47 protein-coding genes and 2 pseudogenes (1 of these 49 running past the window's edge) are annotated in these 57671 nt (G+C 59.8%); 22 read left to right on the forward strand and 27 right to left on the reverse strand.

Annotated features, from left to right (window positions below):
• Positions 1-668 precede the first annotated feature (668 nt).
• Positions 669-1721, forward strand: a complete 1053-nt coding sequence (locus SB725_RS07240) for a WD40/YVTN/BNR-like repeat-containing protein (protein WP_027923406.1) — start codon at positions 669-671, stop codon at positions 1719-1721.
• A gap of 25 nt (positions 1722-1746) precedes the next feature.
• Positions 1747-4122: an efflux RND transporter permease subunit gene (locus tag SB725_RS07245; protein WP_027923407.1), complete on the forward strand. Its 2376-nt coding sequence runs from the start codon at positions 1747-1749 to the stop codon at positions 4120-4122.
• A 178-nt stretch (positions 4123-4300) separates the two neighbouring features.
• On the opposite strand, the gene SB725_RS07250 is transcribed toward SB725_RS07245, so the two are convergent.
• Together SB725_RS07250 and SB725_RS07255 are read right to left on the reverse strand one after the other, a co-directional pair.
• Positions 4301-5020 (reverse strand): FadR/GntR family transcriptional regulator, encoded by a 720-nt coding sequence (locus tag SB725_RS07250; RefSeq protein ID WP_027923408.1) that lies wholly within the window; start codon positions 5018-5020, stop codon positions 4301-4303.
• A 122-nt stretch (positions 5021-5142) separates the two neighbouring features.
• A complete protein-coding gene (locus SB725_RS07255) occupies positions 5143-6879 on the reverse strand; it encodes an IlvD/Edd family dehydratase (RefSeq protein WP_027923409.1) in 1737 nt (578 codons plus the stop codon).
• Between the two features lie 193 nt (positions 6880-7072).
• Here SB725_RS07255 and SB725_RS07260 point away from each other — a divergent pair, with 193 nt between their 5' ends.
• From SB725_RS07260 to SB725_RS07300, 9 genes are all read left to right on the forward strand, one after another.
• Positions 7073-8395 carry an MFS transporter gene (locus SB725_RS07260; protein ID WP_027923410.1) on the forward strand — a complete coding sequence of 441 codons (1323 nt, stop codon included), beginning with the start codon at positions 7073-7075 and terminating at the stop codon, positions 8393-8395.
• A 150-nt stretch (positions 8396-8545) separates the two neighbouring features.
• Positions 8546-9538: an AraD1 family protein gene (araD1, locus tag SB725_RS07265; protein ID WP_059180952.1), complete on the forward strand. Its 993-nt coding sequence runs from the start codon at positions 8546-8548 to the stop codon at positions 9536-9538.
• Between the two features lie 10 nt (positions 9539-9548).
• Entirely contained in the window at positions 9549-11129 is a 1581-nt protein-coding gene (locus SB725_RS07270; RefSeq protein WP_410921477.1) for an aldehyde dehydrogenase (NADP(+)), read from the forward strand.
• 200 nt (positions 11130-11329) lie between these two features.
• Positions 11330-11626 carry a DUF5629 family protein gene (locus SB725_RS07275; protein ID WP_410921478.1) on the forward strand — a complete coding sequence of 99 codons (297 nt, stop codon included), beginning with the start codon at positions 11330-11332 and terminating at the stop codon, positions 11624-11626.
• On the forward strand, positions 11613-12788 hold the full coding sequence (locus tag SB725_RS07280; protein ID WP_410921479.1) for a lactonase family protein: 1176 nt from the start codon (positions 11613-11615) through the stop codon (positions 12786-12788). Before SB725_RS07275 ends, SB725_RS07280 begins: the two co-directional genes overlap by 14 nt.
• A 156-nt stretch (positions 12789-12944) precedes the next feature.
• Positions 12945-13124, forward strand: a complete 180-nt coding sequence (locus tag SB725_RS07285; protein WP_059180948.1) for a hypothetical protein — start codon at positions 12945-12947, stop codon at positions 13122-13124.
• A gap of 210 nt (positions 13125-13334) precedes the next feature.
• A complete protein-coding gene (locus SB725_RS07290) occupies positions 13335-13460 on the forward strand; it encodes a hypothetical protein (RefSeq protein ID WP_256218381.1) in 126 nt (41 codons plus the stop codon).
• 115 nt (positions 13461-13575) lie between these two features.
• A complete protein-coding gene (locus SB725_RS07295) occupies positions 13576-13788 on the forward strand; it encodes a hypothetical protein (RefSeq protein ID WP_123436189.1) in 213 nt (70 codons plus the stop codon).
• Complete coding sequence (locus SB725_RS07300; RefSeq protein WP_027923417.1) at positions 13785-14042, forward strand: hypothetical protein; 258 nt, start codon at positions 13785-13787, stop codon at positions 14040-14042. Before SB725_RS07295 ends, SB725_RS07300 begins: the two co-directional genes overlap by 4 nt.
• Positions 14043-14116: 74 nt before the next feature.
• Here the strand turns inward: SB725_RS07300 and SB725_RS07305 are convergent, their stop codons facing one another.
• The 10 genes from SB725_RS07305 to SB725_RS07350 form a co-directional block, all read right to left on the reverse strand.
• Positions 14117-14713, reverse strand: coding sequence for a glutathione S-transferase (locus tag SB725_RS07305; protein WP_027923418.1), 597 nt, complete (start codon positions 14711-14713; stop codon positions 14117-14119).
• Positions 14710-18351: an AAA family ATPase gene (locus tag SB725_RS07310; RefSeq protein ID WP_410921480.1), complete on the reverse strand. Its 3642-nt coding sequence runs from the start codon at positions 18349-18351 to the stop codon at positions 14710-14712. Before SB725_RS07310 ends, SB725_RS07305 begins: the two co-directional genes overlap by 4 nt.
• Complete coding sequence (locus SB725_RS07315) at positions 18348-19592, reverse strand: exonuclease SbcCD subunit D C-terminal domain-containing protein (RefSeq protein WP_027923420.1); 1245 nt, start codon at positions 19590-19592, stop codon at positions 18348-18350. Before SB725_RS07315 ends, SB725_RS07310 begins: the two co-directional genes overlap by 4 nt.
• A gap of 255 nt (positions 19593-19847) precedes the next feature.
• Positions 19848-21488: a BatD family protein gene (locus SB725_RS07320; RefSeq protein ID WP_027923421.1), complete on the reverse strand. Its 1641-nt coding sequence runs from the start codon at positions 21486-21488 to the stop codon at positions 19848-19850.
• Positions 21485-23224 carry a tetratricopeptide repeat protein gene (locus SB725_RS07325; RefSeq protein ID WP_410921481.1) on the reverse strand — a complete coding sequence of 580 codons (1740 nt, stop codon included), beginning with the start codon at positions 23222-23224 and terminating at the stop codon, positions 21485-21487. Before SB725_RS07325 ends, SB725_RS07320 begins: the two co-directional genes overlap by 4 nt.
• Positions 23221-24300 (reverse strand): vWA domain-containing protein, encoded by a 1080-nt coding sequence (locus SB725_RS07330; protein ID WP_027923423.1) that lies wholly within the window; start codon positions 24298-24300, stop codon positions 23221-23223. The genes SB725_RS07325 and SB725_RS07330 overlap by 4 nt, the downstream gene beginning before the upstream one ends.
• The gene (locus SB725_RS07335) at positions 24293-24787 is read right to left on the reverse strand and encodes a DUF4381 domain-containing protein (protein WP_027923424.1); all 495 of its coding nucleotides are present in this window, start codon (positions 24785-24787) and stop codon (positions 24293-24295) included. The genes SB725_RS07330 and SB725_RS07335 overlap by 8 nt, the downstream gene beginning before the upstream one ends.
• Positions 24784-25728, reverse strand: coding sequence for a DUF58 domain-containing protein (locus tag SB725_RS07340; RefSeq protein WP_027923425.1), 945 nt, complete (start codon positions 25726-25728; stop codon positions 24784-24786). The genes SB725_RS07335 and SB725_RS07340 overlap by 4 nt, the downstream gene beginning before the upstream one ends.
• Positions 25729-25733: 5 nt before the next feature.
• Positions 25734-26693: an AAA family ATPase gene (locus SB725_RS07345; protein ID WP_027923426.1), complete on the reverse strand. Its 960-nt coding sequence runs from the start codon at positions 26691-26693 to the stop codon at positions 25734-25736.
• A gap of 290 nt (positions 26694-26983) precedes the next feature.
• Positions 26984-27337: a hypothetical protein gene (locus tag SB725_RS07350; RefSeq protein WP_059180946.1), complete on the reverse strand. Its 354-nt coding sequence runs from the start codon at positions 27335-27337 to the stop codon at positions 26984-26986.
• A 502-nt stretch (positions 27338-27839) separates the two neighbouring features.
• On the opposite strand from SB725_RS07350, the gene SB725_RS07355 reads away from it, so the two are divergent.
• On the forward strand, positions 27840-32741 hold the full coding sequence (locus SB725_RS07355) for an NAD-glutamate dehydrogenase (protein ID WP_059180945.1): 4902 nt from the start codon (positions 27840-27842) through the stop codon (positions 32739-32741).
• A gap of 76 nt (positions 32742-32817) precedes the next feature.
• Here the strand turns inward: SB725_RS07355 and SB725_RS07360 are convergent, their stop codons facing one another.
• The 4 genes from SB725_RS07360 to SB725_RS07375 all read right to left on the reverse strand — a co-directional run bounded on the left by SB725_RS07360 (position 32818) and on the right by SB725_RS07375 (position 36204).
• Positions 32818-33528 (reverse strand): hypothetical protein, encoded by a 711-nt coding sequence (locus SB725_RS07360; RefSeq protein WP_027923429.1) that lies wholly within the window; start codon positions 33526-33528, stop codon positions 32818-32820.
• Positions 33529-33755: 227 nt separating this feature from the next.
• Positions 33756-34169, reverse strand: coding sequence for a cupin domain-containing protein (locus SB725_RS07365; protein WP_410921482.1), 414 nt, complete (start codon positions 34167-34169; stop codon positions 33756-33758).
• Positions 34170-34353: 184 nt separating this feature from the next.
• Complete coding sequence (locus tag SB725_RS07370; RefSeq protein ID WP_027923431.1) at positions 34354-34647, reverse strand: antibiotic biosynthesis monooxygenase family protein; 294 nt, start codon at positions 34645-34647, stop codon at positions 34354-34356.
• A gap of 123 nt (positions 34648-34770) precedes the next feature.
• Positions 34771-36204, reverse strand: coding sequence for a PLP-dependent aminotransferase family protein (locus SB725_RS07375; protein WP_027923432.1), 1434 nt, complete (start codon positions 36202-36204; stop codon positions 34771-34773).
• Positions 36205-36410: 206 nt separating this feature from the next.
• On the opposite strand from SB725_RS07375, the gene SB725_RS07380 reads away from it, so the two are divergent.
• From SB725_RS07380 to SB725_RS07390, 3 genes are all read left to right on the forward strand, one after another.
• Positions 36411-36851: a carboxymuconolactone decarboxylase family protein gene (locus SB725_RS07380; protein ID WP_027923433.1), complete on the forward strand. Its 441-nt coding sequence runs from the start codon at positions 36411-36413 to the stop codon at positions 36849-36851.
• An 87-nt stretch (positions 36852-36938) separates the two neighbouring features.
• Entirely contained in the window at positions 36939-37859 is a 921-nt protein-coding gene (locus tag SB725_RS07385; RefSeq protein ID WP_027923434.1) for a LysR family transcriptional regulator, read from the forward strand.
• 172 nt (positions 37860-38031) lie between these two features.
• A complete protein-coding gene (locus SB725_RS07390; RefSeq protein ID WP_059180943.1) occupies positions 38032-38553 on the forward strand; it encodes a GNAT family N-acetyltransferase in 522 nt (173 codons plus the stop codon).
• A 1-nt stretch (position 38554) separates the two neighbouring features.
• On the opposite strand, the gene SB725_RS07395 is transcribed toward SB725_RS07390, so the two are convergent.
• Positions 38555-39247 carry an aspartate/glutamate racemase family protein gene (locus SB725_RS07395; RefSeq protein ID WP_410921483.1) on the reverse strand — a complete coding sequence of 231 codons (693 nt, stop codon included), beginning with the start codon at positions 39245-39247 and terminating at the stop codon, positions 38555-38557.
• Between the two features lie 76 nt (positions 39248-39323).
• Between SB725_RS07395 and SB725_RS07400 the strand changes: the two genes are divergently transcribed.
• Complete coding sequence (locus SB725_RS07400; RefSeq protein ID WP_410921484.1) at positions 39324-40094, forward strand: helix-turn-helix domain-containing protein; 771 nt, start codon at positions 39324-39326, stop codon at positions 40092-40094.
• 70 nt (positions 40095-40164) lie between these two features.
• The gene (locus SB725_RS07405) at positions 40165-40674 is read left to right on the forward strand and encodes a hypothetical protein (protein ID WP_027923438.1); all 510 of its coding nucleotides are present in this window, start codon (positions 40165-40167) and stop codon (positions 40672-40674) included.
• A 54-nt stretch (positions 40675-40728) separates the two neighbouring features.
• Here SB725_RS07405 and SB725_RS07410 read toward each other — a convergent pair whose 3' ends face one another.
• Both SB725_RS07410 and ccoN read right to left on the reverse strand, forming a co-directional pair.
• The gene (locus SB725_RS07410; protein WP_059180942.1) at positions 40729-40950 is read right to left on the reverse strand and encodes a hypothetical protein; all 222 of its coding nucleotides are present in this window, start codon (positions 40948-40950) and stop codon (positions 40729-40731) included.
• A gap of 15 nt (positions 40951-40965) precedes the next feature.
• Entirely contained in the window at positions 40966-42393 is a 1428-nt protein-coding gene (ccoN, locus tag SB725_RS07415) for a cytochrome-c oxidase, cbb3-type subunit I (protein ID WP_410921485.1), read from the reverse strand.
• A gap of 292 nt (positions 42394-42685) precedes the next feature.
• Here ccoN and SB725_RS07420 point away from each other — a divergent pair.
• A pseudogene (locus SB725_RS07420) lies at positions 42686-43654 on the forward strand (hypothetical protein).
• 90 nt (positions 43655-43744) lie between these two features.
• Here the strand turns inward: SB725_RS07420 and SB725_RS07425 are convergent.
• Entirely contained in the window at positions 43745-46099 is a 2355-nt protein-coding gene (locus SB725_RS07425; RefSeq protein WP_410921486.1) for a tetratricopeptide repeat protein, read from the reverse strand.
• 215 nt (positions 46100-46314) lie between these two features.
• Between SB725_RS07425 and SB725_RS07430 the strand changes: the two genes are divergently transcribed.
• The gene (locus SB725_RS07430) at positions 46315-46986 is read left to right on the forward strand and encodes a DUF3313 domain-containing protein (RefSeq protein ID WP_410921487.1); all 672 of its coding nucleotides are present in this window, start codon (positions 46315-46317) and stop codon (positions 46984-46986) included.
• A gap of 121 nt (positions 46987-47107) precedes the next feature.
• Here SB725_RS07430 and SB725_RS07435 read toward each other — a convergent pair whose 3' ends face one another.
• The 7 genes and pseudogenes from SB725_RS07435 to SB725_RS07465 form a co-directional block, all read right to left on the reverse strand.
• Positions 47108-48130 (reverse strand): HAD family hydrolase, encoded by a 1023-nt coding sequence (locus SB725_RS07435; RefSeq protein WP_027923444.1) that lies wholly within the window; start codon positions 48128-48130, stop codon positions 47108-47110.
• A gap of 114 nt (positions 48131-48244) precedes the next feature.
• On the reverse strand, positions 48245-48391 hold the full coding sequence (locus tag SB725_RS07440; protein ID WP_155953725.1) for a hypothetical protein: 147 nt from the start codon (positions 48389-48391) through the stop codon (positions 48245-48247).
• A gap of 78 nt (positions 48392-48469) precedes the next feature.
• Positions 48470-49417 (reverse strand): transporter, encoded by a 948-nt coding sequence (locus tag SB725_RS07445; protein ID WP_410921488.1) that lies wholly within the window; start codon positions 49415-49417, stop codon positions 48470-48472.
• 12 nt (positions 49418-49429) lie between these two features.
• The gene (locus tag SB725_RS07450) at positions 49430-50836 is read right to left on the reverse strand and encodes a DUF1254 domain-containing protein (RefSeq protein ID WP_410921489.1); all 1407 of its coding nucleotides are present in this window, start codon (positions 50834-50836) and stop codon (positions 49430-49432) included.
• Positions 50837-50863: 27 nt separating this feature from the next.
• Positions 50864-52315 (reverse strand): DUF1254 domain-containing protein, encoded by a 1452-nt coding sequence (locus tag SB725_RS07455; protein WP_027923447.1) that lies wholly within the window; start codon positions 52313-52315, stop codon positions 50864-50866.
• A gap of 9 nt (positions 52316-52324) precedes the next feature.
• Positions 52325-52877 (reverse strand): annotated as a pseudogene (locus tag SB725_RS07460) (hypothetical protein).
• Positions 52878-53203: 326 nt separating this feature from the next.
• Positions 53204-53629 (reverse strand): YciI family protein, encoded by a 426-nt coding sequence (locus SB725_RS07465; RefSeq protein ID WP_410921490.1) that lies wholly within the window; start codon positions 53627-53629, stop codon positions 53204-53206.
• Between the two features lie 257 nt (positions 53630-53886).
• On the opposite strand from SB725_RS07465, the gene SB725_RS07470 reads away from it, so the two are divergent.
• The 3 genes from SB725_RS07470 to SB725_RS07480 form a co-directional block, all read left to right on the forward strand.
• Positions 53887-56565, forward strand: coding sequence for a hypothetical protein (locus SB725_RS07470; protein ID WP_410921491.1), 2679 nt, complete (start codon positions 53887-53889; stop codon positions 56563-56565).
• Positions 56565-57182, forward strand: a complete 618-nt coding sequence (locus SB725_RS07475; protein ID WP_410921492.1) for a hypothetical protein — start codon at positions 56565-56567, stop codon at positions 57180-57182. The genes SB725_RS07470 and SB725_RS07475 overlap by 1 nt, the downstream gene beginning before the upstream one ends.
• Positions 57183-57245: 63 nt before the next feature.
• A protein-coding gene (locus SB725_RS07480; protein ID WP_410921493.1) for a hypothetical protein crosses the window boundary here: on the forward strand, positions 57246-57671 show its start. 588 nt of this gene lie beyond the right edge of the window; only the first 426 of its 1014 coding nucleotides appear in the window; it begins with the start codon at positions 57246-57248; its stop codon lies beyond the right edge, outside the window.

Raw genomic sequence — 57671 nt, forward strand, 5'->3', positions numbered from 1 at the left:
TGGCTTTGGCTTTGGCTTTGGCTTTGGCTTTGGCTTTGGCTTTGGCTTTGGCTTTGGCTTTGGCTTTGGCTTTGGCTATGGCTTTGGTTTTGGCTTTTGATCTTGATCTTGATCTTGATTTGCTTTTGATCTTTCGCCCCTTCGGCAGGCCGAGCGTAGGTGTTCATCAGGGGGGTAGGCGCGTAGCGCCGTGCGGCGAAGCCGCACACATCGAGAGGAGGTCGTAGCGAAGCAGACCGTAGGCGATGCCCCCTGATGGACACCGTAGCGAGGGAACACTGAGCCTTAGCGAAGTGCCGTACGCCGGGGCGAAGCCTTTTGCTTACTTTTCGGCGTTTGGAAAAGTGAGTCGCTGTAAGAGCGAAACCATAAGCAGCCGTTACCGCAGCAACGGATATGTACATCGAGCTCCGAACACCAAGCAGAAAACCCCCAATCACCCCACCTGATACCCAATCATTCAACCAAACCCCATCCCCGTCAGGTTAACAAAAGATAACGTGGCGTCGATTGTCAGACCTTTCCAAACCCCGATAGGATAAGCCAGCTTCCGAAGGGGCTCTAGATTGCGCATTTCAGGACTAAGCTCCAAACAGCCAATCACCACGAGCCACCTTACGGCGCCCTGAAAGGTTGAACGACCTAACAATAATAATGGGGGAAGGTCTATGAGTGAGCCTGTCATGGGTGTGGGTATCTGCCGCCCGCCGGCACTGCGCAAATTCGCGTTGCTGGCTACAGCGCTCTCGCTGTTGGGCTGTGCCGCCTTGTCGGCACCTGCGCTGGCCGCTGCCGCGCCAGCATCCGATACTGTTTTTGCCATTGAATCTGCCAAGGCCGTCAAAAGCCTGATGCTCGATGTCGTCCACGCCGGCAAGCGCCTGGTGGCGGTCGGTGATCGCGGGCATATCCTGTATTCCGACGATCAGGGCGCAACCTGGGTTCAAGCCAAGGTGCCAACCCGCGCACTGCTGACCTCGGTGTTTTTCGTCGATGACAAACACGGCTGGGCCGTCGGCCATGACGCTCAGATCCTCGCCAGCGAGGACGGTGGCGCCACCTGGACCAAGCAATTCGAAGATTTGAAACGCGAAGCTCCGCTGCTCGACGTCTGGTTCAAGGACGCCAACAGCGGCTTTGCCGTGGGCGCGTATGGCGCGCTGCTGGAAACCACCGACGGTGGCAAGCACTGGGAAGACGCCAGTGATCGCCTGGACAACGAAGACCAGTTCCACCTCAACGGCATCGCATCGGTCAAGGATGCCGGGCTGTTCATCGTCGGCGAACAGGGCAGCATGTTCCGCTCTGCCGACTGGGGCCAGACCTGGGAAAAACTCGAAGGCCCGTACCAAGGTTCGCTGTTCGGCGTGATCGGCACGGCACAAGCCAATACGCTGCTGGCTTACGGTCTGCGCGGCAATCTCTACCGCTCTACGGATTTCGGCAGCACCTGGGAACAGGTTGAACTCAAAGCCACTCGCGGCGCGCTGGAGTTCGGGTTATCCGGTGCAACGCTGCTTGACGACGGCGCCATCGTGATCGTCGGCAACGGCGGCTCGGTCATCCGCAGCAACGACAACGGCGAAACCTTCAGCGTGTTCAACCGTCCGGATCGCATTTCCGTTTCGGCAGTGACGGCGGCGGGCAACGGCAATCTGATTCTGGCAGGACAGGGCGGCGTTCGCGCTACTTCGCCAACCGGCTCAGAGCTGGGCAAATAATAAGAAGGGCGGAGCTATGACATCCATGACAAGTCATCACCAGGACAAGGCGACGTTTCTAGAGCGCCTGATTTTCAACAACCGCCCGGCAGTGATCACGATCTGCCTGTTGGTCAGTATTTTCCTGTTCTGGCAGGCGACGCTGATCCGGCCGTCCACCAGTTTCGAAAAAATGATCCCGCTCGAGCATCCCTTCATTCAAAAGATGATGGAGCACCGCAACGATCTGGCGAACCTGGGCAACACCGTGCGCATCTCGGTGGAAGCCACTGACGGCGATATCTTCTCCAAGGAATACATGGAGACCCTGCGTCAGATCAACGACGAGGTGTTCTACATTTCCGGCGTCGACCGTTCCGGCCTCAAGTCGCTGTGGAGCCCGAGCGTGCGCTGGACCGAGGTAACGGAGGAGGGCTTCGCCGGGGGTGAAGTGATTCCGCAAAGTTACAACGGCTCCCAGCAAAGCCTCGATCTGCTGCGCAACAACGTCCTCAAGTCCGGGCAGGTCGGGCGGCTGGTGGCCAACGACTTCAAGTCGAGCATCGTCGACATCCCGCTGCTGGAGTCCTACCCGGACCCGCAGGACCAAGGCAAGTTGCTGGCACTGGACTATCGCCAGTTCTCCCACCAGCTGGAAGAAAAGATCCGCGACAAGTTTGAAAAGCAGAACCCTAATGTGCAGATCCACATCGTCGGTTTCGCCAAGAAAGTAGGTGACCTGATCGATGGCCTGGTCATGGTGGTGATGTTCTTCGGCGTCGCCTTCATCATCACGCTGATCCTGCTGTACTGGTTCACCAACTGCATGCGCAGCACCGTGGCGGTACTCAGTACCACCCTGGTGGCGGTGGTCTGGCAGTTGGGGTTGATGCACTTCTTCGGCTTCGGGCTCGATCCTTACTCGATGCTGGTGCCGTTCCTGATCTTCGCCATCGGTATTTCCCACGGCGTACAGAAGATCAACGGTATCGCCTTGCAATCCAGTGAGGCCGATAACGCACTGACCGCTGCGCGACGCACGTTCCGTCAGCTGTTCCTGCCGGGGATGATTGCGATCCTCGCGGATGCGGTGGGTTTCATCACGCTGCTGATCATCGATATCGGTGTGATTCGTGAGCTGGCCATCGGCGCGTCCATCGGCGTGGCGGTGATCGTGTTCACCAACCTGATCCTGCTGCCGGTGGCGATTTCCTACGTCGGTATCAGCAAGCGAGCCGTTGAACGCAGCAAGAAAGACGCACACCGCGAACACCCGTTCTGGCGCCTGCTGTCGAACTTCGCCAGCAAAAAAGTCGCGCCGGTGTCGATCTTCCTCGCCTTGATCGCCTTCGGTGGTGGCCTCTGGTACAGCCAGAACCTGAAAATCGGTGACCTCGATCAGGGTGCACCAGAACTGCGTCCGGACTCGCGCTACAACAAGGACAACAACTTCATCATCAGTAACTATTCCACCAGTTCCGATGTGTTGGTGGTGATGGTCAAGACCAAGGCCGAAGGTTGCTCACGCTATGAAGCCATGGCACCGATCGATGAGCTGATGTGGAAGATGCAGAACACCGAGGGCGTGCAGTCGGCGATTTCCCTGGTGACCGTGTCCAAACAGATGATCAAGGGCATGAACGAGGGCAACCTGAAATGGGAAACCCTGTCGCGTAACCCGGACGTGCTGAACAACTCCATCGCCCGTGCCGATGGCCTGTACAACAACAGCTGCTCCCTGGCGCCGGTGCTGGTGTTCCTCAACGATCACAAGGCGGCAACGCTGGATCGCGCGGTGCATGCCGTGCAGGACTTCGCCAAGGAGAACAACAAGGACGGTCTGGAATTCATCCTCGCGGCCGGTAACGCCGGCATCGAGGCGGCCACCAACGAGGTGATCAAGGAATCCGAGCTGACCATCCTGATCCTCGTCTACATCTGTGTCGCGACCATGTGCATGATCACCTTCCGTTCGTGGGCGGCGACCTTGTGCATCGTGTTGCCACTGGTGCTGACCTCGGTACTCGGCAACGCCTTGATGGCCTTCATGGGTATCGGCGTGAAAGTGGCGACCCTGCCGGTGGTTGCGCTGGGTGTAGGGATTGGCGTGGACTACGGCATTTACATCTACAGCCGTCTGGAAAGCTTCCTGCGTGCCGGTCTGCCGTTGCAAGAAGCCTATTACCAGACGCTGAAGTCCACCGGTAAAGCTGTGCTGTTCACCGGTCTGTGCCTGGCCATCGGCGTGTGCACCTGGATCTTCTCGGCCATCAAGTTCCAGGCTGACATGGGCTTGATGCTGACCTTCATGCTGCTCTGGAACATGTTCGGCGCGCTGTGGCTGTTGCCGGCGCTGGCACGCTTCCTGATCAAACCGGAGAAACTGGCCGGGCAGAAGGGCAACTCGCTGTTCGCTCACTGATCCTTGCCTGAAACAAAAAAGCCGCAACCCTGGTTGCGGCTTTTTTACACCCCGAATTCAACACTAACCCCCCTGTAGGAGCAGAGCTTGCTCGCGATACCGGTAGAACATTCAACATCTATGTTGACTGACCCTCCGCCATCGCGAGCAAGCTCTGCTCCTACAGGGAGGTGTTTTTTCAGGAAGGATCGCTACCCAACACCACATTCAACGCACTGCGCGCATCGTCCAGCTGCACCAGCGTCGCATGCCGTGCGCCGAGGGCATCGCGGTTTTCGATGGCGGTGAGAATCGCCTTGTGCCGGGGCAGCGCCAGTTCATGCAGGTTCGGCCGCTGGTTGGAATGCTTCAAGGCTTCGGCAATCGCCACCGACAGCATGTTGCACAGGTTGGCCAGCAAGTCGTTGTGGGTTGCATCGGCGATGCGGCTGTGGAAGTCCAGGTCCGGTTGCAGCAACGCTTCCGGGGTCGGCGCCGCTTCCATGCGCTGGTAGGCTTCGCCGATGGACGCGATGTCTGCCTCCGTGGCGAACTGCGCGGCGAGTGCAGCGGCGGCGGGTTCGATGATGCTGCGCACACTGGTGAGCAAATCGAAAAACTGATTCTGCGGGCTGCTTTGCATCAACCAATGCAAAACGTCCGGGTCGAGCATGTGCCACTCCTTGCGCTGCTTGACCACCGTACCCACTCGCGGACGGGAATACACCAGTCCTTTGGCAACCAACACTCGGGTGGCCTCGCGCAGCACCGGGCGGCTGACCGCATACTCCTCACACAACAGGGCTTCGGCGGGCAGTTTGTCGTCTGGCTTGAAGCGCCCGGAAACGATCTGCATGCCCAGTTCCTGGACAATGCGCGAGTGCATGCTTTTGCGGTCGGAGGGTTTGCGGTAATCCATGGGGAACGGCGCGGTCCTGTGCGAAGGGGGGGCTGCATGATAACAGGCACGACGGGATCTTGAGGCAGGTGCAAAGCAATTGTGGGAGCGAGCCTGCTCGCTCCCACAGGGGGGGCAGTGGGTTAGTGAGAGTGGCGCGGCACTTCGGCGCCGCGGCAGCCGACCAGGAAGTCGAAGTCGCAACCCTGATCCGCCTGCAGCACATGGTCGATGTACAGCTGACGATAGCCGCCCAGGATCATCTGTTGCGGTGGCTGCAAGTCCGCCATCCGCGCGGCCAGTTCAGCATCCGGAATATCCAGGTGCAAACGGCCGCTGCCACAGTCCAGCTCAATCCAGTCACCTTCTTTCACCGCCGCCAATGGCCCACCTGCCGCCGCCTCCGGTGCAACGTGCAACACCACGGTGCCGTAGGCGGTGCCACTCATGCGCGCATCGGAAATGCGCACCATGTCGGTCACGCCTTGGGCGAGCAACTTGGCTGGCAAACCCATGTTGCCGACTTCAGCCATGCCCGGGTAACCCTTCGGCCCGCAGTTCTTCATTACCAGGATCGAGTTGGCGTCGACGTCCAGTTCCGGATCGTTGATCCGCGCCTTATACATGTCGAAGTTCTCGAACACCACCGCGCGCCCACGATGCTGCATCAGTTCTGCCGTGGCCGCGGACGGCTTGAGCACCGCACCGAGTGGCGCCAGGTTGCCGCGCAACACGCAGATGCCGCCGTCGGCACGGATCGGGTTGTCGAGGGTGCGGATCACTTCGTCCTCGCCGTAGATCGGCGCGTCTTTGGTGTTCTCGCCGAGGGTCTTGCCGTTGACAGTCAAGGCATTCGGATGCGGGATCAGGTTGGCCTCACCGAGACGGCGCAGCACGGCGGGCAGGCCGCCGGCGTAGTAGAACTCTTCCATCAGGAAGCGCCCGGACGGTTGCAGGTCGACGATGGTCGGCATGCCGCGACCGATACGGGTCCAGTCGTCCAGCTCCAGGTCCACGCCGATGCGGCCGGCGATGGCTTTCAAATGGATTACGGCGTTGGTCGAACCGCCAATGGCGGCGTTGACACGAATGGCGTTTTCGAAGGCTTCTTTCGTGAGGATTTTCGACAGCTTCAAGTCTTCTCGAACCATCTCCACCGCACGCATGCCGGACATGTGCGCGAGGACATAGCGGCGTGAATCAACCGCCGGAATCGCCGCGTTGTGGGGCAGGGAAGTGCCCAGTGCTTCGGCCATGCAGGCCATGGTCGATGCCGTGCCCATGGTGTTGCAAGTGCCCGCCGAACGGGACATGCCACCCTCGGCTGCGAGGAAGTCGTCGAGGGTGATGGTGCCGGCTTTCACTTGTTCGCTGAGCTGCCAGACCACCGTGCCCGAACCGATGTCCTTGCCCTTGTGCTTGCCGTTGAGCATCGGACCGCCGGTGACGACGATCGCCGGCACGTCGCAACTGGCCGCGCCCATCAGCAGCGCCGGGGTGGTTTTGTCACAACCGGTCAGCAATACCACGCCATCAATCGGGTTGCCGCGAATGGCTTCTTCGACGTCCATGCTCGTCAGGTTGCGGGTAAACATGGCAGTCGGGCGCAGATTGGATTCGCCGTTGGAGAACACCGGGAATTCAACCGGCCAGCCACCGGCCTCGATCACCCCGCGTTTGACGTGCTCCGCGATCTGGCGGAAGTGCGCGTTGCACGGGGTCAATTCCGACCAGGTATTGCAGATGCCGATGATTGGTTTGCCCTGGAACTGGTGGTCGGCGATGCCCTGATTCTTCATCCAGCTGCGGTACATGAAGCCGTTCTTGTCGGCGGTGCCAAACCATTGGGCGGAGCGCAGGGTGGGTTTCTTATCAGACATGATCGATTCTCTTATTGTATGACTATATTGTTGCGGCTACGGCGTAACATAAGCTCAAATTCACAGGTTTGGAAGTGTTGTTGGGTAATTAGTATTACTATATAGTCGATTTCAACGGAGGGTTGGCCCTGGTTGTTTTCGGCGAGAGGCGGCCCCCGAGGTTCTATAACAACAACAATCGGAGACCGATCTCATGAGCCAGGAACTGCGGCTTATCCGTCGCATCACGCTGAAACTGATTCCCTTCCTGATCCTGCTGTACCTGATCGCCTATGTGGATCGCTCCGCCGTAGGCTTCGCCAAGCTGCACATGGGCGCCGACATCGGCCTCGGCGACGCCGCTTACGGCTTGGGTGCCGGGCTGTTCTTCATTGGTTATTTCCTGTTTGAAATCCCCAGCAACCTGATGCTCGATCGCTTTGGCGCACGACGCTGGTTTGCGCGGATCATGATCACCTGGGGCGCGATCACCATCGGCATGGCGTTCGTTCAGGGACCGCAGAGTTTCTACGTGATGCGCTTTCTGCTCGGTGCAGCGGAAGCCGGGTTCTTCCCCGGTGTTCTGTACTACATCACGCAGTGGTTCCCGATTCGCCATCGCGGCAAGATCCTCGGTCTGTTCATCCTGTCCCAGCCTATCGCGATGATGGTCACCGGCCCGGTGTCCGGCGGCTTGCTCGGCATGGACGGCACCCTCGGTTTACACGGCTGGCAGTGGTTGTTCATCGTCATCGGTACACCGGCGATCCTGCTGACCTGGCCGGTGCTGCGTTACCTGCCTGACGGTCCACAGCAAGTGAAATGGATGGACCAGGCCGAGAAAGACTGGCTGTCCGGTGAGTTGAAAAAGGACCTTGAGCAATACGGCCAGACCCGTCACGGCAACCCGTTGCACGCACTCAAGGACAAACGCGTGTTGCTGCTGGCACTGTTTTATCTGCCAGTGACGTTGAGCATTTATGGCTTGGGTCTGTGGTTGCCGACGTTGATCAAACAGTTCGGCGGCAGCGACCTCGTCACCGGTTTCGTGTCGGCAGTGCCGTACATCTTCGGGATTGTCGGTTTGTTGATCATTCCGCGCAGCTCCGACCGATTGAATGACCGCTACGGTCACCTGGCCGTGCTGTATGTGCTGGGTGCCATCGGCCTGTTCCTCAGCGCCTGGCTGACGGTGCCGGTGTTGCAACTGGCGGCGCTGTGTCTGGTGGCGTTTGCGCTGTTTTCCTGCACGGCAGTGTTCTGGACTTTGCCGGGTCGATTCTTTGCCGGGGCCAGTGCGGCGGCCGGGATCGCCTTGATCAACTCGGTGGGCAACCTGGGCGGTTACATCGGTCCGTTCGTGATCGGTGCGCTCAAGGAGTACACCGGCAACCTGGCGTCGGGGCTGTATTTCCTGTCGGGTGTGATGGTGTTCGGGCTGGTGCTGACGGGCGTGGTTTACCGGTTGCTGGAGCGCAAGCACGTGCTGCCGGCGGATCAATTTGCGGCCAGTGCGCGTGGTGCAACCCGCACCTGAGTTTCAGGGTTAACGCCGATCAACTGTAGGCGTGAGCCTGCTCGCGATAGCGGTGTATCAGTCGCCATCAATGTTGAAGGTGATGGCCTCATCGCGAGCAGGCTCACTCCTACGGGGATCGGTGGTGTTTCGAATAAACAGGAGAAAATCATGCGTTTGGTTCAATTCGAATTAAGTCATGGCGAGCGCCGCGTCGGTGTCGTCGAGGACGGTCTGGTCCGTGAAGTGCAGAACGCGCATACCGTTCGCGATCTGGCACTGGCAGCCATTGAAGCCGGCACAACTCTGCAGCAGCAAGTAAACGCCCTGGGCCTGGGCATCAGCCACAACTACGCCGAACTGCTCGCCGCGCTGCGCATCCTGCCACCGCTGGACCACCCGGACCCGGCTCACATGCTGGTCAGCGGCACCGGCCTGACCCATTTGGGCAGCGCCTCGGCCCGGGACAAAATGCATCAACAGGCCGGTGACGAAGCGGCCATGACTGACACCATGCGCATCTTCAAATGGGGCGTGGAGGGCGGTAAACCGGACGCAGGGCAGGCCGGCGTACAACCGGAATGGTTCTACAAGGGCGACGGCAGCATCGTCGTTCGGCCGGGCCAACCGTTCCCGCTGCCACCGTTCGCCGAAGACGCCGGCGAAGAGCCCGAGCTCAGCGGCCTCTACGTGATCGGTCACGACAGCAAGCCTTATCGCCTCGGTTATGCGGTCGGCAACGAGTTCTCCGATCACGTCATGGAACGTAAGAATTACCTGTACCTGGCACACTCAAAATTGCGCAGTTGCAGCTATGGGCCGGAGCTTCGGGTGGGCGAACTACCCCAACATCTGGCCGGCACCAGCCGCATCCTGCGCGACGGCGAAGTGCTGTGGCAGAACGAGTTTCTCAGCGGCGAAGCCAACATGTGCCACAGCCTGGAAAACCTCGAATACCATCATTTCAAGTACAGCCAGTTCCTGCGTCCGGGGGACGTGCACATTCATTTCTTCGGCACCGCGACCCTGTCGTTCGCCGACGGTATTCGTACGCGGCCGGGTGATGTGTTTGAAATCAGCCAGGTCGAGTTTGGTGCACCGTTGATCAACGGCATCGAGCCTGCGCCAGCAGCGTTCGAACCCGGCACCGTCGTCACCCTTTAAGGAGATACGCATGACCCTGATCCTTGGACACAACTACATCGGTGGCCAGCGCAGCGCTGTCGGCTCGCTCAAACTCCAGAGCCTCGATGCCAGCACCGGCGAAGCGTTGCCGCATGATTTCTACCAGGCCACTGCGCAAGAAGTGGACGCCGCCGCCAAGGCTGCCGCGACGGCTTACCCGGCCTATCGTAGCTTGAGCGCGGAACGTCGCGCCCAATTCCTCGATGCAATTGCCGATGAACTGGACGCTCTGGGTGACGAATTCGTTGCCGTGGTCTGCCGCGAAACTGCGCTGCCTGCCGGCCGTATTCAAGGCGAACGCGGTCGCACCAGCGGCCAGATGCGCCTGTTCGCCAAGGTGCTGCGTCGCGGTGATTTTTACGGTGCACGGATCGATAAAGCGTTGCCCGAACGCACGCCATTGCCACGTCCGGACTTGCGCCAATACCGTATCGGGCTCGGCCCGGTGGCCGTGTTCGGGGCCAGCAACTTTCCGTTGGCGTTCTCGACGGCGGGCGGCGATACCGCCTCGGCCCTGGCGGCGGGTTGCCCGGTGGTGTTCAAGGCGCATGGTGGTCACATGGCCACGGCCGAATGGGTGGCTGACGCAATCCTGCGTGCCGCGGAAAAAACCGGCATGCCGGCCGGTGTGTTCAACATGATCTACGGTGGCGGGGTCGGCGAAGCGCTGGTCAAGCACCCGGCAATTCAGGCCGTCGGTTTTACCGGCTCGTTGAAGGGCGGGCGCGCCTTGTGCGACATGGCCGCTGCACGCCCTCAGCCAATTCCGGTGTTCGCGGAAATGTCGAGCATCAATCCGGTGATCGTGTTGCCACAGGCGTTGCACAGCCGCGCTGATACAGTCGCCCGTGACCTGACGGCGTCAGTGGTTCAGGGCTGTGGTCAGTTCTGCACCAATCCAGGGTTGGTGATCGGGATTCGTTCCCCGCAGTTCAGCGCATTCGTGCAGCAGGTCGTGTCGTTGATCAACGATCAGCCGGCGCAAACCATGCTCAATGCCGGAACCTTGAGCAGCTACGGCAAAGGCCTGGAAAAACTCCTCGCGCATCCGGGGATCGCGCACCTGGCGGGCAACGCGCAACAGGGCAATCAGGCTCAGCCGCAACTGTTCAAGGCGGACGTCAGCCTTTTGCTCAAGGGTGATGAAGTCTTGCAGGAAGAGGTGTTCGGTCCGACCACGGTGGTGGTGGAAGTGGCCGATCAGGCACAACTGAGCGCTGCACTGAACGGGCTGCATGGCCAGCTCACGGCAACGATCATTGGCGATCCGGCGGACTTTGAACAGTTCGGCGAGCTGACCGCGCTGCTGGAGCATAAAGTCGGGCGGATTCTGCTGAACGGGTATCCGACCGGTGTGGAAGTTTGCGATTCGATGGTCCACGGCGGACCGTACCCAGCGACGTCTGATGCACGCGGCACGTCAGTGGGCACCTTGGCGATTGACCGCTTTCTGCGCCCGGTGTGCTTCCAGAACTACCCGGACAGCCTGCTGCCGGACGCGTTGAAGAATGGCAATCCGCTGCGCATCCAGCGACTGGTGGATGGCCAGCCATCACGAGAAGCCCTCTAACGGTTAAACACAATCCCTGTAGGAGGGAGCCTGCTCGCGATAGCAATCTAACATCCAACATCAATGTTGAATGAAAGACCGCCATCGCGAGCAGGCTCACTCCAACATTGTTTTGTGTTGCTGGTGAGTTTTGTGGTCGGCATCGGGCCGTGAGCACATTGAGCTATCATTGCGTCTTTCCCATTCAAAGATTGATTGCCATGACTGCCGTAGCCGACACCTTGCTTAACACCCTCGAACACTGCGACATGGTGGAAATCGACGGGTTGCATGCTTTCGAATTCTCCCTCGATGAAGACGACAACTTGCACATTGAATGCATGGACGGCCGAGCGGCCAAGAATTGGGAGTTCACCCCGGCACAGATTCAGGCAGCCACCTTCGACCCGACCCTGCAAAGCTGGGTGATCACCGGCAGTTCCGGTGAGCATCGTCTGGTGTGTACGGAAGCATTCGGCGGCGGTGACGACGAGGATGACGAGCATGAGGATGCGTAAAATCTGGCCTCTGTTGATGGCTGGCAGTATCGGCGCGATGGGCACTCAGGCCGCTTCGGCCGAGGACTATCAGTTGCTGGTGGGTTCCTACACGGCGGGGCAGAGCCAGGGCATTTATCGCCTGAACTTCGACAGTTCGACCGGGCAGATCAACCCCAAGCCACTGCAAGTGATCAAGACTGAAAATCCGTCCTGGCTGACGCTGTCCAAGGATCAGCATCGGCTGTTCGTGGTCAACGAAAACGGCCCAGGGCAGAAAGATCCGGTCGGGCGCGTCAGCAGTTATGCCATTGATCCCAAAACCCATGCGCTGAGCCTGATCAATCAGGTGCAGAGCCTGGGCAACGAGCCGACCCATTCGAGCCTGAGCGGCGATGGCCGTCATCTGTTCGTCAGCAACTACTCGGTGGTGGAAGATCCGGGCGGCACCCTTGCGGTGTTGCCGGTGGGCACCGATGGCAAACTCAACACCGTGGTGCAGATGAGCAGCCATCTGTCGAGTCGGGTCAACCCCGAGCGGCAGATGTCGGCTCACGTGCACTCGACGATTTCCTCGCCAGACGGTCGGTACGTGTTCTCCAATGACCTGGGCGCTGACAAGGTCTTTGTCTATCGCTTCGACCCCAAGGCCAACCCGGACCTGCCATTGACGCCGGCCAAACCGGCGTCAGTCCAGTTGCCGCCAGGCAGCGGGCCGCGTCATCTGTTGTTCAGCGCCGATGGCAAGCATGCCTGGCTGACCATGGAAATGAGTGCTCAGGTGGCCGTGTTCGATTACAAGGACGGCACACTGGAGCAAACGCAGATGGTTGACCTCGCGGCGGGCCAGCCCACGTCTGATAAGGCCGCGGCGGCGCTGCATGCCTCCGCGGATGGCAAATTCCTCTACGTCAGTAACCGTGGCACCGCCAATCAGTTGCTGGTGTTTGCCATCGACCCGGCGACTGGCCACCTCAAGGAATTGCAGCGACGCTCCGTGGATGGCGACCATCCGCGCGAATTCAGCCTCGATCCCAGTGGCCAATTCCTGTTGATTGCCAATCAGAAGAGCAACCAGATTGTCGTCGTCGAACGCGATGCCAAGACCGGTTTGCTGGGTAAAACCGTGCAAAAGCTGCCGATGGACGCGCCAAGCGACCTCAAGTTCATGCTGCGTCAATAGGCCGCAGGCCCCGGTACTAGGGGCCTGCATCCTTCTATTAATGATGCTGATATCTGCTAATGCTACAAAGCATTTCAAGACGCGGACCCTCGAAGGTTAAGTTTGCTTCACGGCCCCACCGGGCAAGCAAGCCAACTGAATCCGAGGAATACCGCCATGAACTTCAATCTCTTCTCTGTTATCGCCGCTTCAGCTATCTCCGCCACCGTTGCTCTGCCAGCCAGCGCCAACGTTGAAATCAGCGAGAAAAAATCCCACGCTCAGAGCTATACCCAGAAATACCTGCAACAGAGCGCCAACTTCTACGCCGCTCTGGATCACAAAACCCAAGCCTGAAATTCCAGCCCTGCACCTTTTATGCAGGAGCGAAGTCACTTGCGTCGATCAAGCTGAAACGCTTTGAGAAACCTGAGTGATGTCGCTCCTGCATAACGCGTTTACGACAGCATCACATTGCCATCATTTTCTGGCTTGATATCACATGGCCACGAGTCTAGATTTGACGCTGAGTTTTTGACTCCTTTTCTAATAACAAGGATCGACAGCATGGCGATGCGTCTGGCAGTGGTTCTTCTATTTCTGTATTCCACCCCCATTCTTTCGGACGCACAGCCCGTTTCGTCCGAGCCGGACGCGGCCCGCGAACGCATGATGAGTTTTATCAACGACTGAAATAGATTGGCTTAATGATCAACGAAGCTGATGGTCACTATGGATAACCCTGAGTGGTTACCACAGCATTTTTGATTGATTCTGTGGGCATCGAAACATGCCCACGGAGAACACCATGGCCAGCTCAATCCTCACTTCTGCCAAACACGGCGCCTACCTGGCCATCGGTCTTTACGTCGCAATGGTGCTGGTGGTCAGCCTTTCGGCTCAATCGCAACACACCGTAGACGCGCCGATTCAGGTCGCTTATCCCGCTATCCAGTTCGAACACCGCGCTCAAGACGTCGTGGTCGATCACGCAGAACTGGCGGGAGTGGTCGGGGCATGAAAGGGCGCAAACTCTGGGTAATCGCCTTTCTGGCGTTCATGACCAACGGCGCTTCGTTGCTGGGCATCGGGCAGGGCTCGGCCGGTTCCGTGGCCCGGTCGATAGAAGCCAATCACAACCTTGCACGCAACATTGAAACGCAGAAGGCGATGGGGCTGTTGGCGGGTAATCCACCGATCAAGCGCCAGGTCGATTTCTTCGGGCCATTCCAGGTGGATTGCTCGGTGCTGCAGATGTGTGAAGTGCTTGCCTGAATCGCCTGCCCGGCACGCACTTTGTAGCAGCCGGACGCAGGCTTCGCCAGCGGCTACGGGGATCGGGGGTGTGCTTACTTCTTCATCACGCCGGTAAACAGGTCCGACTCCAGAAACCGCTGCAACCAGTTCTGCAACCGCGCATAAGGCGTCTGCGCAAACCACTCGCGATCCACGTGGGCGAACTGCCGAACGAACGGCATCAACGCTACATCCGCCAGGCTTGGATGTGCTGCCAGCAAGTATTCGCGCCCCTGCAACCCTTCATCAAGCTGACGCAAAAACACCTCACCTTGCGCCCGATAAACCTCCATCGGCTGCTCGGGATAACGTTCGGCGTACTTGTAGTGATTCAAATGCACCTTGAACACTTGATCGTTTGTTTCGATCAGGGCGGCGATCTGCGCCTGCCCGGCGGGATCATCCTTGAGCAACCAGTCCTGCGGATCGTTGTGCGCCAACGCCCAGTGCATGATCGCCAGGCTTTCATCAATCACCCGGCCATCAGCGTTCAGCACCGGCACCGTGCCTTTGCTCGACAGGGCGAGCATCTCGGCGGGTTTGGCCTTGAGGCTGACCTCGACGATATCAACCGCGACCCCTGAGTAGCGCAGGGCCATGCGCGCACGCATGGCGTACGGGCAGCGGCGGAACGAATACAGCGTATTCATTTCACCTCCAGCGTACTCAGGCCGTTGCCCTGGCGATGAACCTGAATCTGCACCGGAATCCGTTCATGCATTTCCTGCACGTGGGAAATCACCGCGACTTTACGACCCTGAGCCTGCAAGCCATCGAGCGCGTCCATGGCCAGTTGCAGGGATTCCGGATCGAGGCTGCCGAAGCCTTCGTCGATGAACAGTGATTCGATTTTCAGCGTGCTCGAGGCCATCGACGCCAGGCCCAAGGCCAACGCCAGCGACACCAGGAACGTCTCGCCGCCGGACAACGAATGCACCGAGCGCAGTTCATCGCCCATCTCGGTGTCCATCACCAACAATCCGAGCATGCTGCCGCCGCGCTTCAATCGATAACGGCGCACCAGTTGGCGCAGTTGCACGTTGGCGTGATGCACCAGCAGGTCGAGGTTGTAGGCCTGGGCGATCTTGCGGAAGGTGTCGCCGGTGGCCGAGCCGATCAGGGCACTCAAACGCGCCCAGCGCTGATACTCGGTGTAGGCATCGGCAATCTGCTGTGCCAGCGCCTGATTGGCGTTTTGCCGACGCTGATCTTCGGCCTGTTCGGCGCGCAGCTCGGCGCAGCGGTGTTCGCTGGCGGCAAACAGGTTTTGCAGTTCGGCAAGCGCGCTAGCCAGTTGTTCGGCGTCGAGGTTGCCGTTGTGCTGCGCTTGATGGTTGAGCAGGCGCTTGTCGCGCTCCTGCAACAAAACCTTGGCCTGTTCGATGGCTTTTTCGCTGTGCTGCAATTGCTGGCGCAGTTCGCTGACCTGTTGGTCGTCGACGCTCAGCAACGCTTCCAGACCACCGTCATCCAGCTCCGGATGCAGCGCGCGCCAATCAGCAATCTTGCTGTTCAACTCGCGGTCTTCGGCTTCCAGTGCCAACGAGCGTTCCTGCAGGGCCTTGAGTTCGGCTGCCAATTGCACCAGGCGCGTGCGCACGGTTTGCAGTTCCTGATTGGCGGTCGATTCTGCGGTGCGTGCCTGTTCGACCGCTTGATCGAGTTGCTGCTGCCATTGCTCGGCACTGGCGTGTGCGCCCAACAATTGCGTCAGGGTCTGCTGACAGGCTTGCTGTTGCTCGGCGAGGGTATCGAACTGCTGCTTGGCAACTTCCAGTTGCTGAAGGCGCGTCTGCTGGCGGTCCTGTTCTTTCTCCAGCGTCTGCTGGCGTTGCAGCTGTTCGCTGAGTTCATCGCGTTGCTGGTCGAGTTGCTCCAGGCGCTGAGCAATCTGCCGGTCGAGTTGCATGAACGTCGCAGCGGGTTCGTTGCGCAAAGCCTTCAGCGTCTCGCTCGGGAGCAAGGTGCTGAACGCCGTCAGTTCTTCATCCAGACGCTGGCGATCGCTGCTCAACTCGCGTTGCTGAGTGCTCAAGTGCTGCGCTGCTTGCTGGCTTGCGGTTTCGGCGCTGCGCAGTTGATGCTGAAGGCGTGCGGCGTCCTGTTGCAAGGTGAGCAGGGCGGTTTGCCGCTGTTCGTCCTGGGTGATGCTCTGGTTCAACTGATGGTTTTGCTGTGTCAGCCAGGCATCGCGTTTGTTCATGTCCTGCGCCAGCAATTGCGCCGACAAGGGATGCGCGTCGAGGCTTGGCGTCAGGGCTTGTTGCTGGGTGGCGAGCTGTTCTTGCTGCTGTAACAGCTCTTTTTGCTGAGCGATCAAGCCACCGACTTCGCCGCGCAAGTCAGTGAGCTTTTCCTTCAGTTGGTCGACGACTTTCTGCGCGTTGGCCTGCTCGCTTTCATCATGACGACCGAGGCTTTGCAGCAGCGCTTCCGGCTGATGATAGGGATGGTCGGGGCTGCCACAAACCGGGCACGGTTGATCGTCCTGCAACTGCTCACGCAATTCTTCGACGCTGGCGCTGCGGGCAAGACGCTGACGCTCCAGCAGTTCGCGGGTGACGGTCAGGGTCTGTTCGGCGACCGTCAGTTCGTTCCTGGTTTTTACCCCGTCCTGGGTCAGCCGATCCCGTTCTTGCTGAGCGGTCGACTGGCGTTGTTGAAGCTCTGCGCCACGGCTGTCCAGTTCCCGCTGCTGGGTCCACAGTCGTGTCAGCTCTTCGAAGGCTCGCAGTTGCTTGCGGTTGTCCTGCAACAGATTGCCGAGTAACTGGATCTGTTCAGCCACGGCCTCGGGCTCGGCGCCTGCCTCTTTGTAGAGCACTTCCAGCTGCTGCTTTTGCACGGCGAATGCTTGTGCTGCGCGTGTGGCGCTGTGCTCAAGGTCGGCCATTTCGGCCTGGCCCTTGTTCAGCCGATTGCCGATCAACATCAGCTGTTGCAGGCGATCGCGATAGGCATTCCACGCCTCGCTGAGCGGCGCCAGAGCGGCGCTTTGTTCAAGCTCGCCGGCGATGCGTTGCAGGCGTTCGGCGACGAGTTTCTGTTGGTCCAGCAAACCTTGAATCGTGTTCTGACCCTGAGTGCAGGCCAACTCGGCTTGCTGCTTGAGATCGGCGCTGAGGCTCGTGTCCTTGACCAGACGGGCGAGGGTGCTTTGCGCTTCAAAGGCCTGGCGCAGCAACGGCGCACTGTGGGTGTGCTGATGTTGCGCTTCGGTCAGTGCAGTGTGGGCGCTGCTCAGGCTCTGCTCGAGTTGCGTCTGGCGCTGCGTCAGTTCCTGTTGCTGTTGCGTGTGGTGCTGAATTTGTTCAGCCAACGGAGTGAGCTGGGCGGTGAGTTCGGTTTTGCGAGCGAATTGATGCCGTTGCGGGGCCAATTGCTCCAGGCGCGTCAGTTTCAGGCGTTCGCCGACCTGGCTTTCCCAATGCTGCTGCGCGCCGGTCAATTGCTCCGTGGCGCTCAGTTGTTCGTCCTGCAACTGGCGCAGGTCTTTGAGCCAGGTGTGTTGCAGCTCAAGCTGCTTGAGCTGCGCCTGCTGTGTCTTCAGTTGTTGCTGCGCTTCATTGAAGCGTTCATCCAGTTCGGCGCGGGCTTCGGGCGCCAGCGGCGTCACGCCGGTGGCCTGGTCTTGCAACAGCTTGTGCGCTTCACGCGCCTCTTTGGTCTTGTCGAACGCACGGCGACCGAGCCGGGTGTACAGCGCGGTGTCGGTGAGCTTTTCCAGCAGTTCGCTGCGTTCGTTGTCGTTGGCCTTGAGGAAGGCACTGAACTCGCTCTGGGCGAGCAACACGGCGCGGGTGAACTGCTCGAAATTGAGGCCCAATACGGATTCGAGCTGGGTTTTGAACTCGACTTTCTGGCTCGCCAGCAGTTGATCCTGATCGATGTCGCGCAAGCTCTGGCGACTGGCTTGCAACTTGCCGCCAGCCTTTTCCCGGGCGCGATTGGCTTCCCAGCGCGCGCGGTAGCGGCGACCGTCGATGCCGACGAAATCCACTTCGGCATAGCCTTCGCCGGTGCCGCGACGCAGCAGCGTGCGCGGGTCGCCGGTGCTGATTTCGCCATCGGCATCCGGCGCTTTTGCGGACACCTGGGCATTGCTCAGACGCGGCACGGCGCCAAACAGGGCCAGGCACAAAGCATCGAGCAAGGTGCTTTTACCGGCACCGGTCGGCCCTGTAATCGCGAACAAACCGGCGCTGGCCAAGGGTTCGGCGGTGAAGTCGATCTCAAACGGACCGGCCAGGGAGGCGAGGTTCTTCAGGCGGATCGCGAGGATCTTCATGGTTGTTCGCGCTCCATCTGCACGTCTTGCAGCAACTCGGCAAAATCCTTCAGCGTTTGCTCATCGACCTCACTGCCGTAGCTGTCCTGCCAGGCGCGACTGAACAATTCCTGAGGTGTGAGCTGGTCCAGTTCCACCAGCGTGGTGCCGTCGTCGACGCCATCGCGGCTGCCATTGCCGGCGTATTCGGCGGCGATGCGCACCAGACGCACGGCTTTGCCTTGCAGGGCGGTTTCCACCTGATGACGCAGGTCGGGTTGTGGTTCGTCGAGTCGCACCCGGACTTCCAGCCACGGTTGGCGCTGGATGTCGGCCAGCAAATCGATGTTGGGCAGGTCCGCCAGTTGCAGGAGGATCTCTGCCAGCGGCGCCGGGCCGATGCGTTGCAGGTTCACTGCCCGTGGTATCAGTTTGGGTTCGACGCTGACCAGGGTTTCGCCGTCGAGGGTGACGTCGAGAATCTGATGCTGATAACCGATCTCGGAGAACGACAGCGGAATCGGCGAGCCGCTATAGCGGATGCGCTCTTCGCCGTTGACCTTCTGCGGCTTGTGCAAATGACCAAGGGCGACGTAGCTGATGCTGGGGCCGAACAGGCTGGCGGGCAAGGCCTCGGCGTTACCGATGATCAGGCTGCGCTCGGAATCTTCAGACACCGAACCGCCGGCCATGTGCGCGTGGCTGATGGCGATCAATGCCTGGCCAGGTGTGCGCTTGGCGTTGGCCGCTTCGATCAGCCATTCGTGAACCTGGCCAATCCCGCGCAGATAATTGTCGCCCAGCTGCGCGCCGGTGACTTCGGCAGGGCGCAGGAACGGCAGCGCCAGGCACCAGGCGGCAACCTCACCGCGCGCATCCGGTAACGGTAGCAACAGGCGTTCAGCATCCAGTTGACCGTCATCCAGCCACAACACGCGGCCGAGCGCATGGGTGCGCAGACGTCGCATCAAGGGCGCGGGCAGTTCGATTCGTGAGCCGGAATCGTGGTTGCCGGCGATCATTACGATGGTCAGCAACGGCTGCTGCTCGTGGGCGCTGACGATGAAATCGTAGAGGCGTTCCTGGGCTTTGACCGGCGGGTTGACCGTGTCGAAGATGTCGCCGGCGATCAGCAGCACATCGGGCTGGTCCAGCTTCAGCTGGCGCAACAGCCACTCGAGAAAACAGGCGTGCTCGAAATCGCGTTCCTGGCCGTGCAGATTCTGCCCAAGGTGCCAGTCGGAGGTGTGGAACAGACGCAAGGCGGACTCCGTTGCAAATAAGGTGATGGCCGCGTGGGGAATGAAGGCGGCTAAAGGGGAGGGAGTTTACTGGCAAACACCCCCGATGTGGCCAGCGACACCAAAACCCTGTAGCAGCTGGCGAAGCCTGCGTCCGGCTGCGCAGCAGTCGTAAAATCGGCACAGGCGGTATTTCAGATAGACCGCGTCAGCAGGATTTACGACTGCCTCGCAGCCGGACGCAGCCTCGCGCTGCTCGTCAGCTGCTTCAGAGGGTTATTTGGGGTAAAGGGGAGGCAGGCCGCTATCACCCACCGGGTCCTGGATCCGTTCGGCAATCGGGATGGCCTTGATCGCGCGCCACAGTTCTTCGCCTTGCCAGTGCTGGCCGGTTTCGCTGTAGAGCGCACCGTTCAAGCCGTCCAGCGCATCGGACAAGGGCACGAAACGGGCGGCCATGTCGGCCAGGGTTTCCGGTTGTTGCCGCGCCCAGGCGTCGAGCGCCTGGCGGGTGGCGTGTGGATCGTTCGCCAGGCAGGCGCGCTTGAGGTCATCCAGTACGGTGCGCGGGCTTGGGCCGGTCTGCGTGGCACGCAGGATCGCCGGTTGCCAGCGCGCTCGCCACCAGAGGCCGAAGCCGAGCAGGGTGGTGCAGGCCAGGATCAGCGTGCTGAGTTTCCAGCGCCACAGGGTTTCGCTGTCCGCGGCGGAACCGACCTGAGGCATCCCGGTTGGTGTATCGACCTGCATGCTCGGATTATTCGCGACCTGCAGGGTGCGCGCCGGCAGGCTGCTGCGTTCCAGATGATCTTCGAAGGTGTTCCACCAGACCACGTCCACCGCCGGCAACTCGATGGCACCGCTGCGCGCAGGCACCAGGGCCTCACGGTCTTCACGACTGCCGATCAGGCCGCGTTCGCTGTTCTGGTTGCCCAGTACCGGTTGATCCGGGTAGCGCCGCAAGCCGTTGACGTCGGTGGCCGGCAGCGGTGGCAGTTGCGAACTGGCCAGGCCTTCAACCTTGAGGATCAGGCTGCGGGTCAGCGAGTCGCCGACCTGCGCGTGGTCCGGTTCCGGATTCCAGCTTTCGCTCAGGGTTACGCTGCGGGCCGGCAACCAGGGCAGATCGGCAGGGTAGGTGATCGGTTTGGCCTTGACCGTCAGCAACATTTGCGTGGAGCTGACGCGCATCAGCTTGCCGGATTTCGGCACTTGGGCGGCGGCGTCCTGCGCCGGCTGGGTGTCGACCAGTGTGGCGCTGAAGATCTGCGCCGGAATCGCCAATTCGCCACTGTGTTGCGGATAAATCGCGTAGCGCATTTCGATCACGCCATGGCGCAGACCGTTGATGACTTTCTCGTAGGTACGCGACTCGCCCAGCGGTTCGATGCGCGCATCGGGCACCTGCAACGGGGTCAGGCTGCTGTCGTCGTACAGCGACACCGAATGGTAGATGCGCAAAGTCAGGATCGCCTGGGCCTGCACGTACACACTGCTCTGGTCGAGGCTGGCGTCGATGAACACCGGGGCGAGTTTGGTCGCGGTGTTCTGGTCTTCGCTCTCGACCACTTGCAGCGTGATCGACTGGCTCTGCGCCTCGCCCAGTTGCAACGGCGGAATGGTCACGCTGCCGTTTTCCTTGGGCAGCAAGGTAATGATCCAGCGCGTGGTCGCGCGGTTGTCGCCACTGAGGGTGTTCAACTGGTTGACCTGTCGGGTGCCGCGCACTTCGAACAGCGGCTCCAGCGGGTTCAGGTCCGGCTTGCCGAACTGGGTGACGTCGCTGGATTCAAGGGTCAGCTCGACCGTCTCGCCGGAGTTCAGGCGACTGCGATCAACGCTGGCAACCAGCCCCTCTGCCTGTGCCTGAACGGCACAGCACAGCAGGGCGAGCATGAAGAGGGTGAAGCGGGTCATCGAGTTTTTCCCTGATCCTGATGTTGTTGCTGTTCGTACCAGAATTTGCGCCGGAGCAGTTCACCCGGATCATCCGGGATCTTGCGCAACCATTGCTCCAGTGCTTGAAGCTGTTCGCCTTCGATCGTGTCGCTGGTCGGGCGCGGTGGCGGCCGGGTGCTTTGCTCGTCGCCCAACTCGCTGCCCGGCACTTCATTGGCGCCCGGTTTCGGTGGCGAGGTGGCCTGTTGTTCGGCGTCCGGTGTGGTCTGTTGGACGCCGGTCTGCGGTTCACCTTCGCTCGTCGGTTGCGTGGCTGCGCCGGGCTGCGATTCTTGCGCGGCGGACGGTGCCTTGTTGTCGTCAGGCGTTTGGGGCTCTACCGGCGGCGGGGTGTTTTTCTGTTTGAGCAGACTCTCCACCAACGCTTTGTTGGTCAGGGCCGGGCGCAGATCCGGTTGCAATTCCAGCGCCTGTTCGTACGCATCCAGCGCAGCTTCCAGCTCACCGCTTTTGGCCAGGGCATTGCCTCGATTGTAGTGGGCGTGGGCGTCACTGCCTTGGGCAAACCGCTGGGCGGCGCCACTGTAGTCGCCGGCTTCATACAGCGCCACGCCTTGCCATTGCGGGTCCTGGAAATACTGCGCAGCCCTGGCCGGATGGTCTTGCCTGAGCAAGTGCAGGCCCCGTTGATCGGGGCGCAGCCACAAGTCTTCGAAGTCGAAGGCATAACTCGGTTGTGGCAGCGCCAACAGCAACGGCAGGCAGAACAGCCAGCCGCGCCGCCCGGCACACGCCGCCAGCAGCAACAGCGGCAGCAACAGCCAGTAACCCTGGTCGGCCCAGGTATCGAGACGCAACAGTTGTCCGTCATCGCGTAGCATGTGCGGGCCATCCAGCAGGCCCAGCGCACGCAGGTCGGCCTCGTCCAGTTGCGCCTGGCGATAGCGTCCGCCGAGATCATGGGCAAAAGCTTTAAGGCTTGAGTTGTCCAGGCGCGGCACCAGAATGGCGCCCTCGCTGTCCTTGAGGAAGCTGCCATCCTCCTGAGCCACCGGCGCCCCCTCGGCGGTGCCGATGCCCAGCATCAGGAATTCGGTTGAGTGACCGTCCAGAGCCTTATGGATGCCTTCGCGTTCCTGTTCGGTCAGGGTTGAACCGATCAGCAGGATCCGGCCATCGCCCAGGGCGCCCTGGCTCAGCAACGCAAGGGCCTTGCTCACCGCGAGGTCTGCGCGATGGCCGGCCTCTGGCATCAGCGACGGTTTCAGCGCATCCAGCAGGTTGCGGCTGGTCGACAGGTCATCCGACAGCGGCACCAACGTGTGAGCGCTGCCGGCGTAGACGACGATGGCCGTCTGGGCGTCGCTGCGCACCTCAAGCAGATCAAGGAGCTTGCGCCGCGCCTGCTCCAACCGGTTCGGTGTCACGTCGGTGGCGAGCATTTCCGGGGTCAGTTCAAGCACCACCACCAGCGGGTCGGCGGGCTTCTGACTGTTTTGTTCGACCCGTTGCCAACTCGGGCCGAGCAGCGCCAGCACGGTCAACACCCAGGCCAGGCCAAGCACGACCCACGGCAGTTTGCTGTCGCGTCCGTTGCCGCCGCTGAGCAGTGCGGCGTGAAAGGCCGGCGGCAGAATCATCTGCCAGCGCCCGGCACGCTTTTGCCGGTGCCAGAGTTGCCACAGCAGCCAGCCGAGTACCGGCAACAGCAAGAGCCACCACGGACGGAACCAGAACGGCCAGAGCGCGCTCATCGGCGTCTCCGCAGGCGCAGGCGTTTGAGGCGCTGGCGCCAGTCAGGCAGGGGCGATTGCAAGAACAGATCCTTGGTGAACAGGCGTTGCAACGGGTTGTGTGGCCAGCGCTCGCGCACCACTAACAGCATGCTCAGCAGCAGCGCCATGGCCAGCGGCCAGTGATACAACGCCTGCGCCGGGCGGGCCTGGGTCGGTTGTTGCGTTACGGGCTCGAGTTGGTCGAGGGTGTCCTTGATAATCTGCAGTTCGTTGCCGTCATGGGCGCGGAAGTACTGACCGCCAGTGGCTTCGGCGATGGCTTTCAGGGCCGGCTCATCGAGGTCCAGGCTCGGGTTCACGCCCAAAAAGCCCAGCGTGCCGCTTTCTTCCGGGTTGGCGCCAATGCCGATGGGGTAGATTTTTACCCCTTCGCTGGCCGCCAGTCGAGCGGCGGTCAATGGGTCGATTTCACCGCCGTTGTTGGCGCCGTCCGTCACTAGAATCAACACGCGGCTCTGTGCCGGGCGCAGGCGCAGGCGTTTAAGGGCCAGGCCGATGGCATCGCCGATGGCGGTGTTCTTGCCGGCGATGCCGATCCGCGCTTCGTCGAGCCACACGCGCACGGTGTGTCGGTCAAAGGTCAGCGGCGCTTGCAGATAGGCCTGGCTGCCGAACAGGATCAGGCCGACCCGATCGCCATCGCGGCTTTCGAGGAAATCACCGAGCAAATGCTGCACCAGGCTCAAGCGGCTGACGTCCTCGTCCTGCCACTGCATGTCGGGGAAATCCATCGAGCCGGACACGTCCACCGCCACCAGCAAGTCGCGGCCACTGGCGGCAATCGGCAGCGGCTCACCCAGCCATTGCGGACGTGCGGCGGCGATCAGCAGCAACAGCCACAGCAGCATGAACGGTGCCTGCTGACGCCAGGCCGGCAGGTTCGCCCGGGCGCGGCGGCGGGCCAGGCCTTCGAGGTCATTGAGGAAGCTGACTTTGAGGGCCGGCTCGCCGCTGTCGGCCACTGGCAGCAAGACGCGCATCAGCCACGGCAAGGGCAGCAAGGCAAAGATCCACGGCCAGGCGAACTCAAACATGTTTGCGAATCCAGGTGTCGACGGCTTGGGTCAGGCCGGCAATGGCCTTGTCGTCGAGTTTGCATTCGGGTTTGTAGGCGCCTTCCACCAGCACCATCCAGCGGGTCAGACCGGCCGCCGGGCAGCGGTTGTCGAGAAAGGCCAGCCATTTGCGCCCGTTGAGGGTGTGGCTCTGGCTGTAGGGGTAGTGGTTGCGGCACAGGCGTTTGAGCAAGCCATTGAGCTGCTGCAGCCAGGCACCGGCCGGCGCGCCGTCGTAGGGCTTGGGCATTTGCGCCAGTTCGGCCAGCGCGGCGAGACGCACCGGGTCCAGCGGTTGTTCGGCGCGAACGATGGGACGTTTGCGCACGACCAAGTGGCGCATCCGCCACAGACCAAATCCGATCAGCGGCAGCACTGACAGCAACAGCCACCAGCCCGGCGCGGGCGGCCAGAATTCGATGGGCGGCGGGCTAATCAGCGGTTGCAGTTGATCGAGGCTGCTCATCGACCTTTCCCCGGTTTCTGTGGGTTCAGAAATTCGCGCAGTTGTTCGACCATCTCGCTCTGGGTGCTCAACGGCATCAGCAACACGCGCAGCTTCTGGGCGAGCAATTCCCAGCGGGCGATGCGTGCTTCGGCCTGGGCGCGATAGGTCTGGCGCAGGTCGAAATTCAGGGTGTCGAGTTCCAGTTGCGCGCCGCGTTCGGCGAATCGCAGCAAACCGGCGGCGGGCAGGGCGTGATCCAGCGGATCGGAGAGGGGTAGCAGCAACAGGTCGCAATGGCGCGACAGCAGGCTCAGTTGTTGCTCCGAACCCTCGGTCAAGGCGCGCTCGTCGCAGATCACGATCACCAGGCTGCCGGGGCGCAACACTTCCCGCGCCCGACGCAGGGCCAGGTTGAGGGAGTCGCGGTTCTGCTCGGTTTCGGTGTGCAGCGATTGATTGACCCGCACCAGCCGGTTGAGCAATTGCAGGAGGCTCTGTTTGCTGCGCCGCGGCTTGATTTCGTAATGCTCGTTGTCACCGAACACCAACCCGCCCACCCGGTCGTTATGACCCAGCGCGGCCCAGCCAATCAGGCTGGCAGCCTGAGCGGCGAGCACCGATTTGAACATCAGGCCCGAACCGAAAAACAACCGGCAACTTTGCTCGACCATGATGAAAATCGGCCGTTCGCGTTCTTCATGGAACAGTTTGGTGTGGGGCTCCTGGGTGCGCGCAGTCACGCGCCAGTCGATGGTGCGCACATCGTCGCCGGCCTGATACACCCGCACCTGGTCGAAGTCCACCCCGCGCCCGCGAAATTTCGAGTGGTGCAGGCCGATCAGCGGGCTGCGCTGGCTCGGCGTGGAAAATAACTGCACTTCCCGCACGCGATGGCGCATGTCGATCAGCTCGGCGAGGCTGACACGGATGCCCGGCTCGGGCGGCAGTAGGGCGTTCATCGGGGTCAAGCGACGGCTACGACGTCGAGAATCCGCTGGACCACCCGGTCCTGGTCGATACCAGCAGCTTCGGCTTCAAAGGACAGAATGATGCGATGGCGCAGCACGTCAAACAACACGGCCTGGATGTCTTCCGGGCTGACGAAGTCGCGGCCGGCCAGCCAGGCATGCGCGCGGGCGCAGCGGTCGAGGGCAATAGACCCGCGAGGGCTGGCGCCGTAGGCAATCCAGTCGGCCATTTCCGGGTCGAACTTGCCCGGGTTGCGCGTGGCCATGACCAGTTGCACCAGGTATTCCTCCACGGCGTCGGCCATGTACAAACCGAGGATTTCCTTGCGTGCGGCGAAGATTGCCTGCTGGCTGACCCGGCGTTCCGGCTTGGTTTCGCCGTTCAGGGCTTCGCCACGGGCTTGCTGGAGGATCTTGCGTTCAACCGCGGCGTCCGGGAAACCGATTTTCACATGCATCAGGAAACGGTCGAGCTGCGCTTCGGGCAGCGGGTAGGTGCCTTCCTGCTCAATCGGGTTTTGCGTGGCCATTACCAGAAACAGCGGCGACAGTTCATAAGTGCTGCGCCCGACGCTGACCTGACGCTCGGCCATGGCTTCGAGCAGCGCCGATTGAACCTTGGCCGGGGCACGGTTGATTTCGTCCGCCAGCACCAGGTTGTGGAAAATGGGACCTTGCTGGAAGACAAAGCTGCCGGTTTCCGGGCGATAGATTTCGGTACCGGTAATGTCGGCAGGCAACAGGTCGGGGGTGAACTGGATGCGGTGGAACTGCGCTTCGATGCCTTCGGCAAGTTCTTTGATGGCCTTGGTCTTGGCCAGGCCCGGGGCGCCCTCGACCAGCATGTGGCCGTCGGCAAGCAACGCGATGAGCAAACGCTCGATGAGTTTTTCCTGGCCGAGAATCTGCGTTGAAAGAAAGGTTCGCAGCGCGAGCAGCGCTTCACGATGTTCCATCGATGACTGTTCCTGGAGAAGGTGGCCGAAGTCGTTCGAATAACGCTTGGGCTGGGGGCGTTACTTTAATCCATCGCGGGGGGCGGGGACTAACGGCATTTTGTGCAAAGTGCGGGAAATGGTTGGCGAAATTGTTGGATTTTTGTAGCAGGGGAGCGTTGAGGTGGCAGTTCTGGCCTCATCGCTGGCAAGCCAGCTCCCACAGGTTTCAGCGTTGAGCATGCGATTTGTGCAACACATCGACCACCGTGGGCGCTGACTTGCCAGCGATGAGACCCATCCAGACGCTATCAAACTTCGTTAATGAAGGTCCCGGTCCCGTCGAGGATGTTCTTCAGGGTCTCTACAACCTCATCCATATCCACCATATCCGGGTTGAAAGTGATCTCCAGCACATCGTTCCCGTTCAATGCATCGGCATCCGCCGCCGCAATCTCGATCTTCAACAGATTCGAACTCAGGGTGACTTTCACCCCATCCAGGGTCGAAGGCTCGCCATCCAGGGTGATTTCCAGTTCGTCCTCGTCCGGGTAGCGACTCATCAGGAACATGTCGCCCTCCTCACTGTGGCAGCAGAGCATGGCCATGTTGTCTTCCTCGTCATCGCAAGGGTTCACAATCAAGAGGGCGGTGGTCATTTGCATGGGAAATTCCTGGCTCGACGAGCGTGGTGAAGACGCATAAAGCGCAATTCTGCCAGCCCAACGGAATTTCTGCTCGGCTGAGTGTCAGAGCAGGGGCGTGGACACTTGGAGTGTTACTGGTCATTTCTGGTACGCAGGTGCCGGAAAACCGGGGATAAAACGCCCGTTTTTGCCCACGGCTGCTAGTGTTGTTCGAGGCGTGTGCCGCCAGTTGCGTACCGATGACCGAATATGTCGCAGCACCGCAAGCACGGGCCTCGCCGCACTCGTTAAGCTGCGCAACGGATGAGCACCTGTAAAGACATTGCGCTGTTCGCAGCCCAGTCGGTTTTGCAGATGCCCATTCATGGAAGGTGAATGTGACCTGAGTGTCTCGTCCAGCTTCACCCACCTGTCCCCTGTTTCCTCTGCCCGAGAATCAGGAACAGGGTGACGGATCGCCCCGAAAGGGGTTTTGCACGCGACGCTTCCATCAATAACAAGCCCAAGCGGAGTACCACAGATGGCGTTCTTCACCGCAGCCAGCAAAGCCGACTTCCAGCACCAACTGCAAGCGGCACTGGCACAGCACATCAGTGAACAGGCACTGCCACAAGTGGCGCTGTTCGCTGAACAATTCTTCGGCATCATTTCCCTGGACGAGCTGACCCAGCGTCGGTTGTCCGACCTCGCCGGCTGCACCCTTTCTGCGTGGCGCCTGCTTGAGCGCTTCGATCACGCGCAACCGCAAGTGCGCGTCTACAACCCCGACTACGAACGCCACGGCTGGCAGTCGACCCACACCGCGGTCGAAGTGCTGCACCACGACCTGCCATTCCTGGTGGACTCGGTGCGTACCGAGCTGAACCGTCGCGGCTACAGCATTCATACCCTGCAAACCACTGTGCTGAGCGTGCGTCGCGGCAGCAAGGGCGAGTTGCTGGAAATCCTGCCCAAAGGCACCCAGGGCGAAGGCATTCTTCAAGAATCGCTGATGTACCTGGAAATCGACCGTTGCGCCAACACCGCCGAGCTCAATGTCCTGAGCAAAGAGCTGGAGCAGGTACTCGGTGAAGTCCGCGTCGCCGTCGCCGATTTCGAACCGATGAAAGCCAAGGTCCAGGAAATCCTCACCGGTCTGGACAACAGCCAGTACGCGGTCGACCCTGAAGAAAAAGGCGAAATCAAAAGCTTCCTGGAATGGCTGGTGGGCAACCACTTCACGTTCCTCGGCTACGAAGAGTTCGTGGTGCGCGATGAAGCCGACGGCGGCCACATCGTCTACGACCAGGATTCCTTCCTCGGCCTGACCAAACTGCTGCGTACCGGCCTGACCTACGATGACCTGCGCATCGAAGACTACGCCGTGAACTACCTGCGCGAACCGACCCTGCTGTCGTTCGCCAAGGCTGCGCACCCAAGCCGTGTACACCGTCCGGCTTACCCGGATTACGTGTCGATCCGTGAAATCGATGCTGACGGCAACGTCATCAAGGAATGCCGTTTCATGGGCCTGTACACCTCCTCGGTGTACGGCGAGAGCGTGCGGGTCATCCCGTACATCCGTCGCAAGGTCGAAGAAATCGAACGCCGTTCCGGCTTCCAGGCCAAGGCTCACCTGGGCAAGGAACTGGCGCAGGTGGTTGAAGTGCTGCCGCGCGATGACCTGTTCCAGACCCCGGTCGACGAACTGTTCAGCACCGTGATGTCGATCGTGCAGATCCAGGAACGCAACAAGATTCGTGTGTTCCTGCGCAAAGACCCGTACGGCCGTTTCTGCTACTGCCTGGCTTACGTGCCACGGGACATTTACTCCACCGAAGTGCGCCAGAAGATCCAGCAAGTGCTGATGGATCGCCTGAAAGCCTCGGATTGCGAGTTCTGGACGTTCTTCTCCGAATCCGTGCTGGCCCGCGTGCAACTGATCCTGCGCGTCGACCCGAAGAACCGCCTCGACATCGACCCGGTTCTGCTGGAAAAAGAAGTGGTGCAAGCTTGCCGCAGCTGGCAGGACGACTACGCGAGCCTGGTAGTTGAAAGTTTCGGCGAAGCCCATGGCACCAACGTGCTGGCCGACTTCCCGAAAGGCTTCCCGGCCGGTTACCGCGAGCGTTTCGCCGCCCACTCGGCTGTGGTCGACATGCAACACCTGCTGAGCCTGAACGAAAAAAATCCTCTGGTGATGAGCTTCTATCAGCCACTGGGTCAGGTGTCCGGCCAGCGCATGCTGCACTGCAAGCTGTATCACGCCGACACGCCGCTGGCGCTGTCCGACGTGTTGCCGATCCTGGAGAACCTCGGCCTGCGCGTGCTGGGTGAATTCCCGTATCGCCTGCGTCACACCAATGGTCGCGAGTTCTGGATTCACGATTTCGCGTTCACCGCCGCCGAAGGCCTGGAACTCGACATCCAGCAACTCAACGACACGCTGCAGGACGCCTTCGTCCACATCGTGCGTGGCGATGCCGAGAACGATGCGTTCAACCGCCTGGTGCTGACCGCCGGCCTGCCGTGGCGCGATGTGGCGCTGCTGCGTGCTTACGCTCGCTACATGAAGCAGATCCGTCTGGGCTTCGACCTGGGTTACATCGCCAGCACCCTGAACAACCACACCGACATCGCTCGCGAGTTGACCCGGTTGTTCAAGACCCGCTTCTACCTGGCGCGCAAGCTGTCGGGCGATGATCTGGAAGACAAGCAGCAACGCCTGGAACACGCGATCATTGCCGCTCTGGACGAAGTCCAGGTGCTGAACGAAGACCGCATCCTGCGTCGCTACCTGGACCTGATCAAGGCCACCCTGCGCACCAACTTCTACCAGACTGATGCCAACGGCAAGAACAAGTCGTACTTCAGCTTCAAGTTCAACCCGCACCAGATTCCAGAGCTGCCGAAGCCGGTACCGAAGTTCGAAATCTTCGTTTACTCGCCTCGTGTCGAGGGCGTGCACCTGCGCTTCGGCAACGTTGCTCGTGGCGGTCTGCGCTGGTCCGACCGTGAAGAAGACTACCGCACCGAAGTCCTGGGCCTGGTAAAAGCCCAGCAAGTGAAGAACTCGGTCATCGTGCCCGTGGGCGCGAAGGGCGGCTTCCTGCCGCGTCGCCTGCCACTGGGCGGCAACCGTGACGAGATCGCGGCCGAGGGCATCGCCTGCTACCGCATCTTCATTTCGGGCCTGCTGGACATCACCGACAACCTGAAAGACGGCGCGCTGGTGCCGCCGGCCAACGTCGTGCGTCATGACGACGATGACCCGTACCTGGTGGTGGCCGCGGACAAGGGCACTGCGACCTTCTCCGACATCGCCAACGGCATCGCCATCGACTACGGCTTCTGGCTGGGTGACGCGTTCGCTTCCGGCGGTTCCGCCGGTTACGACCACAAGAAGATGGGCATCACCGCCAAAGGCGCATGGGTCGGCGTTCAACGTCACTTCCGCGAACGCGGCATCAATGTCCAGAAAGACAACATCACCGTGGTCGGCGTCGGCGACATGGCCGGCGACGTATTCGGCAACGGCCTGTTGATGTCCGAGACGCTGCAACTGGTGGCTGCGTTCAACCACCTGCACATCTTCATCGACCCGAACCCGGAGCCGGCAAACAGCTTTGCCGAGCGTCAGCGCCTGTTCGACCTGCCGCGTTCGGCCTGGTCGGATTACGACACCAGCATCATGTCCGAAGGCGGCGGGATCTTCTCCCGTAGCGCGAAAAGCATCGCGATTTCCCCGCAGATGAAAGAGCGCTTCGACATTCACGCTGACAAGCTGACCCCGACCGAGCTGCTCAATGCCTTGCTCAAGGCACCGGTAGACCTGTTGTGGAACGGCGGCATCGGGACCTACGTCAAAGCCAGCAGCGAAAGCCACGCCGATGTCGGCGACAAGGCCAACGATGCACTGCGCGTGAACGGCAACGAACTGCGCTGCAAAGTCGTGGGCGAGGGCGGTAACCTCGGGATGACCCAACTGGGTCGTGTCGAATTCGGTCTCAATGGCGGCGGTTCCAACACTGACTTCATCGACAACGCCGGTGGCGTGGATTGCTCCGACCACGAAGTCAACATCAAGATCCTGCTGAACGAAGTGGTTCAGGCGGGCGACATGACCGACAAGCAACGTAACCAGTTGCTGGCGAGCATGACCGACGAAGTCGGCAGCCTGGTGCTGGGCAACAACTACAAGCAGACTCAGGCTCTGTCCCTGGCTGCGCGTCGTGCCTTGCCGCGTATCGCTGAATACAAGCGTCTGATGAACGATCTGGAAGGCCGCGGCAAGCTGGATCGCGCCATCGAGTTCCTGCCGAACGAAGAAGCGATCAACGAGCGCGTTTCAGAAGGCCACGGCCTGACCCGCGCCGAGCTGTCGGTACTGATCTCCTACAGCAAGATCGACCTCAAGGAGGCGCTGCTCAACTCCCTGGTACCGGATGACGACTACCTGACCCGCGACATGGAAACCGCTTTCCCGCCGACCCTGGTGAGCAAGTTCTCCGAAGCCATGCGCCGTCACCGTCTGAAGCGCGAAATCGTCAGCACCCAGATCGCCAACGACCTGGTCAACCACATGGGCATCACCTTCGTTCAACGACTCAAAGAGTCGACCGGCATGAGCCCGGCGAATGTTGCGGGTGCCTATGTAATAGTTCGGGATATCTTCCACCTCCCGCACTGGTTCCGGCAGATAGAAGCCCTGGACTACCAGGTTTCCGCTGACGTGCAACTGGAGCTGATGGACGAGCTGATGCGTCTGGGCCGTCGCGCCACGCGCTGGTTCCTGCGCAGCCGTCGTAACGAGCAGAACGCCGCTCGTGATGTTGCGCACTTCGGTCCACATCTGGCAGCGCTGGGCCTCAAGCTCGACGAACTGCTGGAAGGCCCGACCCGCGAAGGCTGGCAGACCCGCTATCAGGCTTACGTCGCCGCTGGCGTACCTGAGCTGCTGGCGCGCATGGTTGCAGGCACTACTCACCTGTACACCTTGCTGCCAATCATCGAAGCGTCGGACGTGACCGGCCAGAACGCAGCAGACGTGGCGAAGGCTTACTTCGCCGTCGGCAGCGCGCTGGACATCACCTGGTACCTGCAACAGATCAGCGCTCTGCCGGTTGAAAACAACTGGCAGGCCCTGGCCCGTGAAGCGTTCCGTGATGACGTCGACTGGCAGCAACGTGCAATCACCATCTCCGTCCTGCAACAGGGCGACGGCACTCAGGACGTGGAAACCCGCCTGGCGCTGTGGATGGAAGCGCACGAAGGCATGATCGAACGCTGGCGCGCGATGCTGGTGGAAATCCGTGCCGCCAGCGGCACGGACTACGCCATGTACGCGGTGGCCAACCGTGAGTTGCTGGACCTGGCATTGAGCGGGCAAGCGGTGGTGACCACCACTGGTGCCGTCAGCGAAGAGCTGGAACCGGCGGCCTGATCAGGCGCTGAATGAAAAAAACCCGCATGGAGACATGCGGGTTTTTTTTTGCCTGATCGCGATGGGGTCATATGCCTTAATACAACTTCCGCCCCGAATTATTATCCAGCATCGATACTTTATCTGTCGGGCTGGTCAGTAAATTGCTGAGCGACTGGTCAAACTTCTGCAGCGCCCTGACTTGCACATTCTGTTGCTCATTAATATCCGCCACTATCTCCGAGCTCGGTTTAAAGTCCGCCCACAGAGGCGTCAGCGCTTTAGCGTCATGCCCTTGTGCAGTGCCAATATAGTTGAGATTAGCGTCGTAAAAGTCTGCACTGACATCCGCCGCTATATCCGAACTTCGCGAGGTCATCAACTGGCTGCGGCTGTCGACAATCGCGACCACGTCCGGTTTCGCCGCCTTGAGGCTCTGCATGTCCGGGTACACCGTGACCGAGCCGAACTGGCGCTGCAACGAGGCCTTGACCCAATCCACGGCCAGGTCGGGTTTAGAGGTGGCGACGTAGGCGTCATGAATCGGCTGCACCAGCAAACTCTGGCCGAAACCGGTGCCCGCGTTGGCCTGGTAGTCCTGGAGGTAGGCGCGATTGGTCTGGGTGTTATGGCTGTAGACGATGCCAAGCGACACATTATGGCCATTAGGAATGCTCGTGGCATTGCTGCGGCCAACAGGCGCGGTAAAGATGCCGTCCAGTGAAGAGACCGCACTTGGCGCGGTGGGGATCGAGCAGCCTGATAAAACAACGGTCATCGTCAAGGTACTGACAAGCGCAAGTTTCATGGTGTTACTCCAGTGAAACAACTTGAGTCGGGAAGTTTGAGTGCCGGTAGGGGCGGCGGTGATTCCAGACTAAACCTGTCTTCACGGAATTAAATAACCAATAAGCAGGCTTATCGTCAGTTCAATAGTTTTATTTGGTTTAAACAGGGTCGTTTGATTGCTTCAAGAAATAAAAAGGCCCGAAATCAAAGTTCGGGCCTTTTTATTTATGGTTGTACGTTCAGCCATCAGTTTTCCAGTGGGATCAACACTTTCTCGTCGGGCGACAACACCATGAACACCAGCAGTTTGGCGGGCTGGGTGGCGCTGGCGTTTTTCGAGACCAAATGTTCCGATCCTGCCGGCTCGTACCAGTATTGGCCGGCCTTGTAGGTGATCGCTTTTTCACCCTTCACCTGGGAGGTGATCGAGCCGGAAATGACATACGCCATGGCCGTGCCTTCATGCTTATGGGCAATCGAGGATTGGCCAGGCTTGTAGTCGACTTCAATCATCATGGCTTTTTTGCCAGGGACGTTTTTCAGCAATTGGTCCTGCAGCACCGTGACCTTTTCTGAAGGGCCTTCGTGGGCGAGCGCGGTGACTGAGGCGGTCAGGGCGAGGACAGCAAGCGGGGCAGCAAGGAAACACAAAGCTTTCATGGTTCAGTACCTGCGGTGGTTATCGTCAGCAACAACGATAGTCCGCAGGGTGGACCAATCAAACAGCCAATATTCGGGAAGGTGAGGGGACCAATCCAGCCCCCGAATTACGTATGCCTTGTAGCAGCTGTCGAGCAACGCGAGGCTGCGTTCGGCGGCTGCTACAGAGCGGCTACAGGGTGCTTTAGCGGATCGGGAAGCTGTTGAAATCCACGGCGTTCGCCAGTTGATTGTCAATCAGGCCGATGAAGCCCTGGACTTCCGGGCAGTTGAAATGCGAGTGCATCGCCGCTTCCGATTGCCAGCGCGCGCTGACGGTCCAGCGGTTGGTGTCCTCGGGGCAGCGGTCGACCATATAGGAGTCGCAGCCCGGTAGTTCGCGCAGGGTTTCGACAATCTTTTGCAGTTGCTTGCCCAGTTCATCCGAGCGGCCTGCGGCAGCCTGCACCTGTACGGTATTGATCACTTCGTGGGACATTGCTCACACTCCTGAATCAGGCCGGACGAATCCTGCTCATTGAGGGATAACGCTTATGCAGGATAGGCCTGCAACCCCGGACCACCAATAGCCAATCGCCCGGTAAAGGCGCAGACCAATCCGTCAGGCCACCTGCTGCAAAATGTCGCGCAGACGGTCCAGGGCGGTGTCGATGTCCAGCGTGTCAATGGCGCCAAAACCCAGCAAAAGCCCGTCCTGCGGCGCTTGCTGGAAGTAAAAGGCCTCGATCGAATAGAGCCCGACTTCGACCTTTTTCGCCAATTCAATCACCAGGGCCAGATCGATAGGCACTTTGCACATCACCACCATGTGGAACCCGGCCGTGGTCGGCACTGGCTCGAACCACGGCGACAGGTCGCCCGCCATGCGCGCCAGGATGCGTTCGCGACGCCCGGCATAGATCGTGTGGCAGCGCCGGATATGTTTGAGCAAGCAGCCTTCGGCGATGAATTTGGCCAGCGCCCATTGGGGCATGGTCGACGTGTGCAGGTCGGTGAGTTGTTTGGCGCGGATCACGGCTTCGAGAATCGCCGGCGGTAAAATCGCATAGCCGAGCCGCAACTCCGGCAGCAGGGTTTTCGAGAAGGTCCCGACGTAGGCGACGATCCCGCGCTCATCCATGCTTTGCAGCGAATCGGTAGGGCGGCCCTCGTAGCGAAATTCGCTGTCGTAATCGTCCTCGATGATGATCGCGCCCAGTTCATAAGCGCGCTCCAGCAGCGCCGCCCGGCGCTCCTGGCTCATCGGCAGGCCCAGCGGGAACTGATGGGACGGTGTGACGTAGATCAGCCGCGTACCAAGGGGGATTTTGTCCACCTGAATGCCTTCTGCGTCCACCGGTACGCCGATCACCGTGGCACCGTGCGAGCCAAACAACAGGCGCGCCGGCGGGTAACCGGGGTCCTCCATGGCGACGATGCTGCCGGGGCGCGTGATCACCCGGGAAATCAGGTCCAGCGCCTGTTGCGCGCCGTTGCACACCACCACGTCTTCGTCCTGGCAATTGACCCCGCGCGAGAACGCGATGTGCCGGGCGATGGCGTTGCGCAACGCCGGCAGGCCCTCGGGCAGGCTATAGAAGCCCTTGGAACCGGCAATCTGGCGCAAGGCATGGGAGGTGCAGCGGCGCCAGTCATCCTGCGGGAACTGGCCCTTGCTGGTGGCGCCACCAATGAAGTCATAACGCAACGAGCCTTCCAGCGTCGGATGCCGCAGGAATACGGGCAGCTGGCGCCAGGATTCGATGACCTCAAAACTCGCCAGTTCGGAATGGCTTTGTTTGCGGTCGATTTTCGAGGGGCGCGCATTCACGTAAGTGCCTTTGCCGATCACCCCGGTGAGGAAGTTTTCGTAGGTCAGTTGCGCGTAGGTGTCGGAAATGGTCTTGCGCGAAATCCCCAGCTGTTCGGCCAGCAAGCGGCTGGGCGGCAGCTGGGTCCCGGCGGCGAGGCGCCCGGATTCGATGGCGCTGCGCAACTGGTTGTACAACTGGCCCGTCAGGTCCTTGCGGCCGTTGATGACAACATGAAGTTCCATACCGGCGAGGCTCCTGCAGCGGTTGAGGCGCGTGTGCGTCGCGCCAGATTACCCGCATGCGCGGCCGTGCAGAAGTTGCGCAGGTGAAAAACCCGGGATTGGTCTGGCGCCGAGTGGTCCATGGTTATTTCGCCGAATTGGCTCTGTCACGTCGCGACCTCGACGACTACCGTGAAATTCACATCATCGCGTCACGAGGTCGCCCCATGAGTTCCCGCCTGGATTACTACAGCGCGTCGCCCAAAGCGATGAAAGCGATGATTGCCATGGAAGCCCTGACCAGCAACCTCAGTATTGAGCCCGCGTTGCTGCACCTGATCAAGATCCGCGCCTCGCAGCTCAACGGCTGCGCCTTTTGCACCGACATGCACTCGGTGGACGCCCGCCGCCTGGGTGAGACGGATCGGCGCCTGTATTCGATCGTCGTGTGGCGCGACAGCGGCTTTTTCAACCCTCGGGAACGGGCGGCGCTGGCCTGGACCGAAGCGGTGACGCTGCTCTCCGAAAGCCACGTGCCGGATGACGTTTTCGCGCTGGCGAGGGAGCAATTCAGCGAAGCGGAGCTGGTCGATTTAACGATTGCCGTGACCACCATCAACAGCTGGAATCGCCTGGCGGTGAGTTTTCGGCAAACCCCTGGCGGCTGAATCGATTATCCGCGCCGAGTGTCACATCAGGTTCATACACGCTGCGCAGGATGAGGTTTTCAAGGATAGATCGACAGGGAGTCACTGATGTCATTGATGGAATCCACCTATGCGGCGGGCATCGACCCGGTGCTGGCGCAGTCCTTTCGGGTGAGCGCCCGTTGCGGGTGCTTCATGCAGGCCGCTCGCAGCCTCAACATCAAATCCACGCAGTTGCGCAAACACCTGGCGCAGCTGGAGTCGCAATTGCAATGTTCGCTGTTCAATCATCAGGACAATGGCCTGGCCCTGAGTCGTGAAGGGTTGGCGCTTCAGGCGCAACTGATCGCGCTGGCCCATGAGCGCGATGCACCGGTGATCGAGCAACCGCTGATACGTCTGGCGGTGGCCGAGTCGATCCTGCATGACATCCTCGGCCGTGACCTGGTCGCCTTGTTGCGCCGCAACGCCAGCGTGCGCCTGGACATCATTACCCTCGACAGTGAGCTGAGCCTGCAAGCAATCAGCGCCGATGTGGTGCTATGGCTGGCCGGCACGGATTCGCCGCTGCCGGGGCCGAGTTTTGCGGTCAGCGAGCCGCAGCGACTGGCGCGTCTGGAGTATCTGCCGCACATCGCCAAACGCTATTCGCGGGTCGCGGCGCGGCCGGGCAGCCTCGATGACCTGGCCGACTTCATGCTCGTGCAGTGGCAGCATGACCGTCAGGTCGAGAGCTTTCGGCCATGGAACAGCGTGGTGGATCAGCGTCTGGCTGGCGTGGTGCAGTTGCATTCCTATGAACTGATGCTGGAGATGATCCGCTGCAGTGCCTGCATCGGGTTGTTGCCGCGCTACATCAGCCAATTCGACCGTGGTTTGATTGCGTTGCCTGAACTGTTCGAGCAGCCGATGCCGCGTCAGGTCTGGATGGCGGTGAATGCCGACACTCAAGGTCAGGCCGATGTGCAGATGATCGTCGAGCTGATCCACAACACCTTCAACGAGCGCCGGGAGTGGTTCGAGAGCTAACCACGGTTAACTGTAGGAGTGAGCCTGCTCGCGATAGCGGTGTATCCGTCGACATTTATTTTGAATGTTAGGCCGCTATCGCGAGCAGGCTCACTCCCACAGGGAATGTCGCCATATTGGGAGATAGCGTTGTAGAGTAAGCGGCAATGTCTGCCTCAAGGATGAATCACCCATGCCTGCCACCGAACCGGTCATCACCCTCGAACGTTTCAGCGAAGCCCACATCGAGGGCGTCACCGCGCTCTACAATGACCCGGCCATTACCCGTCAGGTCCTGCAAATGCCGTTTCAATCCACCGAAATCTGGCGCCAGCGCCTGGCCTCGGATAACGAGCGCCTGGTGAAACTGGTTGCGCTGCATCAGGGCACGGTCATCGGCAACATTGGCCTGGAACAATTCTCGCGGATCCGCCGCAGCCATGCCGGCAGTATCGGCATGGGCGTCGCGGTGGCATGGCAGGGAAAAGGCGTGGGTTCGACGCTGTTGGCGGCGGTGCTGGACATCGCCGACAACTGGATGAACCTGCGGCGGGTCGAGCTTTCGGTGTACGCCGACAACGAAGCGGCCATCGGCCTGTACCGAAAGTTCGGTTTCGAGACCGAAGGCCTGCTCCGTGACTACGCCGTGCGTGACGGCCGACTGGTCGACACCCTGAGCATGGCGCGTCTGCGTCGCATGCCTGACACCGAGTGACTCAGTCGCCCAGTGCAAACGCCACCGCCGCCTGCGCATGCAGTTCGGTGGTGTCGAGCAGGGGCAGGGCGCTGTGTTCGGGTTTGATCAGCATGCCGATTTCCGTGCAACCGAGGATGATCGCCTGGGCGCCGCGTTGGGTCAGCGATTCGATCACCTGCTGGTAAACCTTGCGCGATGTCTCGCTGATCACCCCGACGCACAACTCGTCGTAGATGATCCTGTGCACGGCGTTGCGTTGCTCGGCTTCCGGCACCAGCACGGTCAAGCCCATCGCGCTCAGATGATCCTTGAGGAAGTCCTGTTCCATGGTGAACGCGGTCCCGAGCAACCCGACCTTCAGCGCACCGGCATCGACGGCTGCCTGACCGGTCGGGTCGGCGATGTGCAGGAACGGAACAGTGATCGCGGCCTGAATCTGCCCGGCCACCTTGTGCATGGTATTGGTACACAGCACCACACACTCGGCGCCGCCAGCCTCAAGCCGTCGCGCCGCGTCCACCAGAATCGCCGCCGCATCGTCCCAGCGCCCGGCATGCTGGGCCTGTTCGACAGGCCCGAAGTCGACGCTGTACATTAGCAACTGCGCCGAACGCAACGGCCCGAGCCGGTCACGAACCTGCTGATTGATGAGGCGATAATATTCGGCGCTGGACTCCCAGCTCATGCCGCCGATAAGGCCGATGGTGCGCATGCGGTGCTCCCTGTGAATGGCTAACCTTGCGAGAGTATCCCTTGGATCTTGACGGTCATCTATCAGGAAATTTCACATGCCCGGCGTGCTGAGCCAGCACGTGCTGGGCGCTAGAGCTTGCCTGCAACTGTTGCCCCGTGCGGCCTACAGCGTTCGTGATCCGGCGCAGTCGTTGACCCTGGGCGTGACGCTTGAGCGCCAGCAAGGCGTACACGCCATTGATTCAGACCGGCGGGTGGATTTCGATACTTTGCCCGGTGTGCTGGCGTTCACGCCGGTGGGCGTCGAGGTGTTTTCCGAATCGGCGAGCGGTGGTGAATACCTGTTGATGCGCCTGGATGAGCCGTTTGCGGATGAGATGCTGCCAGCCGTCCGCCAGCGTGTTCAGTCAGCCGGTGATCGACGGGCGCTGACGTTCGCACGCGAGATCCGACGCCTGTTGCTCAACCCTCAAACTGATCTGATGGCGCTTGAGCAAGCCGCCCTGAGCCTGATTGACCAGGCGCCTGTGACGACTCGATCCAGACTGCACGCCAAAGCGTTCACCCCGGTACTGGATCAGATCGCCGAGCAGTTCCATGAACCGCTGACGCTGGACCAGTTGGCCGCGACTTACGGGCACAACGAACTGCGTTTTCTGCGCGACTTCACCCGGGTCATGGGCCTGACACCGCATGCGTATCTCGTTGAGGTGCGCCTGCAAGCCGCCCGACGGATGATCGAACACACGGACCTGCCGTTGGCCAGCATCGCTCTGGACAGCGGTTTCGCCCATCAGTCGCACATGGGCAGCGTTTTTCGCAAACACCTGGCCATGACCCCCAGCCAATACCGCTCGCGCTTTTAGTCGTACGCCGGCGGCCTGCATCTGCCATGCTCAATGTCCGCAGCACCGCTCCAACCAAAGGAACACCGCAATGGACGACGTACAACAACTGGGCGAAATGCTTCGCCACTACGCAGAAAGCGAAGCGCACAAAAAGCAGACGTTCGAGTCGCAATCGGCGCTTTGGGCGACGCGTATCGGCGAGCTGTTCGATCAGATCCAGCAGTGGCTGGAACCGGTCCAGGCGCCGCATCTGCTGGAAGTGAGCCGTGAGGCGTATGTGGCTTCGGGGCCTAGCGTGCCGGTGGAGACGTCGCCGTTCAAGACCGAGAAATTGTCCATTGTCATTGCCGGCAAACCGGTGGAGTTCGTGCCGGACGTGATGGGCGCTGGCGGTCAGATTTCCCTGGCGGTGATGGGGCTGACGGCCGCGCGCTATGGCAGCGTTTCGCTGGTGTGCCTGCCGCCGTCGACCAGCTGGCAGTGGCGCAAGACCAATGGCCTGAAAGACCCGGACACGTTTGCATTTGATGCGAATTTTCTGGCGCAGCAGTTGCAGGGCCTGATCCCGCGTGATCGCGGCCAGGTCCTCCCGGACTGAACTAAACCCCCTTGCAGGAGCCGAGCTCGGCTCCTGCATTGGATAGGGTGTGGGTCAGATTTTGAGGTTGCCCCAGCCGGGCTTGGCCTCTTCTGGCGCTACCGCCTTCACTTTCTTCCCCGTGGCCGATTCCACTCGCCGCGCCACCTCGGGATCATCCGCAAACGGAATCAGACTGGCATCCTCCAGGCTCTGCGCCGTCTCCCGCTTCAGGCAATATTCAACCCCCAGCCAAAGCCCCAGCACCGCCATCACATTCAATAGCACTTCAAACATTTCAGGCTCCTTGCCTCAGGCAATCTGTGCTTCACGCTCAGCCATCGCCACGTCCGCAACCCGCACAGTGCGCCAGGTGTTGTAGGCCATCAGCAGCATGCCGCTGAGGAAGAACACCCCGCCGGTAAAGCGCACCACAAACCCCGGGTGGCTGGCCTGCAAGGCTTCGACGAACGAATACGTCAGCGTGCCGTCGTCGTTGATTGCGCGCCACATCAGGCCTTGGGTGATGCCGTTGACCCACATCGACGCGATGTACAACACGGTGCCGATGGTCGCCAGCCAGAAGTGTGCATTGATCAGGGCGATGCTGTGCATCTGCTCACGGCCAAAGACTTTCGGCACCATGTGGTAGACCGCGCCGAAGGTGATCATCGCCACCCAGCCGAGCGCCCCGGCGTGAACGTGGCCGATGGTCCAGTCGGTGTAATGGGAGAGGGCGTTGACGGTCTTGATCGCCATCATCGGACCCTCGAAGGTCGACATGCCGTAGAAGGCCAGGGACAACACCAGAAAGCGCAGGATCGGGTCGGTGCGCAACTTATGCCAGGCGCCCGAGAGGGTCATCATACCGTTGATCATCCCGCCCCAGCTTGGCGCCAGCAGGATCAGCGACATCGCCATGCCCAGCGACTGTGCCCAGTCCGGCAGCGCGGTGTAGTGCAAGTGGTGCGGACCGGCCCAGATGTACAGGGTAATCAGCGCCCAGAAATGCACGATGGACAGGCGATAGGAGTACACCGGGCGCCCGACCTGTTTCGGCACGAAGTAATACATCATCCCGAGGAACCCGGTGGTGAGGAAAAAGCCAACGGCGTTGTGGCCATACCACCACTGCACCATGGCGTCGGTCGCCCCGGAATACACCGGATAAGACTTGAACCAGTCCACCGGGATCGACAGGTGATTGACCACATGCAGCATCGCGATCACTACGATGAACGCGCCGAAGAACCAGTTACCGACGTAAATGTGTTTGGTCTTGCGCTGCACCACGGTGGTGAAGAACACGACCGCGTAAGCGACCCAGACCACCGTCATCCATACCGCGCCGGTGAACTCGATCTCGGCGTATTCCTTGGTGGTGGTGTAGCCCAGCGGCAGGGTGACCAGCATGGTCACGATCACCGATTGCCAACCCCAGAAGGTGAACGCGGCGAGGGTGTCGGAGTACAACCGCACCTGGCAGGTGCGCTGCACCGCGTAGTAACTGGCGGCGAACTGCGCGCTGCCGGCAAAGCCGAAAATCACCAGGCTGGTGTGCAGCGGACGCAAGCGACCGAAGGTGGTCCACGGCAGGTCAAGGTTCATCTCGGGCCATACCAGTTGCGAGGCGATCCACACCCCCATCGCCATCCCCACGACACCCCAGACGATGGTTGCCACGATGAATTGGCGCACAACCTTGTAGTTATAGGCCTGTCCGATTGTTGCTGTGCTCATGGTCAATGCTTCCACGGTTGCAAAGGCTTCTACTGTAGAAACCCCGTCGGAAACAAAACAGACTCAGGAAAACTTCATTTATACGGATCAGATCCGAGGCCACCCTGCAGTCATCTGCCACAAACTGATACGTTTTTTTAGCGTTTAGGTGAATCTGTAGCACGCTGCGTCGCAGGTCCATAGTCCCCCCTCACAATCAGCGGCTACACGGGTGTGTTTTTGCTTGGGACAGTGATGGCAGTTTGGTAGAGTCCGCGGCTTGTCAGGGAGCAAGTGAAGAAAGGAGTCGGGTGTGAGTGCGGGCAAAAAGATTTTAGGGTTGATATCGCTAATGCTGATGCTGGCCCTGTGGGCCAGTTACGTTTATGTGTTCAAGGACAACCGTGACGGGCTGTTGGGCGGCGCCTTCGACAGCACGGCCTGGTGCGGTACGCCACCGGCCAGTGATAGTGCTGCGCTGGGCAAGGATCAACTGACCCTGCGGATCACCAACAACCTGCGCGGCGAGTTCATGCTCAGCGGCGCCATCGTGGTTTCCGAACGCACGTTCAACCGCTACGACCTGGCCCGCAACGAGCTGCGCCTGCGTCTGGAGCCGTTGCAATGGTCGTACGGTGTCACGCCGATTTTCCTCGAACAGGTCAAGGTCCAGCCACTGACGCGTAACCTGTCATCGCTGAACTAGAGCGCCTATGCCGAACTCGAACCGCGGCCCATTGGCGTGCAGGGGCGGGCGGCGGACTTCCCGTTCGACACTTACCGCTACGGCTACAAACCAGTGTTGTATTACCTCAAGGGTAATGATCGCATCGACCTCAAGTTCAAGCACATCACCACCAGCATGGAGATGTCGAACACCTTCACGCCGATCCAGAAGTACAACCGCGCGGAGTACATCAACGAGAAAAACTCGCTGGCGCGTGAGGAAGACTACAAACCTTATGCAACCACTGAGTGTGCGTTCAGTGTCGAGCGCAAGGGCTCGTTCAAGATGATCGTCTTGATGTTGCTGCTGGTGATCGGCTTGCCGTTGCTGCATGTGTTTTATCGCGACGAGCCGGGTATCGACTTTCTGGCGACGCTGGCCAGCATCGGGGCGATTCGGGTGTTGCTGGTGGGGCCGCTGAATGACTTCCAGTTGTACAAAATCGACTTTCTGTTTGCCGGAGTGATTTTACTGGTGGGCACGGTGTCGCTGATCAAGGCGATGCGGGCCAACAGTCGGCGGGAGTTGGCGTTGAAGAGTGGTTCGTCCTGGTAATCCCGCGGTCGATGTAGCAGCTGCCGAGCCTGCGAGGCTGCGTTTGGCGACGCAGCCTCGACAGCTGCTACAGGCGGAGCGTATCGAGGGCTACTTTAACGCCGGATCCCCCATGTTCATTTTCTTCCAGCCCTGCAACAGCACCTGCGCTTTCGGTTCCTGCCCGTTGTCCAGGTAATACTGGATCAACAACAGCCGCGCATTGCGGTTGGCCGGCTGCACTTTCAGCAAGCGCTCCAGCACTTTGCAGGCCTCTTCAACCTTGCCGCGGTCATGCAAGGCCACGGCCAGCACGTAGCCGTATTGCGCGTTCTGCGGTTCCAGTTGCGCGGCTTTGCGAAGCGCCGACATGGCCTGGTCCGATTTGCCAGCACGCACCAGCGACAAGCCCTGGGTGTGTTGCAGCAGCGCGGCGTCCGGGTGGTCTTTTAGCCCTTGGGCCAGCAGCGCCTGTGCTTCCTGGCTGCGGCCATTGGCTTCGAGCCATTGCACCAGCGTCACCAGTGCCGGGTAGAAATCCGGATCGCGCCTGAGCGCTGTGCGCAGGTACGGTTCGACCTGGTCATTGCGTCCGCTGGCCTGGTAGAGCATCGCCAGGTTGAGGTTGGCTTCGGCGCGTTCCAGCAGGTTTTTCTGTGCTGCTTCGTACTCGGCAATCGCCGCATTCCAGTTCGTCTGGGCAGCGCCCAAAGCATTGCGTGCGGCTCCCAGCAGGTCCCGGGCTGCAGCAATACGCACGGCCATCACCGGGTCTGTCAGCAACGGCGTCAACAGCGGTGCCCGCTCAGGTGGTGGCAGGAACGCGCTGATTGCGTGCACGGCACTTTCACGCACTTGTGGCGCGGGATTGCTCAGGTCCTTGGTGGCCAGTTTCAACGCCTGTTCACTCGGGTACAGCGGCAACTCGGCGAGCAGGGTGGCCCGCTGAATCGCTGGCAGATTGCTGCGTTGCAGTTGTTCATACAGAGCTTGCGCTGCGCCGGGTTGACCGTTGCGAATCAGCCACAGGCTTTCGTCATACCGCGGGGCCTGTGCGGTCGGTGTGCTGTTCCACCGTTTGAATTGTTCGGTGACTTTGTCGCCGTCCTTACCCTGGTGACAGGTGAGGCAGGCGTCCGGGGTGCCGAGTTTTTTCGCCCGCTCAGGGTTGGGAATACTGAAGCTGTGGTCATGCCGGAAGTCATTGCCCATGTAGAACTTGCCGGGCATGTGGCAATCCACGCACTGCGAACCCCGCTGACCCATGGTGTGACGGGTGTGCTCGATGGCGTCGTAGTTTTTTGCTTGCAGGCCTTTGCCGTCGACGCCTTCCACCGGCGTTTTTCCCGTGGTGTTGTGGCATTGCAGGCAAACGCCGTTGCCCGGCGCCTTGAGTTCAGTGCTGTGCGGGTTGTGGCAGTTGCTGCAGCGCACGCCCTTGTCGAACATTTTGCTTTGGGCAAAAGAGCCGTGTTCAAACACCTCGTCCTTGATCTTGCCGTCCAGCGCATACAATTCGCGGGTCAGGGGGCTCGGCAGGTAGGCATCCATCAGGCGTTTGCCGACGGTGTAGCCATCGCTCAGCGGTGCCCGGCGCGAATGGCAGCGGGCACAGGTTTCGATCTCGACGGTGGCGTTCTTGTCCTTGAGGTCGACGGCAAAACCGGCATGAATCAAATCACCTTTTTTCGCCGTCCATTCCAGGTGATTGGAAGCCGGGCCGTGGCAGGCCTGGCAGCCAACGCCGAGGCTGTTCCATTGGCTGTCGAAGGTGTTTTTCGCGGCATCGAAATTGCGCTTGTAGCCAGTGGTATGGCACTCGACGCACATGAAGTTGGCGTTCTGGCTCTGCTTGCTCCAGTGCAGCGGGTTCTTGAAATTCACACCCTGACCCGGATAGAGGTGGAACCAGCGGTTTTTCTCGGTATCCCAGGCCACGCCCAAGGGTTGCAAGCGACCTTCGCCCACTTCGATCAGGTATTGCTGCAACGGCGCGATGCCGAAGGTATAGGCCACCTTGAAGTCGGCGTTCTTGCCATCGATACCCGGCGTGTTGACCCAGAAGCCGTCGTCCTTGCGCGAAAAAACGGTGGTTTCGTTTTCCGCTTTGAAGGTGACGTTATTGAAGTCGCTCAGCATCGTCTCGGCAGAGGCTGCCTGCATCGCCAATTGGTGATGGGAGCCTTTCCAGTCCTTGACCTGTTCGCTGTGGCAGCCCTGGCATTGCTGCTCATCGACCATCTTCGCCGGGGCCAGCGCGACCGGTTGCGGTTTGGCCGGTGGCGCGACAGGGGCAGTGACGGGAACGGGTCTCAGCGGTGCCGGTGTGCTGCTAAACAGAAACCAGCCGATGCCGATGACCGCCAACAGTAATGCACCGATGGTCACGGGAAAAAGAGAGCGGTTAATCAGGTTCGGTGGTGAATCAGGGTTGGGGCTTGGTGCTTTATTTTTATGTTTCAGCATTGCGACTTCCGTAGTCGAGGTGCGTTTGCCTTGAGGCGCGCGATCAAGCTGGAGTGCAGCTTTGCCGCATGCCGGGCATCTGTCAAATGACGGTTGCGAGAGCGTCCGCAGCGTTAGATGAAATGTGTGCTTTTTTTGAGTTTTTTATCGCGAAATGCCTTGACTCCAGTCGCCTTTGCACTAGGGTGTTCGCCCTTCAAAACAGGAGTTCAAGCATGAAGCTTGCGTTAATGATGAGCACGTTGTGCATCGCCACCATCGCGGTGACAGGGTGTGCGAGCAAGGTCGTCGAGCCGGAGCAGTATTCCGGCTTCCTCAAGGATTACGGCCAGCTGCAGGAAGCCAAGTCGCCGTCCGGCGCGACAGTGATGCGTTGGGTCGATCCAGCGCTGGATGTCAGCAAATTCACCAGCGTCTTTATCGAACCGACCCAGCTTTACCCGGCCCCCCAGCCAACGGTGAAAATCCCCCAGGCCACGCTGAGCGGGATCACCGGTTATTACGACCAGGCGCTCAAGCGTGAAATGGCCAAATCGCTGCCATTGGCCGCCGGCCCTGGCCCAGGCGTGATCGTGGTGCGTGCCGCCATTACTGCGGTCAGCAGCAAGACCGAAGGCTTGAAGCCTTACGAAGTGATCCCGATTGCGTTGGTTGCCGCAGCCGTGAGCACCGCCAGCGGTATTCGTGATCAGGAAACAGACCTGGCCACCGAAGCGGCGTTCATCGACGGCGGCAGCAATAAAGTCATCGCTCAGGTCGTGCGCAAGGGCACCGGCAAGCCGCTGGAAAACGATGCGCAGGTGATGAAGGCGGATGACGTCAAAGGCGTGATGGATGGCTGGGCGTCGGATTTGAATCAGTCGTATTTGAAGATCAAATCCAAGTGATGTGGCGAGGCTGATGGCCTCATCGCGAGCAAGCTCGCTCCCACACTGGATCTGTGTAAACCACAAGTCCGATGTGGGAGCGATGGAGTAAACCTTTGGTGCCGTCGGCGTTACGCTCCTTTTACTTCCCTTGCTCGGCTGTGGCGGCGTCGTAGGGATAGATCCGGCGCCATTCGGCGGCCATGTCCACGACGGTCCAGTCACGTGTTTTTGCTTCGTCCAGGGCCTTGTCCAGGCGACCGAAGTCGGACTTGCGGTCGTAGGCCCATTCGCGTTTGGCGTCGGTGTGATGCACCAGCCCCATGAATCGTTTGCCCGGTCCTGCGGCGGTCCATTGCAACATCTGCAAGTCGCCGTCGGAGTTGCCGAAGGCGAGGATCGGCCGCTTGCCGATGACCGCGTCGATGCTTTCCGGTTTGCCCGGGCCGTCATCGTTGTGGGCCAGTTTCGGCGTGCGCAGGATCGAGGCCTTGCCGTCCTTGTACTGGAAGGCTGTGACGAATGTGGTGCCGATCACCTGTTCCGGCGGGATGCCGTAGACCTTCTCGGCAAAGGCGCGCATGAAGCCGGTGTCGCCACCGGATACGATGTAGGTCTTGAAGTTCTGCTCGCGCAGGTAGTCGAGCATTTCCAGCATCGGCTGGAACACCATCTCGGTGTACAGCTTGCCGGTTTTCGGGTGTTTGGCCTGGCTCAGCCAGGTCTTGGCGTAGTCATCGAAGGCTTCGGTGGTCATCCCGGTGTGGGTCGCCCCGAAGATTTTCATGATGCCGCCCATGCCGGAGGCGGCCAGCGCCTTGTGATCGTTTTCCAGCACGGCCTGGAACGGCTGGGTGGTTTTCCATTCCGGGTGTTGCGGCGCGGTGCGCTTGACCTCTTCGAGGGCAAACAGCAACTCGAAGTACATCGGCTGCTCGCTCCACAGGGTGCCGTCGTTGTCGAACACGGCGATGCGGTCTTCGGGTTTGACGAAGTCCCTGCTGCTTTGATCGGTGACCGCCTGGACGAACTCGATGATGTGCTTCTTCGAGGGGCCGTCATTCCACGAAGGCAAGGGTTCGGCTGCTTGCGCGAGAAACGGCAGGGCCAACGCGAAGAGCAGGCTCAGCCCAAAGCAATTGCGGATCGAGATCGGGTTCGTCATGGGACATCCTTTTGGTGTAACGGCCGTAATGCCGAGTCGGGTATCGCCTGCCGTTGTTCGGCCTGACTATGCAGCGTAGACAACGAACCCTTGAGTTGCCGCAATGCCTGGTTTTCAGTAGGCGAACGACCGTAGCAGGCGCGCAGGCGGTCTTGCCGTCGAGAACTGGGCGTGCACAATTTCACGGCACAGGTGATGTCCGTTGGCAGCGCTTTCGGCGATGCTGGCTTGCAGGGCGTTGAGGTCATTGAGTGCAGTCATGGCGCATCCTTGATTCAGAACGTGAACGTTGGAATGACGGGAATGAGCCTGGAACCGGTAGCCATCCCTGGTCACTCCTTAGAAAAACGCTAATGTCAGGTTGACGCTGATGCCGTTGCCTTCCGGCCGGTTTTTGGTATCGAACTCCGGCACCCAACGGGCGCTGACGCTGGCCTGCGCATCGTTGAACTTGCCGGCCCAGCCGACCGCCGGGCCAGCACCGACAGAGCGGCCACGGAAGCCGCTGTTGGCACCACTTCCCGAATCATCGGTCACCTGCTGGATGTAACCCGCCGCGATACCGGCATTCCAGCCGTTGCCGAAGCCGTGGGTCCACAGCGCATCGAGGGTGAAAATGTTCCCGTTGCGATAATCGGTGGCGTCATTCTCGGTGTAGAACTCCAGCGCGCTGGACAGGGTGAACTCGCCACCCTTGCCGTCCAGATGGGTGAAGGCCACGGTGGGCATGAAGGTGTAATTGTTCTGGCCAGCGTTAGCCAGGCGGTCATCGTTGTAGGCACCGGTCGGCACATAGATCGGCAGCGAGAAGGAGACGTGGTTGACCTCGTCGATGTGGTAACCCGCCGCAATCGGCGTCACCAGAATATCGGCGAACTGGGTCCCGGTATCACCGGATCCCAGGGTTCTGCCACGGGGACCGGTGACACTGGCGGTGACGTCGGTGTATTGGACCGGCACGCCAATGGCCGAGGCGTAGTTCCAGCGCCCTTTGCCGGTGTCCCAGATATGCGTGAAGTTGGCCATGGTGTAGGACACTTTCATGTCCAGCCCGGTACTCAGGGCGCCGGCGATCGGTACTTGCGCTTTACCCTTGAGATTACCGTCGTACCAGATGCTGGTCAGGGACATCACCCAACCGGCTGCCGGCGGCACAATCCCGGCGTTGGAAAATACCTGTTGCCCCGTAATCGGCCGCCCGACACCGCCCTCGGCCGCCAGCGTCAACGGGCTTGCGCCGATGATGCACAGCGCCAGTAAAGGACGCACTACAAAAGGCCTGACCATGACTGACTCCGCTTATTGTTTTTGTTGTGAATCGACCGGCGTCAGCAGCGGCATCTGCCATTGGCCGCTGGTGACTTCCGGTTTTGGCAGGTACAAGCGCAAGATCCCGTAGAACGGGCCTTTCGGGGCGGGCAGCCAGTTGTTTTGCAGTTCTTTGGCCGGGGCCTTGTTCTGCACGTACAGGGTCAGGCCGCCGTCGGCGTCGAGCTTGAGATCGGGCAGCATCCGCGAGTTGATCAGGTAGCGATTCAACGGGTTGGCCACCAGCAGTTTGTTCTTGCCGTCGTACATCGTCAGCGACCAGAAGGCATCGGCCGGGGGCAGGGCGCCCTTGTCGAAATGCAGGGTGTAATCGTGCTTCGAGGCATCGACCGGCTGGCCGTCCTTGTCGACGAAGTAGCCGATGTAATCCGCTTCTTCGGCTGAGTTGCCGAAAATCCCCATGTTGGCGCCGGCGTAGCGGTACAGGTAGTTGCCGTTAAGGTGATCACGGGTGCCGAAGACGTCGCCGCTGGTGATCTGGTGCGTGTCGACCTTGTCCTTCTTGAACTGGGCGAACTCGGCCTTGGCGTCGCTGATGCCGTCTTCCAGTGCCTGGCGCTGTTCAGCGCTGAGGTCATGCAGATTGAACGGCTTGCCGGCTTCGATGCCGATCTTGGCAAAGCGCGCGAGCAGGTCCTTTTCCGCGTCCTGCGCCGGGGCGAACGACAACATGAAATTCAGGTAACGGAACAGGTCCGGGGTGTCGCTCATGGTCGGCAGCGGTTTTGGCCAGTCAATCTTTGGTGCCGCTGGCGGTGCCTTCTGTTTGACGTAGTGGCTCAGGGATTCAACCTTGTAGCCTTTCTGGATTTGCTTGACCTTGGCCAGGTCCTTGTCATCGAACAACTGCGTGCGATACAGCGCGTAGGCAATGTTGGTTTCGCTGCGCACCAACCGGTCCATTTCCACCGGTTGCTGACCTTGCCAGTTCGGCCCGGCGATCATGAAGTGGCCGCCGTTGTTGCCCGTGCTGCGGGTGCCCAGGTACGCAAAGTTCTGCGTATACGCGTCAATCAATTGCACCGAGTAATAACGGTGTTCTTCGATAGCCGGCAGGGTCAGCACGACGGGTTCTGCGCGCAGGTCCATCCACACAAAGGAGTAGGGCGTGTCGGCGTTTGGCGTGACGAAGGCGGTGTCTTTGGCGGTGAATGCCTTGGCGGTGTTGCCGATCTGGTTCAGCGGCGCCTTGAAGTTCGGGCTTTTCTTGTCGATGGCCTGGGTGTAGAGGGTCTTGTACATCTCCACTACCGGGAAGCCGTACAGATAGGCTTCCTTGGCGATGCCCCGGGCTTCTTCAGGCGTGGCGCTGAAGTCGGCCCAGACACTGGTGCTCAGGGAGAGTGCGAGTGCGGTGAGCAAAAAACGGTTATTCATAAAGCGTCCTTATTGACCTTTTGGGCGTCATTCCACAGCCGTGATGTCGTCGAGCTTCCAGCTTTTATCGAAGTAAGCTTCGGTCGGCGCGTACAGACGGAAATAGCTGAACCAGTGTTTGCCCGGTACGGTTTGCACCCAGTTGTTCTCGAAGCCTTTGGGCGCGGTCGGACCGAAATACAGGTCCACGGAGCCGTCATCATTCTTTTTCAGATCCTGACGGGACGACAGGTCGGCCTTGCGCTGCGGGTTATCGATCAGGCAACGGCTGTCGGTGTCGTACACCGTCATCGACCAGAACTGCTTGGCCGGCGGATTGGCGCCGACGTGCAGGCGATAATTCTTACTGCCGTCGAGCCAGTTGCCCTTGCTGTCGGTGTAGGCGCCCAGATAGGTCTGACCGAGGCCCGGGGTCTTGGAGACCATGCCCTTGGTGTTGGTGACCGCTTCGTAGAACCAGGCGCTGCGTTCCCACAACTGATCGTAATAGGCCACGCGCTGCGACGGTTCGGCGATATTCAGCACGGTGTCCCATTGACGGTCCGGCCAGTATTGCGCACCGGGGAACCGCTTGGCGAAGGTGTTGGCCTTGGCGATCAACTCGCCGACCTGGGCGCCTTGTTCCAGTGCCTTGCGCTGGTTGTCATTGGGGTTGAAGGGCTTGTCTTTCTCGATGCCGAGGCTGGCGAGCATGGCCATGTAGAAGCGGTCACGTTCGTTGACCGGTTCTTTCTGGATGATCTGGTGCAAGCGCTCCCAGTACGCCATCCCGCGCGGTTGGGTGCCGGACCAGGCTTTGCCCCCAGGGCTGAGCAGTTTGGTTTTGCTTGGCTCATTGCGCTGGGCGTACGGGTACATCTTGAAGTGTTCGACCAGTGCCTTGCCTTTGGCTGGGTCCGGATCAAGCACGCGGAAGCCCACCAGCACGTTCATGGTCTCCGATTTGGCCAGGTAGTACTTGCCGGCATCGGCGGGAGGTTCGGCACCCGGCGGCAGGACCAGGTACTTGCCGCCCTTGCCTTTGTCCGGGCCGGTCTGGCCCATGTCTATGATCGCGCGTTGCCAGAAGTCCCCGACGCCGCCGGCAGTCGGGCCGGGCGGCAATTCGATCACCAGCGGCCCGGTTTCATTCAGGTCGACAAAACCGAGGATGTACGGCGTGGTGGCATTGGCGGTGATGACGCCCAGTTTGTCTTCATAACTGTTGAGCACCATCAGGTCGCCGCTGCGGGCGCCGAGTTTGTCGCGAAACTCTTCCTGCCATTGCGCGTAGGACACCAACGGCAGCGCCCAGAGGTAGCTCTGGGTGGCCTGCTGAAAATCCAGCTCCGCATAGAGTTGGGCGATCGATTCATGGGCGGGCAATTCGCCTTCCATCGCGATCTTGCCGATCCGCGTATCAAGATCCTGGGCGCCAACGCCGCAGCTGACGAACATGGTCATCAGGCTGAAACCGGCCGCGCGAATTGCACCGTGCATAAAGAGTCCTTATTTACCGAACGTAACGTTGATCCCGGCGAACAATGTGAACTGCGGCAAGCCATCGCCTTTGCGTTCCACCGTCCACTGCGGCTCGATGAATGCGTTAAGAATATTAGTCACGGATTTGCACGCCGTGCCGCCAGCCCAGCAGGCCGCGAGGTGAGGAGTCGAGGGCCGCGGCCGTCAGGCCTGCTTGCCACTTGCCTGTGCCCAATTCGTCCTGCTCAGCGGTCGGCGCGGTGATTTGCGGGCCGATGCCCGGCTGTACGCCGTCGGTCTTGGGGATGAAGATGTCGAACAGGTTGAGGTCGCCGATGCCGGTGCTACAGCCGCTGTGCGGGTCGGGTCGGGTGCTGATCGGCAAGGTGCCGCGCAGCAAGCCATCGTTGGTGTGGACGTCGGTGTCGTAGCGCTTGGGGGTGTAGTAATCCAGAAGGTTGGCGCCAGGGGCCAGACTCAACGGGTTGTTACTTTTGTTGGCTACGTCGGCGTTATCGGCGAACGCACAAACGACAGGCGTAAACCATGCCGCCATCAGCAACAAAGCGTTTTTTTCCATAGCGGCTAACATGATTCCCCCGGTTCCTTGGTGGCTCATTGGTCGACTCGGCACTTCCCGGCCGTTGTTGTGTAATCTCTTTCCGGTCAAGCCTGTAGGAATGATCTGAAGCTAGCAGCTAACCATAACTTAGCCAATCCAATGAGTTTTTTCTTTCGAATTGTGTGCAAAATCTCGCTGTTTTTTGTACTGATAAGTTAAAGCGAAACTTGTCCGGCATTCGAATAGAGGTTGAACGAAACCCTGTGGGAGCGAGCCCGCTCGCGATAGCGTTGTGTCAGGCAAATCGCTCTCGCGAGCAGGCTCACTCCTACATTAAGTAATGCTCAGCGTTTCTTCGCCTCTGCGCGAATCCGTTCTTCCTGCTCGCGCAGTTCCGGGGTGAACTCGGCACCAAAATCCTCGGCCTCGAATACCTGACGAATCTCGATCTCTGCGTCGGTGCCAGGCATCGGGTTCGGGCATCGCTTGACCCAGTCGATAGCCTCTTGTTTCGACTTCACCTGCCAGATCCAGTAACCGGCGATCAGCTCCTTGGTTTCGGCGAAGGGGCCGTCGATGACGGTGCGTTTGTCGCCTGAAAAGCGCACGCGCGCGCCTTTACTGCTGGGGTGCAGGCCTTCGCCTTCGATCATGATGCCAGCGTTGACCAGTTCTTCGTTGTAGTTGCCCATCGCTGTCAACAGTTCTTCGCTGGGCATGACGCCGGCCTCGGAGTCGGGGCTGGCTTTGACAATGATCATGAATCGCATGGGGTTGTCTCCAATGGATGTGAGTGACTCACAGCATGGTCGATTGGCCGATGTTTAAATCGACAGCACTTCCCAAAGATTGCCCGTCATCGGAACAACGCGGCTCAAGCCCTTATTCCAATACAACGGTCTTTCTCGAACATTTATTATGAATGGATCTCGTTAACTGTCATTTCTGACAGTGCCCTTCGCTGCTTTTTTTCTCGATAGTCGAGTGGCCAGTTTTTTTGTCCACTTTCAGCTATCGGAAACGCGTCATGACCTCGAACCTTAAAATCGGAGCTACCGAAACTTCTCCCGTTTATTTTTGTTACGGGGCTTCAGGCGAACGCGGGCATACGCTCACCGCAGTCGGCGAAGCCAGCAGTCCGTGGGTCGGACACGGCGTCAGCGTAAATCCCGCTGCCGGGCAAACCCTTCCGTTCCAGGCCGTCCCCGCGTCTGGCGAGTACCAGACGTTTTCGGAGCTGGGATGTGAGTGGAAGATCAATTGCCAGGACGACGGCGAAGAACTCGCTGTCGATTGCTGGTTACAGACTGAGTTCACCGCCAAGCCCTACAGTATTCCGGTGAAGTTGGGGCATTACCTGCGTGAATTCCTAGGCAGGCGCAATCCGATCGGTGCGCCCCTGATCGGTGATGAAGTCACCGCCGAGGTTCAGGTAGTGTCTGCCTACACCCAAAAACTACTGAAAGATGTCGAGGTTCAGTGGTTCGTCGGTGGGGAACCAGCAGGCCGCATTAACACTAACGATTCAGGCTGGAGCAAGTTCAGTTACACCTTCACAACGGTCGGCGAACAGTCGATTACGGCCAAGGTGTTTAACCCCTATAACGACACGTGGGTCGAACATAGTTTTCCAATCAAGGTGTATGCCGAAAGCCCTTGGAAACAGGCGGAGTTTAAAGTCAACGGTGAACGCGTAGAGTGGCGCTCACCCGCTCTATTGCATCGCGGGCAAGCGAACGAAGTGACCGTGAAAGTTGAGCCCGCAATCGCAAAAACACTCAGGCTGGCGCTCATTAATGACGAAGGGCTGAACATTGTTGCCGTGCCTGCAGACACTGTATGGCAACAACCGGATCCAGTGTCCGGAGAGTTCAAATGGACCGTCACCTCGAACGAGCAGAAAAGTGGTCGGGTCAAGTTAGTCGTCTATAGCCAGGAAGTGGCTCAGCCTTGGGAGCACGACGGACGGTTGCTTGCAGGCGATCTCGCTGATGAGGTTGAGGTCCGGATTGACGGCAAACCTGTCACGTCGGGCGTCAACTTCTTCTTCCGCGGTCGGCCTGGTGTTATTACGTTAGTCTCCAAGGAGAGCAGTTCGGTAACAGTAGGCCTTGAGGTGACGCTGACACGCGTGATCACCAGCGGTCTCGATGAAGCAGACTTGGTGTCCAGCCCTGGATTTGGCGTTTCAACGCCAGATCATCGCTGGAGCGTCACCGGATCCAACAAGAGTGGTACTTTCCAGCTGATATTCACGTGTCAGGGCATTGCCGTGCCGCTTACGCTGGCACTCAACGCCTTGTTGTCGGCTGATCTGAATAACGAAGCCGATGTGCGGATCGGCGGCTTGGAAATCCCGGCAGAAGGGCAGATCTTTTTCAGGAGCGAGGCACAAACGCTGACAGTGGTTGCCAAATCGGGCAGTCCACTGGGCCGTCTACCTCTGAAGTTGCGATGGATCAAAGGGGAAGGGCTGCGGGCCGAAGAATTTAATTGCGAGCCTGCCCTCGACACCTATACCGCAGACCACAGCTGGAGTATCACTGGCCCCGCAGACAAGAGCGGCACGTTCCAGTTCGAGTTGGTTGGCGAGGGCATGAATACGCCCATTGAATTGCCAGAGTGTGTATTGCTGTCGAAGAACTTCGCCGATGAGGGCGCGTTCTTGGTCGACGGTGTGGAGCTATCGGACAGTGTGGTTTTCACCAGAAGCGTTGCAAGAACCCTGACCCTGGTGCCGAACACGGGCAGCCCGCTCGCCAACTTGACCAAAAGCTTGCAGTGGCACGCCGGCACGGGATTGGTCAAAGCAGATCTGACATGCACCCCGGCGCTTGATCTGCCCACAAAGCTCAATAGTTGGCAAATTACCGGTTCCGCCACCAAGAGCGGTACGTTTCAGTTGAAACTGGTCGGCCCGGGTGGGGTGACGCTGGGGCAACTGGCAGTTTGCATGTTGTTGTCGCGCAACCTTGAGGACGACGTGACCGTCAAGCTTGATGGCTCCGTCCTCCCGGCCGAGGGCAAAGTGTTCATCCGTGGCAAACTGCGTACGTTGACCCTGGAGCCGAAAGCGGGCAATCCGGTGGCCAACTTGCCGATGAGCTTGCGATGGGGCAGTGGCACCGGCTTGGTCGAACAGGACTTCCAATGCGTGCCGGCATTGGGTCAGGCGATCAAACCTCATAGCTGGAACATCACGGGCCCCGCGACTAAAAGCGGCACCTTCCACTTTACAGTGGCCGGTCCGAGCGACGTTACATTGATCACCCTCGCGCTCAGCACCGTGCTGTCGGCCAACCTGCGCGACGAAGCCGACCTCCTGTTTGCCGGTCAGCCGCTGCCGGCTCAAGGGGTCGTGCTGTTGCGGGGCCAGCCGGGAACGTTTTCATTGGTGCCAAAGGCAACCAGCCCCATTGCCGGTAAACCTCTGGCGATGAAATACGCGGGGGGCACGCTGCCTGTGAGTGATGTGACTTGCCAGCCTGCATTTGGCCAGCCGACAACCGTGCATGAATGGGCGTTTACCGGCCCTGTTAGCCGAAGCGGTACATTCATTGCGGAAGTTGGTTACGGGCAGGATGCGAAGCTGGTTATGGAGCCGGTTGTTGTTTTATCGGCAAACCTTTCCGATGAGCTTAGTTCCGTTAGCATTGCGGTTGATGGTCAACCGGATACGCCTGTCGATTTGTATGCGAAGGAATAATGCTCACGTCGCCAAAAGCCCGGCTGAAATTTACTGCCAAGGCTGATAGTCCTATTAAAGGGAGAATAGTGACGTTCAAATGGGGCAGCGGGCAGAACGCTTCAATGGATATAGTTCCAAACTCAGTAGAGATAAAAGATTCTACTGTCGTTGATTTTCAAGGGAAAGAGCACTCGGATTCAAATAGAGTGCATCGGCTTTGTCTTTCCTATGGGAGCGCAGAAACTAACCCGTGGGACTTTAAGTATTTACGTCCGGGCAGTGAAGGTCTCAGGGTGTTGTTTGGCGGCATCGAGCATGGAGAAATCCCTGCCAACCTGCAGCTTAACAAAATGTATGAGTTGATCGCTGTGCCTCGGACGGAGGACAGCGTACTTGTCGGCTGGCAATGTTCTTTTTCGATTCCTTCGACTGCCGGCTATTCCGTTCAACTGGTCCCATCGGCCGGGGAGTGGCTCACTATTAAGTCTCCCAGCGAAGGAGGTACCAAGGTGAATATCAGGGTGGTGAAAAATGGTGCCATAGGCAATCCTCGATTTGATCTGGGATTAACGGTTAAAAGTTTGGCTTTAGTAGCAATTCCGATGATGGTTTTGGATGCTGATGTAGAAGGGTAATGTCTGAGTGGTATCTACAGGTCTGTCTAATAATCGATGGTGTAGTTATAAAGGGTGATATCAATGAGCAATCAACTAGCAAGTGATTTGGTCGAATCTATTCAGCTCAATGGAAATGATCTGGATATTGCAAATCCGAAACTGGAGCTTCGTTGCGGGCAGCGCTACAAACTAAAGCTTGTCGGGAGAAAGGATGCCCCATCGTTTACGGGCAGTTTCGCTCTTGTAGGTGCGGACGGTCAGGACCCGAGCGACATCGAGATTATTAGTTCCCCCTCCTCAGGTCCGGAAAGTAAAGTCATGGAACTGACATTGATGACGGGAAATAGTGTCGGTGATAATAATCTGGAAATGAAGATGGAAGGAGGTGAAGTTGCTTTGACACTTCCGGTCAATGTTTCGGTCGGTCGGATCAGAAGCTGCAGAGTTAGACTGGCAAATGGGAGTGAAAGAGCAGCGGCCTATGGAGGTTCTCTGATTTCCGTACCT

Origin of the sequence: Pseudomonas sp. SIMBA_041 (genome assembly GCF_046535095.1) — a bacterium.
GTDB lineage: Bacteria > Pseudomonadota > Gammaproteobacteria > Pseudomonadales > Pseudomonadaceae > Aquipseudomonas > Aquipseudomonas mucoides.

Coding starts and splice junctions, on each gene's coding strand:
- SB725_RS07240 (WP_027923406.1), top strand. CDS start 669: ATGAGTGAGCCTGTCATGGGTGTGGGTATCTGCCGCCCGCCGGCACTG.
- SB725_RS07245 (WP_027923407.1), top strand. CDS start 1,747: ATGACAAGTCATCACCAGGACAAGGCGACGTTTCTAGAGCGCCTGATT.
- SB725_RS07250 (WP_027923408.1), bottom strand. CDS start 5,020: ATGGATTACCGCAAACCCTCCGACCGCAAAAGCATGCACTCGCGCATT.
- SB725_RS07255 (WP_027923409.1), bottom strand. CDS start 6,879: ATGTCTGATAAGAAACCCACCCTGCGCTCCGCCCAATGGTTTGGCACC.
- SB725_RS07260 (WP_027923410.1), top strand. CDS start 7,073: ATGAGCCAGGAACTGCGGCTTATCCGTCGCATCACGCTGAAACTGATT.
- araD1 (WP_059180952.1), top strand. CDS start 8,546: ATGCGTTTGGTTCAATTCGAATTAAGTCATGGCGAGCGCCGCGTCGGT.
- SB725_RS07270 (WP_410921477.1), top strand. CDS start 9,549: ATGACCCTGATCCTTGGACACAACTACATCGGTGGCCAGCGCAGCGCT.
- SB725_RS07275 (WP_410921478.1), top strand. CDS start 11,330: ATGACTGCCGTAGCCGACACCTTGCTTAACACCCTCGAACACTGCGAC.
- SB725_RS07280 (WP_410921479.1), top strand. CDS start 11,613: ATGAGGATGCGTAAAATCTGGCCTCTGTTGATGGCTGGCAGTATCGGC.
- SB725_RS07285 (WP_059180948.1), top strand. CDS start 12,945: ATGAACTTCAATCTCTTCTCTGTTATCGCCGCTTCAGCTATCTCCGCC.
- SB725_RS07290 (WP_256218381.1), top strand. CDS start 13,335: ATGGCGATGCGTCTGGCAGTGGTTCTTCTATTTCTGTATTCCACCCCC.
- SB725_RS07295 (WP_123436189.1), top strand. CDS start 13,576: ATGGCCAGCTCAATCCTCACTTCTGCCAAACACGGCGCCTACCTGGCC.
- SB725_RS07300 (WP_027923417.1), top strand. CDS start 13,785: ATGAAAGGGCGCAAACTCTGGGTAATCGCCTTTCTGGCGTTCATGACC.
- SB725_RS07305 (WP_027923418.1), bottom strand. CDS start 14,713: ATGAATACGCTGTATTCGTTCCGCCGCTGCCCGTACGCCATGCGTGCG.
- SB725_RS07310 (WP_410921480.1), bottom strand. CDS start 18,351: ATGAAGATCCTCGCGATCCGCCTGAAGAACCTCGCCTCCCTGGCCGGT.
- SB725_RS07320 (WP_027923421.1), bottom strand. CDS start 21,488: ATGACCCGCTTCACCCTCTTCATGCTCGCCCTGCTGTGCTGTGCCGTT.
- SB725_RS07325 (WP_410921481.1), bottom strand. CDS start 23,224: ATGAGCGCGCTCTGGCCGTTCTGGTTCCGTCCGTGGTGGCTCTTGCTG.
- SB725_RS07330 (WP_027923423.1), bottom strand. CDS start 24,300: ATGTTTGAGTTCGCCTGGCCGTGGATCTTTGCCTTGCTGCCCTTGCCG.
- SB725_RS07335 (WP_027923424.1), bottom strand. CDS start 24,787: ATGAGCAGCCTCGATCAACTGCAACCGCTGATTAGCCCGCCGCCCATC.
- SB725_RS07340 (WP_027923425.1), bottom strand. CDS start 25,728: ATGAACGCCCTACTGCCGCCCGAGCCGGGCATCCGTGTCAGCCTCGCC.
- SB725_RS07345 (WP_027923426.1), bottom strand. CDS start 26,693: ATGGAACATCGTGAAGCGCTGCTCGCGCTGCGAACCTTTCTTTCAACG.
- SB725_RS07350 (WP_059180946.1), bottom strand. CDS start 27,337: ATGCAAATGACCACCGCCCTCTTGATTGTGAACCCTTGCGATGACGAG.
- SB725_RS07355 (WP_059180945.1), top strand. CDS start 27,840: ATGGCGTTCTTCACCGCAGCCAGCAAAGCCGACTTCCAGCACCAACTG.
- SB725_RS07360 (WP_027923429.1), bottom strand. CDS start 33,528: ATGAAACTTGCGCTTGTCAGTACCTTGACGATGACCGTTGTTTTATCA.
- SB725_RS07365 (WP_410921482.1), bottom strand. CDS start 34,169: ATGAAAGCTTTGTGTTTCCTTGCTGCCCCGCTTGCTGTCCTCGCCCTG.
- SB725_RS07370 (WP_027923431.1), bottom strand. CDS start 34,647: ATGTCCCACGAAGTGATCAATACCGTACAGGTGCAGGCTGCCGCAGGC.
- SB725_RS07375 (WP_027923432.1), bottom strand. CDS start 36,204: ATGGAACTTCATGTTGTCATCAACGGCCGCAAGGACCTGACGGGCCAG.
- SB725_RS07380 (WP_027923433.1), top strand. CDS start 36,411: ATGAGTTCCCGCCTGGATTACTACAGCGCGTCGCCCAAAGCGATGAAA.
- SB725_RS07385 (WP_027923434.1), top strand. CDS start 36,939: ATGTCATTGATGGAATCCACCTATGCGGCGGGCATCGACCCGGTGCTG.
- SB725_RS07390 (WP_059180943.1), top strand. CDS start 38,032: ATGCCTGCCACCGAACCGGTCATCACCCTCGAACGTTTCAGCGAAGCC.
- SB725_RS07395 (WP_410921483.1), bottom strand. CDS start 39,247: ATGCGCACCATCGGCCTTATCGGCGGCATGAGCTGGGAGTCCAGCGCC.
- SB725_RS07400 (WP_410921484.1), top strand. CDS start 39,324: ATGCCCGGCGTGCTGAGCCAGCACGTGCTGGGCGCTAGAGCTTGCCTG.
- SB725_RS07405 (WP_027923438.1), top strand. CDS start 40,165: ATGGACGACGTACAACAACTGGGCGAAATGCTTCGCCACTACGCAGAA.
- SB725_RS07410 (WP_059180942.1), bottom strand. CDS start 40,950: ATGTTTGAAGTGCTATTGAATGTGATGGCGGTGCTGGGGCTTTGGCTG.
- ccoN (WP_410921485.1), bottom strand. CDS start 42,393: ATGAGCACAGCAACAATCGGACAGGCCTATAACTACAAGGTTGTGCGC.
- SB725_RS07425 (WP_410921486.1), bottom strand. CDS start 46,099: ATGCTGAAACATAAAAATAAAGCACCAAGCCCCAACCCTGATTCACCA.
- SB725_RS07430 (WP_410921487.1), top strand. CDS start 46,315: ATGAAGCTTGCGTTAATGATGAGCACGTTGTGCATCGCCACCATCGCG.
- SB725_RS07435 (WP_027923444.1), bottom strand. CDS start 48,130: ATGACGAACCCGATCTCGATCCGCAATTGCTTTGGGCTGAGCCTGCTC.
- SB725_RS07440 (WP_155953725.1), bottom strand. CDS start 48,391: ATGACTGCACTCAATGACCTCAACGCCCTGCAAGCCAGCATCGCCGAA.
- SB725_RS07445 (WP_410921488.1), bottom strand. CDS start 49,417: ATGGTCAGGCCTTTTGTAGTGCGTCCTTTACTGGCGCTGTGCATCATC.
- SB725_RS07450 (WP_410921489.1), bottom strand. CDS start 50,836: ATGAATAACCGTTTTTTGCTCACCGCACTCGCACTCTCCCTGAGCACC.
- SB725_RS07455 (WP_027923447.1), bottom strand. CDS start 52,315: ATGCACGGTGCAATTCGCGCGGCCGGTTTCAGCCTGATGACCATGTTC.
- SB725_RS07465 (WP_410921490.1), bottom strand. CDS start 53,629: ATGCGATTCATGATCATTGTCAAAGCCAGCCCCGACTCCGAGGCCGGC.
- SB725_RS07470 (WP_410921491.1), top strand. CDS start 53,887: ATGACCTCGAACCTTAAAATCGGAGCTACCGAAACTTCTCCCGTTTAT.
- SB725_RS07475 (WP_410921492.1), top strand. CDS start 56,565: ATGCTCACGTCGCCAAAAGCCCGGCTGAAATTTACTGCCAAGGCTGAT.